51 protein-coding genes and 1 pseudogene (2 of these 52 running past the window's edge) are annotated in these 57,671 nt (G+C 56.4%); 27 read left to right on the forward strand and 25 right to left on the reverse strand.

The window, feature by feature from the left end; translation table 11 throughout:
• Both ACMYSK_RS03405 and pabB read right to left on the reverse strand, forming a co-directional pair.
• A protein-coding gene (locus ACMYSK_RS03405) for a CoA pyrophosphatase (protein ID WP_434640229.1) crosses the window boundary here: on the reverse strand, positions 1–363 show its 5' portion. 216 nt of this gene lie to the left of the window's left edge; 363 of the gene's 579 nt are visible here — the first part of the coding sequence; the start codon lies at positions 361–363; the stop codon falls past the left edge of the window.
• Between the two features lie 3 nt (positions 364–366).
• Positions 367–1,722 (reverse strand): aminodeoxychorismate synthase component 1, encoded by a 1,356-nt coding sequence (pabB, locus tag ACMYSK_RS03410; RefSeq protein ID WP_434640230.1) that lies wholly within the window; start codon positions 1,720–1,722, stop codon positions 367–369.
• Positions 1,723–1,810: 88 nt separating this feature from the next.
• Here pabB and ACMYSK_RS03415 point away from each other — a divergent pair, with 88 nt between their 5' ends.
• Positions 1,811–1,996, forward strand: a complete 186-nt coding sequence (locus ACMYSK_RS03415; protein ID WP_004863886.1) for a YoaH family protein — start codon at positions 1,811–1,813, stop codon at positions 1,994–1,996.
• 1 nt (position 1,997) lies between these two features.
• Here ACMYSK_RS03415 and ACMYSK_RS03420 read toward each other — a convergent pair whose 3' ends face one another.
• The gene (locus ACMYSK_RS03420) at positions 1,998–4,028 is read right to left on the reverse strand and encodes a heparinase II/III domain-containing protein (RefSeq protein WP_434640232.1); all 2,031 of its coding nucleotides are present in this window, start codon (positions 4,026–4,028) and stop codon (positions 1,998–2,000) included.
• Positions 4,028–5,266: an alginate lyase family protein gene (locus tag ACMYSK_RS03425; protein ID WP_434640233.1), complete on the reverse strand. Its 1,239-nt coding sequence runs from the start codon at positions 5,264–5,266 to the stop codon at positions 4,028–4,030. Before ACMYSK_RS03425 ends, ACMYSK_RS03420 begins: the two co-directional genes overlap by 1 nt.
• 523 nt (positions 5,267–5,789) lie before the next feature.
• On the opposite strand from ACMYSK_RS03425, the gene ACMYSK_RS03430 reads away from it, so the two are divergent.
• From ACMYSK_RS03430 to ACMYSK_RS03450, 5 genes are read left to right on the forward strand one after another with little or no spacing between them, the layout of a single operon-like run.
• Positions 5,790–7,079: an ABC transporter substrate-binding protein gene (locus ACMYSK_RS03430; RefSeq protein WP_434640234.1), complete on the forward strand. Its 1,290-nt coding sequence runs from the start codon at positions 5,790–5,792 to the stop codon at positions 7,077–7,079.
• Positions 7,080–7,090: 11 nt separating this feature from the next.
• On the forward strand, positions 7,091–8,032 hold the full coding sequence (locus ACMYSK_RS03435; protein ID WP_434640235.1) for a carbohydrate ABC transporter permease: 942 nt from the start codon (positions 7,091–7,093) through the stop codon (positions 8,030–8,032).
• A gap of 9 nt (positions 8,033–8,041) precedes the next feature.
• Positions 8,042–8,881 carry a carbohydrate ABC transporter permease gene (locus tag ACMYSK_RS03440; protein ID WP_434640237.1) on the forward strand — a complete coding sequence of 280 codons (840 nt, stop codon included), beginning with the start codon at positions 8,042–8,044 and terminating at the stop codon, positions 8,879–8,881.
• Between the two features lie 10 nt (positions 8,882–8,891).
• Positions 8,892–9,986 carry an ABC transporter ATP-binding protein gene (locus ACMYSK_RS03445; RefSeq protein WP_434640238.1) on the forward strand — a complete coding sequence of 365 codons (1,095 nt, stop codon included), beginning with the start codon at positions 8,892–8,894 and terminating at the stop codon, positions 9,984–9,986.
• A gap of 7 nt (positions 9,987–9,993) precedes the next feature.
• Complete coding sequence (locus ACMYSK_RS03450) at positions 9,994–11,133, forward strand: alginate lyase family protein (RefSeq protein WP_434643814.1); 1,140 nt, start codon at positions 9,994–9,996, stop codon at positions 11,131–11,133.
• Between the two features lie 57 nt (positions 11,134–11,190).
• Here ACMYSK_RS03450 and ACMYSK_RS03455 read toward each other — a convergent pair whose 3' ends face one another.
• On the reverse strand, positions 11,191–11,535 hold the full coding sequence (locus ACMYSK_RS03455; RefSeq protein WP_434640239.1) for a RidA family protein: 345 nt from the start codon (positions 11,533–11,535) through the stop codon (positions 11,191–11,193).
• 131 nt (positions 11,536–11,666) lie between these two features.
• Here ACMYSK_RS03455 and ACMYSK_RS03460 point away from each other — a divergent pair, with 131 nt between their 5' ends.
• The 5 genes from ACMYSK_RS03460 to rnd all read left to right on the forward strand — a co-directional run bounded on the left by ACMYSK_RS03460 (position 11,667) and on the right by rnd (position 18,077).
• On the forward strand, positions 11,667–13,577 hold the full coding sequence (locus tag ACMYSK_RS03460; protein ID WP_434640241.1) for an ATP-dependent DNA helicase: 1,911 nt from the start codon (positions 11,667–11,669) through the stop codon (positions 13,575–13,577).
• Between the two features lie 67 nt (positions 13,578–13,644).
• Positions 13,645–14,340, forward strand: a complete 696-nt coding sequence (gene tsaB / locus ACMYSK_RS03465) for a tRNA (adenosine(37)-N6)-threonylcarbamoyltransferase complex dimerization subunit type 1 TsaB (RefSeq protein WP_434640243.1) — start codon at positions 13,645–13,647, stop codon at positions 14,338–14,340.
• Positions 14,341–14,378: 38 nt separating this feature from the next.
• Positions 14,379–14,975, forward strand: coding sequence for a Slp family lipoprotein (locus ACMYSK_RS03470; RefSeq protein ID WP_434640245.1), 597 nt, complete (start codon positions 14,379–14,381; stop codon positions 14,973–14,975).
• 219 nt (positions 14,976–15,194) lie between these two features.
• Positions 15,195–16,880, forward strand: a complete 1,686-nt coding sequence (fadD, locus tag ACMYSK_RS03475; protein WP_434643816.1) for a long-chain-fatty-acid--CoA ligase FadD — start codon at positions 15,195–15,197, stop codon at positions 16,878–16,880.
• Between the two features lie 81 nt (positions 16,881–16,961).
• A complete protein-coding gene (gene rnd, locus ACMYSK_RS03480; RefSeq protein ID WP_434643818.1) occupies positions 16,962–18,077 on the forward strand; it encodes a ribonuclease D in 1,116 nt (371 codons plus the stop codon).
• Positions 18,078–18,159: 82 nt separating this feature from the next.
• Here rnd and minE read toward each other — a convergent pair whose 3' ends face one another.
• Genes minE through minC form a run of 3 tightly spaced genes read right to left on the reverse strand, consistent with a single transcriptional unit; the run spans position 18,160 to position 19,967 of the window.
• Positions 18,160–18,429, reverse strand: a complete 270-nt coding sequence (gene minE, locus ACMYSK_RS03485; protein WP_004103270.1) for a cell division topological specificity factor MinE — start codon at positions 18,427–18,429, stop codon at positions 18,160–18,162.
• Between the two features lie 3 nt (positions 18,430–18,432).
• Complete coding sequence (gene minD, locus ACMYSK_RS03490) at positions 18,433–19,245, reverse strand: septum site-determining protein MinD (RefSeq protein WP_434640247.1); 813 nt, start codon at positions 19,243–19,245, stop codon at positions 18,433–18,435.
• 23 nt (positions 19,246–19,268) lie between these two features.
• A complete protein-coding gene (minC, locus tag ACMYSK_RS03495; RefSeq protein ID WP_434643821.1) occupies positions 19,269–19,967 on the reverse strand; it encodes a septum site-determining protein MinC in 699 nt (232 codons plus the stop codon).
• Positions 19,968–20,093: 126 nt separating this feature from the next.
• Between minC and ACMYSK_RS03500 the strand changes: the two genes are divergently transcribed.
• The 3 genes from ACMYSK_RS03500 (at position 20,094) to ACMYSK_RS03510 (ending at position 21,593) form a co-directional block, all read left to right on the forward strand.
• Positions 20,094–20,375 carry a YcgL domain-containing protein gene (locus ACMYSK_RS03500; RefSeq protein ID WP_434640249.1) on the forward strand — a complete coding sequence of 94 codons (282 nt, stop codon included), beginning with the start codon at positions 20,094–20,096 and terminating at the stop codon, positions 20,373–20,375.
• 17 nt (positions 20,376–20,392) lie between these two features.
• Positions 20,393–21,052, forward strand: coding sequence for a fumarylacetoacetate hydrolase family protein (locus ACMYSK_RS03505; RefSeq protein ID WP_434640251.1), 660 nt, complete (start codon positions 20,393–20,395; stop codon positions 21,050–21,052).
• A gap of 94 nt (positions 21,053–21,146) precedes the next feature.
• Complete coding sequence (locus ACMYSK_RS03510; protein WP_434640252.1) at positions 21,147–21,593, forward strand: YcgN family cysteine cluster protein; 447 nt, start codon at positions 21,147–21,149, stop codon at positions 21,591–21,593.
• Between the two features lie 76 nt (positions 21,594–21,669).
• Here ACMYSK_RS03510 and ACMYSK_RS03515 read toward each other — a convergent pair whose 3' ends face one another.
• The 3 genes from ACMYSK_RS03515 to nhaB all read right to left on the reverse strand — a co-directional run bounded on the left by ACMYSK_RS03515 (position 21,670) and on the right by nhaB (position 24,348).
• Positions 21,670–22,014, reverse strand: coding sequence for a DUF1971 domain-containing protein (locus ACMYSK_RS03515; protein ID WP_434640254.1), 345 nt, complete (start codon positions 22,012–22,014; stop codon positions 21,670–21,672).
• A gap of 117 nt (positions 22,015–22,131) precedes the next feature.
• The gene (gene dsbB / locus ACMYSK_RS03520; protein ID WP_434640255.1) at positions 22,132–22,662 is read right to left on the reverse strand and encodes a disulfide bond formation protein DsbB; all 531 of its coding nucleotides are present in this window, start codon (positions 22,660–22,662) and stop codon (positions 22,132–22,134) included.
• 135 nt (positions 22,663–22,797) lie between these two features.
• A complete protein-coding gene (gene nhaB / locus ACMYSK_RS03525) occupies positions 22,798–24,348 on the reverse strand; it encodes a sodium/proton antiporter NhaB (protein WP_434640257.1) in 1,551 nt (516 codons plus the stop codon).
• A 239-nt stretch (positions 24,349–24,587) separates the two neighbouring features.
• On the opposite strand from nhaB, the gene fadR reads away from it, so the two are divergent.
• Positions 24,588–25,307 carry a fatty acid metabolism transcriptional regulator FadR gene (gene fadR, locus ACMYSK_RS03530; protein WP_434640259.1) on the forward strand — a complete coding sequence of 240 codons (720 nt, stop codon included), beginning with the start codon at positions 24,588–24,590 and terminating at the stop codon, positions 25,305–25,307.
• 57 nt (positions 25,308–25,364) lie between these two features.
• Here the strand turns inward: fadR and ACMYSK_RS03535 are convergent, their stop codons facing one another.
• Positions 25,365–26,897 (reverse strand): SpoVR family protein, encoded by a 1,533-nt coding sequence (locus ACMYSK_RS03535; protein WP_434640261.1) that lies wholly within the window; start codon positions 26,895–26,897, stop codon positions 25,365–25,367.
• Between the two features lie 321 nt (positions 26,898–27,218).
• Here ACMYSK_RS03535 and ACMYSK_RS03540 point away from each other — a divergent pair, with 321 nt between their 5' ends.
• The 3 genes from ACMYSK_RS03540 to pagP all read left to right on the forward strand — a co-directional run bounded on the left by ACMYSK_RS03540 (position 27,219) and on the right by pagP (position 30,584).
• Positions 27,219–28,517 (forward strand): D-amino acid dehydrogenase, encoded by a 1,299-nt coding sequence (locus tag ACMYSK_RS03540; protein WP_434640263.1) that lies wholly within the window; start codon positions 27,219–27,221, stop codon positions 28,515–28,517.
• Positions 28,518–28,526: 9 nt separating this feature from the next.
• On the forward strand, positions 28,527–29,597 hold the full coding sequence (dadX, locus tag ACMYSK_RS03545) for a catabolic alanine racemase DadX (RefSeq protein WP_434640265.1): 1,071 nt from the start codon (positions 28,527–28,529) through the stop codon (positions 29,595–29,597).
• Positions 29,598–30,008: 411 nt separating this feature from the next.
• Complete coding sequence (gene pagP, locus ACMYSK_RS03550) at positions 30,009–30,584, forward strand: lipid IV(A) palmitoyltransferase PagP (protein WP_004863830.1); 576 nt, start codon at positions 30,009–30,011, stop codon at positions 30,582–30,584.
• Positions 30,585–30,612: 28 nt separating this feature from the next.
• Here pagP and ACMYSK_RS03555 read toward each other — a convergent pair whose 3' ends face one another.
• The 3 genes from ACMYSK_RS03555 to ACMYSK_RS03565 are packed head-to-tail and all read right to left on the reverse strand — an operon-like array spanning position 30,613 to position 35,722.
• On the reverse strand, positions 30,613–31,536 hold the full coding sequence (locus tag ACMYSK_RS03555) for an acyltransferase (protein ID WP_434643824.1): 924 nt from the start codon (positions 31,534–31,536) through the stop codon (positions 30,613–30,615).
• Positions 31,537–31,574: 38 nt separating this feature from the next.
• Positions 31,575–34,637: an efflux RND transporter permease subunit gene (locus ACMYSK_RS03560; protein ID WP_434640267.1), complete on the reverse strand. Its 3,063-nt coding sequence runs from the start codon at positions 34,635–34,637 to the stop codon at positions 31,575–31,577.
• Entirely contained in the window at positions 34,637–35,722 is a 1,086-nt protein-coding gene (locus ACMYSK_RS03565; protein WP_434640269.1) for an efflux RND transporter periplasmic adaptor subunit, read from the reverse strand. Before ACMYSK_RS03565 ends, ACMYSK_RS03560 begins: the two co-directional genes overlap by 1 nt.
• Positions 35,723–36,255: 533 nt before the next feature.
• Here ACMYSK_RS03565 and ACMYSK_RS03570 point away from each other — a divergent pair.
• Positions 36,256–36,687: a universal stress protein gene (locus ACMYSK_RS03570; RefSeq protein ID WP_434640270.1), complete on the forward strand. Its 432-nt coding sequence runs from the start codon at positions 36,256–36,258 to the stop codon at positions 36,685–36,687.
• A gap of 50 nt (positions 36,688–36,737) precedes the next feature.
• On the forward strand, positions 36,738–39,425 hold the full coding sequence (locus ACMYSK_RS03575) for a cation-transporting P-type ATPase (protein ID WP_434640272.1): 2,688 nt from the start codon (positions 36,738–36,740) through the stop codon (positions 39,423–39,425).
• Between the two features lie 201 nt (positions 39,426–39,626).
• Here the strand turns inward: ACMYSK_RS03575 and ACMYSK_RS03580 are convergent, their stop codons facing one another.
• Both ACMYSK_RS03580 and ldcA read right to left on the reverse strand, forming a co-directional pair.
• Positions 39,627–41,360: a potassium/proton antiporter gene (locus tag ACMYSK_RS03580; protein ID WP_434640274.1), complete on the reverse strand. Its 1,734-nt coding sequence runs from the start codon at positions 41,358–41,360 to the stop codon at positions 39,627–39,629.
• Positions 41,361–41,452: 92 nt separating this feature from the next.
• Positions 41,453–42,367 (reverse strand): muramoyltetrapeptide carboxypeptidase, encoded by a 915-nt coding sequence (gene ldcA / locus ACMYSK_RS03585; RefSeq protein ID WP_434640275.1) that lies wholly within the window; start codon positions 42,365–42,367, stop codon positions 41,453–41,455.
• Positions 42,368–42,462: 95 nt separating this feature from the next.
• On the opposite strand from ldcA, the gene emtA reads away from it, so the two are divergent.
• Positions 42,463–43,074, forward strand: a complete 612-nt coding sequence (gene emtA, locus ACMYSK_RS03590) for a membrane-bound lytic murein transglycosylase EmtA (protein ID WP_434640277.1) — start codon at positions 42,463–42,465, stop codon at positions 43,072–43,074.
• 65 nt (positions 43,075–43,139) lie between these two features.
• On the opposite strand, the gene ACMYSK_RS03595 is transcribed toward emtA, so the two are convergent.
• From ACMYSK_RS03595 to ACMYSK_RS03605, 3 genes and pseudogenes are all read right to left on the reverse strand, one after another.
• Positions 43,140–45,260, reverse strand: a complete 2,121-nt coding sequence (locus ACMYSK_RS03595) for a TonB-dependent siderophore receptor (RefSeq protein WP_434640279.1) — start codon at positions 45,258–45,260, stop codon at positions 43,140–43,142.
• 254 nt (positions 45,261–45,514) lie between these two features.
• Positions 45,515–46,305 (reverse strand): annotated as a pseudogene (locus tag ACMYSK_RS03600) (class I SAM-dependent methyltransferase).
• Positions 46,306–46,407: 102 nt separating this feature from the next.
• Positions 46,408–48,156, reverse strand: a complete 1,749-nt coding sequence (locus ACMYSK_RS03605; protein WP_434640281.1) for an alpha,alpha-trehalase — start codon at positions 48,154–48,156, stop codon at positions 46,408–46,410.
• A gap of 225 nt (positions 48,157–48,381) precedes the next feature.
• Here ACMYSK_RS03605 and ACMYSK_RS03610 point away from each other — a divergent pair, with 225 nt between their 5' ends.
• From ACMYSK_RS03610 to ACMYSK_RS03635, 6 genes are read left to right on the forward strand one after another with little or no spacing between them, the layout of a single operon-like run.
• On the forward strand, positions 48,382–49,275 hold the full coding sequence (locus ACMYSK_RS03610; RefSeq protein ID WP_434640283.1) for an alpha/beta hydrolase: 894 nt from the start codon (positions 48,382–48,384) through the stop codon (positions 49,273–49,275).
• Positions 49,236–49,421: a hypothetical protein gene (locus ACMYSK_RS03615; RefSeq protein WP_434640285.1), complete on the forward strand. Its 186-nt coding sequence runs from the start codon at positions 49,236–49,238 to the stop codon at positions 49,419–49,421. Before ACMYSK_RS03610 ends, ACMYSK_RS03615 begins: the two co-directional genes overlap by 40 nt.
• Before the next feature lie 58 nt (positions 49,422–49,479).
• Entirely contained in the window at positions 49,480–50,919 is a 1,440-nt protein-coding gene (locus tag ACMYSK_RS03620; RefSeq protein ID WP_434640287.1) for a circularly permuted type 2 ATP-grasp protein, read from the forward strand.
• On the forward strand, positions 50,913–51,842 hold the full coding sequence (locus ACMYSK_RS03625) for an alpha-E domain-containing protein (RefSeq protein WP_434640289.1): 930 nt from the start codon (positions 50,913–50,915) through the stop codon (positions 51,840–51,842). The genes ACMYSK_RS03620 and ACMYSK_RS03625 overlap by 7 nt, the downstream gene beginning before the upstream one ends.
• Entirely contained in the window at positions 51,839–52,654 is an 816-nt protein-coding gene (locus ACMYSK_RS03630) for a transglutaminase family protein (protein WP_434640291.1), read from the forward strand. The genes ACMYSK_RS03625 and ACMYSK_RS03630 overlap by 4 nt, the downstream gene beginning before the upstream one ends.
• An 18-nt stretch (positions 52,655–52,672) precedes the next feature.
• Positions 52,673–53,413 carry a peptidase gene (locus tag ACMYSK_RS03635; protein WP_434640293.1) on the forward strand — a complete coding sequence of 247 codons (741 nt, stop codon included), beginning with the start codon at positions 52,673–52,675 and terminating at the stop codon, positions 53,411–53,413.
• 14 nt (positions 53,414–53,427) lie between these two features.
• Here ACMYSK_RS03635 and ACMYSK_RS03640 read toward each other — a convergent pair whose 3' ends face one another.
• The 5 genes in view from ACMYSK_RS03640 to ACMYSK_RS03660 are tightly spaced (at most 9 nt apart) and all read right to left on the reverse strand, a layout consistent with a single transcriptional unit that may run on beyond the window.
• Positions 53,428–54,513 (reverse strand): ABC transporter ATP-binding protein, encoded by a 1,086-nt coding sequence (locus tag ACMYSK_RS03640; RefSeq protein WP_434640294.1) that lies wholly within the window; start codon positions 54,511–54,513, stop codon positions 53,428–53,430.
• A complete protein-coding gene (locus ACMYSK_RS03645; protein WP_434640296.1) occupies positions 54,500–55,462 on the reverse strand; it encodes a carbohydrate kinase family protein in 963 nt (320 codons plus the stop codon). Before ACMYSK_RS03645 ends, ACMYSK_RS03640 begins: the two co-directional genes overlap by 14 nt.
• 2 nt (positions 55,463–55,464) lie before the next feature.
• The gene (locus tag ACMYSK_RS03650) at positions 55,465–56,304 is read right to left on the reverse strand and encodes a carbohydrate ABC transporter permease (protein WP_434640299.1); all 840 of its coding nucleotides are present in this window, start codon (positions 56,302–56,304) and stop codon (positions 55,465–55,467) included.
• Positions 56,294–57,202, reverse strand: coding sequence for a carbohydrate ABC transporter permease (locus tag ACMYSK_RS03655; RefSeq protein WP_434640301.1), 909 nt, complete (start codon positions 57,200–57,202; stop codon positions 56,294–56,296). Before ACMYSK_RS03655 ends, ACMYSK_RS03650 begins: the two co-directional genes overlap by 11 nt.
• 9 nt (positions 57,203–57,211) lie before the next feature.
• Positions 57,212–57,671, reverse strand: partial view of an extracellular solute-binding protein gene (locus tag ACMYSK_RS03660; protein ID WP_434640303.1) — the 3' portion only. The gene runs 788 nt beyond the window's last position; only the last 460 of its 1,248 coding nucleotides appear in the window; its start codon lies beyond the right edge, outside the window; it ends in the stop codon at positions 57,212–57,214.

Below are 57,671 nucleotides of genomic sequence, written 5' to 3' on the forward strand. Positions count from 1 at the left end.
TGGCGGAATAATGCCGACTACCGGGGTTACCTGAAAGCCGGTGACGCTATCCACCGGCGGCAGTACACCGATTATCTCAACCGACTCGGGCGGAATCGCGACCTCTTCCTGCGCTTCGCGCAGCGCGGCGGCAATCAGCGTCGCATCGGTCGCATCCACTGCTCCCCCGGGGAAGGCAACCTGACCGGCGTGCTTACGCAATCGCGGCGAGCGTTGGGTCAGCAGCAATCCGGGCTGCGGGCGACGAACGATGGGTACCAGTACCGCCGCCTGACGCTGATTCAGCGCGCTGTACGAGGGCTGCGGGCGCAGTAATTGAAAACGCGAAAGAAAGTCGTCCAGCTCAAGGGCGCCATCCGCCATGTTCTAGCTCTCCAGTTGTTGCAAAATACGATTAACTTTATCAAACGTTTCCTGGTATTCGGCGGCTTCTTCACTGTCCGCCACAATGCCGCCGCCGGCTGAACAGTATAGCTGCCCCTGGTACGCCGTCAGCGTGCGTATAGTAATACTGGTATCCATATTGCCACACAGGCTCAGATAGCCGATACTGCCGCACCACGCGTTGCGCCGCTGCGGTTCGAGCTCATCGATGATTTGCATCGCCCGCACTTTGGGGGCGCCGGTTATCGAGCCGCCGGGAAAGGCCGCGCGCAGCAGGTCGCTGGCGTGCAGATGGCCCGGCAGCCTGGCGGTAATGGTACTCACCAGATGATGCACCGCCGGGAAGGGCTCAACGACAAACAGCTCCGGAACCCGCACGCTACCGGCTTCGGCAACCCGACCGATATCATTACGCATCAGGTCGACAATCATCAAATTCTCTGCCCGGTCTTTTGGCGAGCTGGCCAGCTTCTCCGCCTGACGGGCATCCTGTTGCGGATCGGCCAGACGCGGCAGCGTGCCCTTAATCGGGCGGGTCTGAATCTCGCCCTGGTGAAGCTGAATAAAACGTTCCGGCGACAGGCTGAGTACGGCGCCTTCCTGCAGACGAATAAAGGCGCTAAACGGCGCGCGATTGACGCGGTTCAGCTGGCAAAATGCCTGCCATTCATCGCCGCGGTAGCTGGCCTGAAAGCGCTGTGCAAGGTTGACCTGGTAGCAGTCACCGCTGTGCAGCCAGGCCTGGACCTGACGGAATTTTTCGCCGTACTGCTCGCGGCTCATATTCGAGCGCCAGGCCGAAGTCAGTGCAAAGGGCGCCGTGGCGGCAGCGGACTGTGCTTCCAGCCACCGCAGGCGGGCGTGCGGATCGTCATAGCTGAGCAGCGACACTTCACGGCGTTGATGGTCAACAATGAGCGCCCAGTCATAAATACCGACGGCCATATCCGGCAGCGCAATGTCCGCTGCGGCGTGAGAAGGCAGGGTTTCAAAACGCCGCCCAAGATCGTAGCCAAACAGCCCCAGCGCACCGCCGAGGAACGGCAGATGGGGATGCGCCTGCGGTGTGAATCCACGCCGTTCCAGCTGCGCCTGCAACAGCGTCAGCGGGTCAGCCGTGGAGCGAGTCTGCCTCTGGCCGTCATCAACGACGGTTTCCTCACCGCGAGTGAGCAGCGTTGCGTACGGATCGGCGACAATAATGTCAAAACGGTTATGTGAATGCTCGGCAAAACCGGAGTGCAGCAGCATAGCCCACGGGGCGGTACTTAAAGGAGTAAAGTAGCGCTCGGCAGCATCCGGGTGCCATGGCAGGGTAATAATAGCGGGGGACAACATCTTCCTCGATCCTAATCGTCACCGTCCGCTGGAAAATCAGGCGGCCGGCATGAAATAATTACGCCACACAATGTAGCAGGAGTGAGTTATGTTTGCAGGTTTACCTTCGCTGAGCCACGAGCAACAGCAAAAAGCGGTAGAACGTATCCAGGAGCTGATGGCTAACGGGATGAGCAGCGGCGAGGCCATTGCGCTGGTAGCAAGTGAACTGCGCGCCACCCATACCGGTGACCGGATCGTAGCGCGCTTTGAAGATGAAGATGAAGATGAGTAAATTACTCTGTGTACTGCGGTGAGATGCCGCTTTCCGCCAGCGGAAGGATGGCATCAGGTCGTTTCCCTGGCTCGTCGTACAGCGTCACGTGCGTCACGCGATCGCCGCGCCAGAAGGTAATTTGCGTACCGACTGGCGTATGATGTACGTTCACTTCCGTCAGCGGCGCGCTGTTTGCCAGATCCCACAGACACACAAAACGCGCCTGCGGCAGGTGATTGCGTATCACCAGATAGCTGAGATTGCGAATCGCCGGGTTATCAGGTGCCAGCCCTTGCCAGAGTTCACCATCACCGGACAGCCAGAGTGCAACGGTATCGCCACCGCGCGCAAAGTGGCGCGGTTGACAGCCGTTCAGCGGCGTCATGGTTGCTTCGGTCATTCGCCGCAGCGGTCCGCTGAGCGAAAAGGGCTGGGCCGTACCGCTCTGATCCAGCGCCTGTGCCGCCAGATGCAGCGTCCAGTCGAGCTGCTGGCGATGCGGGTTCTCCACGGTGGACAGATCGATCAGCACATCTTCAAGCCACAGCAGGCGACGGCGGAAGCGCACGTCTCGCCAGGCCGTAGCGTCCCACTCGACGCGGCTATGACTGTTGAGCTTCGGCGGTGGTTTGCCCCAATCAACCTCGCAATCCAGCCACAAAGAGTCGTCATCCATATGCCAGCCTGATACCTGCGGATTGGCCGGAGGCTGGTTGCTCTGATTTACGCAAAGCGTATTGTGCGTGGCGCTGTTTTTATAATAGTCGTAGTGCATTTTCGCGCCGTAGCCGGTGGTGCCCATATCCGTAAGTAGCCAGCCGTTACGATGCCAGAGCATCAGCCCCAGCCGGTCGTAATGGTCGTGTTCGCCTCCCCAGGGGCTGTGTTTGATCAATAGCGCCTGCTGCGGCCGCCGCCATAACGTCAGACCCGCGCCCGGCGCATACAGCGACTGCTGCGGGATGAGCGCCAGGGGCGATTCCGGCAGAGACTGTTCGCGCCATAGCAGGGTTTCACGCTCATCGGGCGCCGTTTCGGTAAACTGCAAGACTGCGGCGTACTGCGGGTCACGCCAGATAAACCAGGCGAACTCGTACAGATCCCGGTGATGGAGCTTCTCCTGCCCGGCGAGGCAGTCATTAAGCCGAGGGAAGGTGCCGTCTGGCAGCAGCAGCGACAGCGGGAACTTCAGCATCGCCTGATACCAGGGGCCTTCCAGCAGGCTCCAGCGGGTGCCGCGTGCCAGCTTCTCGAAGGCGAAAAAGCCCTGCAGCGCGTAATAGTGATAGTGAACGGAGCCTTCAAACCAAAGCCCTTCCGCCAGCAGGCCGTTTTCCAACTGCCAGCGCAGACCGTACGGCTGGTTAACGGCAAACTCCAGCAGCGTTTCATCTTCGAGGACGAAACCCAGTATGCCAAGCGCCGCGCTGATTTTGACTTCATGGTTGTGAATCTGTGGACTACGGTGGTCGCGCAAAAACGTTGCCGCACAGCGCAGCAGGTTTTCACTGATGTGTCGCTGTTCGCCGGGCGTCAGGCTGTCGCGAATAAAGTCATAACCTAGCGCCATCTCCAGAATGCAGTTGGCTTCGCACAGCGTCTGGGCGTTCATCTTTCCCGGTCCGTTGTTGGGAATATCGCCGTGAATTTCATAGCCGGGATAGACATCGGCATAACCCATAAGCAGCGTGCGAACTCTATCGCGATACGCCGTTTCGCCGGTCAACTGCCATATCAGCCCAAGCTGCTGGCATGTGCTGGCGTTACGGCCGTTCATCTCGCGCCACCAGGCGCCGTCCCACGGTTCGCCACGAAATAATTCACCATCAACCGGGCAGGCATGCTGGTGGGGGGTATCCGCCTGCCACGTCAGGCGTACGCCGTGGTGTGGACAAAAGTAGTAGAGGTTCCAGCTGGCGATCCCTGACTGCGGAATGAGAACCTCTGTCTGAAGTACCGACTGCGCATCCTTCACGAGCCGTTCAAGCAGCCCGTTATTAGCGGCTGCACGTCCGACAATATTGGGCCAGATCCCAGAAAATTGTTTCATTAGCGGTTATCCCTGACCTCTGACGATGCGGAAAGCGGGGCGATGAGCGTAGTGATATCGTCGGGATATTTCGCCCGCAGCCACTGCGCTTTGTCACGGAACAGCGGATCTTCCGGCCAGGCGTGCGCGGCGGTGGCGATATTGCGCAGCGCTTTCTTGTCGTCCATTTTATCGATGTCTTTCCAGGGCCATGGGGTATCGCTGTCAATAAAGCTGGCGATGTACTGATAACCTTTGCGCAGGCTATGGTCATCAAGAGTGAAATTCCAGATGTCGACGCCCGCTTTCTCGCCCAGTCGGCCGAGGCGGTTGTAGGCTTCGAGGTTGAAATTGCTGTAGTGCCACGGACGCGTGCGCTCCAGTTCGGCCATCTGGCGGCCTTCGATATCAAACTGACCCGCAATACGCCGCAGCTGGGTGATATACAGGCGCTTTTTCGCCTCGTCGATTTTACCGCTGAACAGGGCGAAGGCGGCGGCTTGCATATCGAAATAACTGCCGTGATTGTTATGCCAGTTCTCTTCTTCAAAGCCGTTCTGGCTGGTGGTCATCCAGTGATAATAATCACCAAACCACTGCTTTAATGCGCTAACGTCGTTTTCGCTCAACGCAACTGAGGATTGCAGCAGGGCGATGGCGTCAATGACGTCAACCAGCGCGCGGCTATCAATAATGCCGATACCGCGTCCGGTATTAATACCAGGAATGGCCTGAGCATGCTGCAGGTTGGGAGCCATACGCGTCTTTGGATCGAGGAACCAGGTCTTCAACTGGGTCGCCGCCTTTTGCGCGTAGCGATCGTCGTGGGAGAAGTACCACGCCAGCGCCAGCGTTGACACGTCATTACTCATCTTCACCAGCCGGTTTTTATCGGTGGCGTCACTATTGGCGTCAGGGTTGGTTTGCCCATCTTTGCGAATATAAGGAAGCCCGTCTTGGGTATCAGGGTTTGGCCACCAGTATGGTGGAAAACTGTAGTAGTCGTGCTTGTTGCCGCTGGCGGCGACCAGCGTTTTATCCATCACCGAGAACAGCGGATGCTTGAGCGCCAGATCGGCTTTTTTTAGCAGAGCCGCTTGTGCCTGAACAAATAGCGGGTCTTTCGCGGCAATCTGCTGGCGGCTGAAGGCTAAATCCTTTCCGTCTAGCGTGTACGGCTCATCGGCATACGAGGGGGCGCTAAGGCCGGAACAAAACAGCGCAATGCATAACAAACCTCGGCGAGGTATTGAGTTCATCGTGATAACCCTTCTACAAATATGAGAAAAGATAACAACAGAATTATACCTGACGCGTATTTAAATGACGCGTGAGACAGGCGGTGTAATTAAAAACAATATATTTGAATATTCGATGACGAGCAGTGTAAAAGACAAAGTGATTTTTTTTGTGATACTCATCAAGTTTATCGTTATGGAGAGATAATGACGTTTTTAATGCCAGGTACATCACGGAATTCGGCTTTTTTCTATATTTTTTGAATGTTTTAACAAAACAAGTAAATTTTTAAGATGTTGATTTTAGTTGTTATTATTTTTTGTCACTTTTTTTGTCACTTCCACATGTGATCTACCTCAATTTTCTGGTTTTTGAAACGCAATTTCTTTTTTGTGCTGTTGTATTGGGAAATACATTTCTATCTAATGAATGGAAATATTTGTTGCGTCAGCTGTATTAATGCCTGAACGATATTCAAATTCCCTTTCATGTATTAATTGAGAATTTAATGACCTTTGTGCCTACAATAAAGGATATGCCATCATGTCTGCGAATAAATTACGTTCATTGTTACTTCTCACCGCACTCGGGCTTGGCGTTAGCCAAAGCTACGCCGCTACAACCCTCAATGTCTGGATCCGCGCCAGCAATGACTCGAAGAATATCTACAAACAAGAGGCGGAAAAGTTTGAACAAAAAACCGGTATCAAAATTGAGTATTTCAACGCCACCACCGACTTTGAACAGCGGCTGGCTCGCGCCACTGCGGGCAACGCCTTACCCGATCTGATTTTTAACGATGCGGCGTCGCTGGGGCAGTTTATCCAGTTAGGTATTGCCGAAGAAATTGACCCGCAGGCGATCGCGGGCGGCGATCAGCTATTCCAGACGGCGTGGAAGAGTACCCGCTATATCGACGGTAAATACTATGGCGTGCCGACCTCCGCGCAAACTTTCGCCCTGTTTGTGCGCAAAGACTGGCGGGAAAAACTGGGGCTGCCGCAGCCTAAGAGTTGGGATGATATTCAGGCCCTGGCAAAAGCTTTCACCACCCAGGATCCCGATGGCAACGGCAAAAATGATACCTACGGGTTTATCGTTCCCGCCTCCACGACGCGCGGCTACGCCAGCTGGTTTATGAGCAGCTTTATCTGGCAGGCAGGCGGTGATTTCGTGACGGAACGCAGCGGAAAATTCAGCGCTTCGCTCAATACGCCGGAAGTGGCTCAGGCGATGACTTTTATGCGCACCATGATGTGCGACAAAGTCACGCAGCCGGGCGCAATTAACGCCACTACCGCCGACGTTATTCCCTCCTTCCGCGCCGGGCAAAGCGGCATGTTCTTCAGCGGCCCGTACCATATCGCGCTGTTCGATAAAGACCCAGGTAAAGACAACTTTGAAGTGATTCCGGTGGTGGGGCCTAAAGGTGAAGCCACCCTCGCCGAGGGCACCACGGTCTTTATGATGAAGAGCAGTACACAGAAAGAGGCGGCGCGTCAATTTATCGAATTTATGATCTCCCCGGAGGGGCAGGAAATAGGCATGGGTAAAGGGAGCCAGCATATACCGGTGGTGCGTCTGCCGGTGAATAAGAACGTCGACGTCAAAGCCGTTTACCAGGACGCGCGCTGGGAGACTTTCGCCAGACTTTACAATGAACAGGGACGCTATGTGCCGCAAATTCCCAACTGGACGCCAGTGCGTCAGGTGGCAGCCGATGGCTTTAACCGCATTTTTGCCGACTGCAACAGCGATATCACTGCCGAGCTGAAGACTATCGACGGCAAGGTTAACGCTGAGCTGAAAAAACAAAATGTGCTGGCTAACTGAGGACCGACGTTATGACCCTGCATGAGACGAAATCCTCGCCGATAAAGCAGGCCGATTCGCCTGACGCGATCGGGTGGCTGAGTGCGAAGCGTAAGCGGGCGCTGATCCCGTGGCTGTTTTTAGCGCCTGCGCTCATTATTTTCAGCTGGTTTAAGTTTATCCCGATGATTCAGGGTCTGGTGATGAGCTTTTACAAGGTTAACTTTAATCAGCCGAACGAGTGGGTCGGGCTCGATAACTTCACCCGTGCTTTTTCCGACGTAGAGCTGCACGCGGCGGTAGTTAACACACTGCTGTACGTCGTTGTAACGATGTTCGCCGCGGCTATCCTGGCCTTCTTTCTCGCCATGCTGCTGGAAGGCCCGGCGCGCCATCTGCGTTTTATTCGCACCGCCATCTTTTTACCCGCAGTCACTAGCGCGGCAATCGTCGCCGAAATGTGGCGTATTTTATTCAACCCAACGCCCAACGGCGTGGTTAACCACATCCTGAGCTGGTTTGGCGTCGCCGACCAGGGTTTTCTTGCCAGTTCCGACCAGGCGCTGGGGGTCATCATGCTGCTGCACATCTGGAAGGCGGTGCCTTACAACATGGTGATTTTTATTGCCGGTCTGGCGGGGATCAGCCGCGATTTATACGATGCGGCGAACGTCGACGGCGCCAGCTGGTGGAACCGTCTGCGCTACGTCACGCTGCCCGGTATGATCCCGGCGTTCTCGGTGGTGCTGATGCTCTCCTTTATTCGTGGTTTCCGCGTGTTTGCCGAGGTGTATGCCACCACCGGCGGTGGGCCCTCTAACGCCACGGAAATGGTCATGACCCACATCTATAAATTGGGTTTTGAACAGTTTGACTATGGCTACGCTTCGGCGGTGTCGTTCCTGCTGTTTACCTTCACGGTTTTCTTAACCATTTGTCATCTGACGCTGAAAAAACGTATCGCCCGTTACTAAGGAGCCGCGATGTTAAGTAAACGCTGGGATACTGCAGGACGTTGGTGCATCTACGCGCTGCTGCTGATTGTCTTTGTCGGTCCGTTCTGGGGCATCGTCGCCACAGCATTCAGCGGTGCGCCGGTGAAACCGGGCGAGCTGCTGGCCTGGCCGAATCAGTTCTCGTTTGAAAACTTCATCTTTGCGTGGATGGATATTGGCGTCTGGCAGTATTTGCTGAACTCCATTCTGGTGGTGTTCTTTGGCACTGTTCTGCAGGTGTCGGTCAGCGCGCTGGCGGCGTATGCGCTGGCTCGTAAGAAGTTTCGCGGTGTGGCGCTGGTGAGTCTGGTTATTTTGTCCACCATGATGCTGCCGGAAGAGGTCATCGCGATTCCGCTGTACATGATTATTAACTGGCGGCTGCCGTATATCGATGCCTCGCTCTACAACAGCTACCTCGGGATGATTTTGCCGGTCGTCGGCTGGGCGTTCTCCATCTTTGTCCTGACCGAATTTATGTCAGCGATTCCTAAAGAGCTGGAGGAGGCGGCGCGCATCGATGGTGCGAACGAGTGGCAGATTTTCTTCCACGTCATTCTGCCGCTGGTGAAACCGGCGCTCGGCACGGTGGTGACCTTCGGATTTATTATGATTTGGGACCAGTACCTGCTGCCGCTGATTGTGGTTAACCAGGACAGCCTGAATACCATTCCGGTGATCCTCGGCACGCTGCGTACCGATGAGAGCATCACGCCGAACATCTTTATCGCCATAACGCTGCTGGCGATGCTGCCCAGCATCATCGTCTACCTGGGTCTGCAAAAACATTTCAATCGCGGGATTATGTCCGGCGCGGTCAAAGGATAAGGAGTTACCGATGGGATCTGTTGTACTGAATAGCGTACGTAAATCGTATGGTGATGCGCACGTCATTAAAGACGTGTCGTTGACTATCCCGGACGGCGAGTTCTGCGTCCTTGTGGGGCCCAGCGGCTGCGGCAAGTCTACGCTATTGCGCATGATCGCAGGCCTGGAGGAGATCTCCGGTGGGGAAGTGCACATCAACGAGCGTAACGTCACGGAAGTGGAGCCGAAGCTGCGCGACATTGCAATGGTGTTTCAGAGCTATGCGCTCTACCCGCAGATGACGGTGCGCGAAAATATGGGCTTTGCCCTGAAGATGGCTAAACTGCCGAAAGCGGATATCAATCAGAAGGTCAATGAAGCCGCGGCGCTACTGGGGCTGGAACCGTTGCTGGAGCGCCTGCCAAAAGATCTCTCCGGCGGCCAGCGCCAGCGTGTGGCGATGGGGCGGGCGATCGTGCGTAAGCCGCAGGTATTCTTATTCGATGAACCGCTATCCAACCTGGACGCCAAGCTGCGTACCCAGGTGCGCGGCGAGATCCGCGAATTGCATCGTCGACTGAAAACGACCTCGGTATACGTCACCCACGATCAGATTGAAGCTATGACCATGGGACAGATGATCGTCGTCCTGCGCGATGGGCGAATTGAACAGGCGGGCACCCCGCTGGAGCTGTACGACCAGCCGGCGAATCTGTTCGTCGCCGGATTTATCGGTTCGCCGGAGATTAACCAGCTTCCTGGCGCGGTTGTGCTGAGCGGCAACGTGACCAGCCTGCGTCTTAAAGATGGCTCACTGCTGGCTTTACCCGCGGGGTTACGAGTGACCGACGGTCAGCAGGTGGTGTATACCATTCGCCCTGAGCAGGTCAACGTGGTCCATGAAGCGCGCGACGATGCGCTGGCGGCGAAGGTCACGGCGGTGGAGAACACCGGTTCGGATATGCAGCTCTTCTGCGATACCGGCGGCGGGGCGTTTACATCGGTGTTCAAACAGCGTCTGGCAGTAAAAGAGGGGGATAAAATCTGGCTACAGCCGAAGCTCTCGGGCGTGCACCTGTTCGATGCGCAAAGCGGTCAACGCATAGCGTGCCGGGAGGGAGTTTAAGGTGGCGATGAAGCTGTACACCCTTGATGAAACCTGTCTGGAAAACGCCCGCGCGGGCTTAAAACAGCCGTTCTCGCCATTGCAGTTGGCGCTGAGCAAGCTGGTGTCGGAGGCCGACATTCTGCGCCGCGAAGCGCCGGAAAGCGTGGTGCACAAAAAACTGCGCCCGGCGAGCGGCGACGCGCACGATTACTACAGTCTGGGAACCTACTGGTGGCCAAACCCACGGCGTCCCAACGGGCTACCCTACATTCGCCGCGACGGACATATCAACCCGCAGTGTGAAAATAACGATACCGACACTTCGCGCATTATCCGGATGTGCGAACGGTGTCTGACCCTGGGGCTGGCGTGGTACTTCACCGGTCAGCGCCAGTACGCACAGGGGGCGGCCGCGCAGATCCGCTGCTGGTTCCTTGATGCCGACACGCGAATGAATCCACATCTGAACTATGGCCAGGCGATCCCGGGGATTGTTTCCGGCCGCGGTACCGGGTTAATTGACACCCGCTTAATGTGGATGGTGGTTGATACCATCGGCTTGATTTGTTCAGCGAACGTGCTTGATACCGACGATATTATTGGCCTGCACCAGTGGTTCCGCGATTTTAACCACTGGATGTACTACAGCGAAATCGGCCACTCAGAGTACGTCTGGCACAATAACCACGGCACCTGGTACGACGCCCAGCGGACGGTTAATGCGCTTTTCTATGGCGATAAAGGGCTGGCGGCGCGGATCATCGAACAGGGGATCACCCAGCGGATGGCGGCGCAGATTGACCAGGATGGCAAACAGACCATGGAGCTCGAACGTACCATCCCTTTCCACTACTCGCTGTTTAACCTGGAAGCACATCTGCTGCTGAACCGCTATGCCGAGCACGTCGAGTTCGACCGCTGGAACGCCATCCGTGATGGGCGAGGAGTGAAGCAGGGGATTGATTACCTGGTGCCGTTTATCCGGGAGCCGGATCTGTGGCCCTACAGCGACCTGCAAGGGATCGTGTGGGATAGCGCGCTGCGGGTGCTGCTGCAGTCTGTGCGGGGGTATGCAAAACAAGCTGCCAGCTATCGTGATGCGCTGAAATGCGTGCCGCAGGAGACGCAGCAGCTGAGGGAACAGTTAATGTGGTGCGCGGGTTGAGAGAAACGAAATGCCAGGCCGGATGGCGAGTCGCTATCCGGCTTGCTGAGTTACCGCTTACACTGCGGCGATAATTTTAATCTCAACTTTGTATTCAGGCTTCATTAACGCAGCCTGGACGGTGCAGCGTACCGGTGCATGACCGGCAACTACCCAGGCGTCCCAGGCTTTGTTCATGGCGGCAAAATCACTTTTGTCCGCGAGGAAAATGGTGGCATCAAGGATACGCGACTTGTTGCTGCCCTGTTTTTCCAGCACGGCGTCAATCTGAGCCAGGGTGTTTGCAGTTTGCTCAAAGGCGTCCGCATCAAGGTTTGCCGGTACGCCGGTGTAGTAAATGGTCTGGTTGTGGATGACCACATCAGACCAGCGGGCTTCAGCATCGATACGCGTAATTGTCATTTTAGTTTCCTTAGGTTTCATTCCATCAGACAGCGGCAAGACTGCCATAATGTTCCGTCCACGTCACTACCCGGGCTGGTGAAACGACGCCCTCCCTGACATAATCACTGTCCAAATAACCAGGGGGCATTGTGATCGACGATTTTGCAGCAGACGGACAGTTGGCCAACGCGATTCCGGGATTTAAACCACGTGAACCGCAGCGCCAGATGGCGGTGGCGGTGGCCCACGCCATCAAAGAGGCTCGGCCGCTGGTGGTTGAAGCGGGGACCGGTACCGGGAAGACTTACGCCTACCTGGCGCCTGCGCTGCGGGCCAATAAAAAGGTGATAATCTCTACCGGTTCGAAAGCGTTGCAGGATCAGCTGTACAGCCGCGACCTGCCTACGGTGGCAAAAGCGCTGAACTTTACCGGTCGGCTGGCGCTGCTGAAAGGGCGTTCGAATTACCTGTGCCTTGAGCGTCTGGAACAACAGACCCTGGCCGGCGGCGACCTGCCGGTGCAAACCCTGAGCGATGTTATCCTGCTGCGCTCCTGGTCTAATCAAACCATTGATGGCGATATCAGCACCTGCGTCAGCGTGGCCGAAGACTCTCAGGCCTGGCCGCTGGTGACCAGCACCAATGATAACTGCCTGGGCAGCGACTGCCCGCTGTACAAAGATTGCTTCGTCGTCAAAGCGCGTAAAAAAGCGATGGATGCCGATGTGGTTGTCGTGAACCATCACCTTTTCCTTGCCGATATGGTGGTGAAAGAGAGCGGCTTCGCCGAGCTCATCCCCGAGGCGGAGGTGATAATTTTCGATGAAGCGCATCAGCTTCCGGACATTGCCAGCCAGTATTTTGGCCAGTCGCTTTCCAGCCGTCAGTTACAGGATCTGGCAAAAGACATCACCATCGCTTACCGCACCGAGCTAAAAGATACTCAGCAACTGCAAAAGTGCGCCGACCGTCTGGCCCAGAGCGCGCAGGATTTCCGCCTGCAGCTGGGTGAGCCTGGCTATCGCGGCAACCTGCGCGACCTGCTGGCGGACAGCAACATCCAGCGGGCGCTGCTGCTGCTCGATGATGCGCTGGAGCTGTGTTATGACGTAGCGAAACTGTCCCTTGGGCGTTCAGCGCTGCTGGATGCCGCCTTTGAACGCGCCACGGTTTATCGCGCCCGGCTTAAGCGGCTGAAAGAAATTAACCAGCCGGGCTTTAGCTACTGGTACGAATGCACTTCCCGCCACTTTACGCTGGCGCTGACGCCGCTGACCGTGGCCGACAAATTTAAAGAGGTGATGGCGCAAAAACCGGGTAGCTGGATTTTTACCTCCGCGACGCTGTCGGTTAATGACGATCTTCACCACTTTACCGCACGGCTTGGCATTGACGAGGCGGAATCGCTGCTCCTGCCCAGCCCGTTTGATTACGCGCATCAGACGCTGCTTTGCGTGCCGCGCAACCTTCCGCTGCCGAACCAGCCCGGCGCCGCGCGCCATCTGGCCGCGATGCTTAAACCGCTGATTGAGGCTAACGACGGGCGCTGCTTTATGCTGTGTACATCGCACGCAATGATGCGCGATCTGGCGGAGCAGTTCCGCGCCACCATGACGCTTCCGGTCCTGCTGCAGGGAGAAACCAGTAAGGGGCAGCTGTTGCAGCAGTTTGTCAGCGCGGGCAACGCCCTGCTGGTCGCGACCAGTAGCTTCTGGGAAGGGGTAGATGTGCGCGGCGATGCGCTATCGCTGGTCATTATCGATAAACTGCCGTTTACCTCACCGGACGACCCGCTGCTGAAAGCTCGGATGGAGGATTGTCGCCTGCGCGGCGGCGATCCGTTTGACGAAGTCCAGCTGCCGGATGCGGTCATTACGCTGAAACAGGGGGTCGGGCGCCTGATCCGCGACATCGACGATCGCGGGGTGCTGGTTATCTGCGACAACCGGCTGGTGATGCGCCCCTATGGTGCCGTGTTCCTGGCCAGCCTGCCGCCCGCGCCGCGAACCCGCGATATCCGCCGGGCGGTGCGTTTCCTTGCCGTACCGCCGGCGAGGTAATCTGGCGCAAAATGTGGTAAGCTGCGCGCCATTTTGTCAATCTGCTATAGCGAGAGCGCGACAACTTATGCGAATTTTGGCTATCGATACCGCCACGGAGGCCTGCTCCGCGGCGCTGTGGAATGATGGCACCCTCTGTGCTCATTTCGAAATCTGTCCCCGTGAACATACCCAACGTATTCTGCCGCTGGTGCAGGATGTCCTGAACGAAAGCCATGTGTCGCTGACCGATCTGGACGCGCTGGCGTTTGGCCGCGGGCCAGGCAGCTTTACCGGCGTGCGCATCGGCATCGGCATCGCTCAGGGGCTGGCGCTGGGGGCTGAACTGCCGATGATTGGCGTTTCGACGCTGGCCACCATGGCGCAGGGAGCATGGCGCAAAACCGGGGCGACCCGCGTACTGGCGGCCATCGATGCCCGAATGGGCGAAGTTTACTGGGCGGAATATCAGCGTGATGAGCAGGGTGTCTGGCATGGTGAAGAGAGTGAAGCCGTGCTGAAGCCCGAAGCCGTCCGCGAACGGCTACAGCAGCTGGACGGCGCCTGGGCAACGGTGGGGACCGGCTGGCAAGCCTGGCCCGATCTGGCCGTGGACGCCACGCTGGTATTAACCGACGGCGACACTGCGCTGCCGGAAGCGGAAGACATGCTGCCACTGGCGTGTTACCTGCTTGCTGCCGGGAAAGCCGTTGCCGTCGACAAAGCCGAACCGGTTTATTTGCGTAACAACGTGGCGTGGAAGAAACTTCCTGGCCGAGGATGAATCTCAGTAAGCATAAGACTGAGATAAGGAGTCTCATCATGGCGGGTCAAAACAAAGCAGTACGTTGGTTTTTAGCGGGCGCCGTTGCCGTCGCGTTAAGTGGATGCGTGTCGGTGCCGGACGTGATTAAAGGCTCCAGCCCGACGCCACAGCAAGATTTAGTCCGGGTTATGGCTGCGCCACAGCTGTACGTTGGTCAGGAAGCTCGCTTCGGCGGTAAGGTCGTCAACATCCAGAATCAGCAGGGCAAAACCCGCCTGGAGATCGCGACGGTTCCGCTAGACAGCGGCGCCCGTCCTGAGCTGGATGAGCCGTCGCGCGGGCGCATCTTCGCTGATGTGAACGGTTTCCTCGATCCGGTTGATTTCCGCGGCCAGCTGGTGACCGTTGTGGGGCCGATTACCGGTGTTGTCGATGGTAAAGTCGGCGACACGCCGTATAAATTTATGCTGATGAATGCGACCGGCTATAAACGCTGGAACGTTGTGCAGCAGGTTATGATGCCGCCGCAGCCTATGGACCCGTGGATGGTCGGCCCGCGCCCGTGGCGTTACGGGTATGGTGGCTGGGGTTACGGTGGAATGGGTTGGTACAATCCCGGGCCTGCTGAAGTCAGAAATGTCGTAACTGAATGATTTTGCGGTTTTTGTAAGCTATTTTTAAGCTAAAAGAAACAGCGGCTTGTCCGCTGTTTCTTCATTTTTAGTCTGATAAGAAAAATAAATAGTGACGCGCTTCGCAACCTGTAAAACGCCTAATTAATAAACTGGTACGCTGAGTTAATATAATGTTAACAGAATGTTTGTTAATCAGGGGCTGTGATGACGACGAATAACTATTTCAGAGGTGATGCAGTGAAAAAGGTTTGGCTAAACCGTTATCCCGCCGATGTTCCGGCGGAGATAAATCCTGACCGCTACCAATCCCTGGTTGAATTGTTTGAACATGCCACCACGCGTTACGCCGACCAACCGGCGTTTATCAACATGGGCGAGGTGATGACCTACCGTAAGCTGGAAGAGCGCAGTCGGGCGTTCGCCGCTTATCTTCAGCAGGGGCTGGGGCTGAAAAAGGGCGACCGCGTCGCGCTGATGATGCCTAACCTGTTGCAATACCCCATTGCGCTGTTTGGCATTCTGCGTGCGGGGATGATCGTGGTGAACGTCAATCCGCTGTATACGCCGCGTGAACTTGAGCATCAGCTGAATGACAGCGGGGCGGCGGCGATTGTTATCGTTTCCAACTTTGCTCATACCCTGGAGAAAGTGGTCGAAAAAACCCAGGTCAAGCATGTGATTTTGACCCGCATGGGCGATCAGCTCTCGACGGCGAAAGGCACCCTGGTGAATTTTGTGGTGAAGTACATCAAGCGCCTGGTGCCGAAATATCACCTGCCAGATGCTATCTCTTTTCGCAGCGCGCTGCATAACGGCTACCGTTTGCAGTATGTTAAACCTGAAATCGTCAGCGAAGATCTGGCTTTCCTGCAATACACCGGCGGAACCACCGGCGTAGCGAAAGGGGCCATGCTCACCCACCGCAATATGCTGGCCAACCTCGAACAGGTGAATGCGACCTACGGGCCGCTGTTGCATCGCGGGAAAGAGTTTGTTGTGACGGCGCTGCCGCTGTACCACATCTTTGCGCTGACCATGAACTGCCTGCTGTTTATCGAACTTGGCGGCCAGAACCTGCTGATAACCAACCCGCGTGACATTCCCGGGCTGGTCAAAGAGCTGGCAAAATACCGGTTTACCGCGATGACCGGGGTCAATACGCTGTTCAATGCCTTGCTCAATAACAAAGAGTTTCAGCAACTCGACTTCTCTTCTCTGCATCTCTCTGCCGGCGGCGGAATGCCGGTGCAGCAGGTGGTTGCCGAGCGGTGGGTTAAGCTCACCGGCCAGTATCTGCTGGAAGGTTATGGTCTGACGGAGTGCGCTCCTCTGGTGAGCGTTAACCCGCATGACATTGACTACCACAGCGGCAGCATCGGGTTGCCTGTTCCGTCGACCGAAGCGAAGCTGGTGGATGATGATGATAACGAAGTGCCGCTGGGGATGCCTGGTGAGCTGTGCGTGAAAGGGCCGCAGGTGATGCTGGGCTACTGGCAGCACCCGGATGCGACTGACGACATCATCAAAAACGGCTGGCTGCATACCGGCGATATTGCGGTAATGGACGATGAAGGTTTTATGCGCATTGTCGATCGCAAAAAAGATATGATTCTGGTTTCGGGGTTCAACGTCTATCCGAATGAAATTGAAGATGTCGTGATGCAGCATTCTGGCGTTCAGGAGGTGGCAGCCGTCGGTGTGCCGTCTGGCAGCAGCGGCGAATCGGTGAAGATTTTCGTCGTGAAGAAGGATGCGGCGTTGACGGAAGAGGCGCTGATCACCTTTTGCCGTCGCCATCTGACCGGATATAAAGTGCCGAAACTGGTTGAATTTCGTGATGAGCTGCCGAAATCCAATGTTGGAAAAATTTTACGGCGAGAACTGCGTGACGAAGCCCGCGCTAAAGTAGACAATAAAGCCTAAGGTATACGAGAGTCGCCAGACGCCGGCTAAGCCGGCGTTTTTTATGGGCGCAAGTTAAGAGAGCATGATTTGAACTATCAGATGATCACCACCGACGATGGTCTTCGCACCATCTGTGAAGCAGCAGGCGCGGCGCCCGCGGTTGCGCTGGATACCGAATTTGTCCGCACCCGAACCTACTACCCGCAGCTGGGGCTACTCCAGCTGTTTGACGGTGAACGGGTTTCGCTGATTGACCCGCTGGAAATCACCGACTGGGCGCCCATGCGCGAGCTGTTGCTGAACCAGGACGTCACCAAATACCTCCACGCTGGCAGTGAAGATCTGGAAGTGTTCCTCAACACCTTTAACCTGATGCCGCAGCCGTTGATTGATACCCAGATTCTGGCCGCTTTCTGTGGCCGCCCGATGTCCTGGGGATTTGCCTCGATGGTGGAAGAGTATTCCGGTATTGCGCTGGATAAGAGCGAATCGCGTACCGACTGGCTGGCGCGCCCGCTGACCCAGCGTCAGTGTGATTATGCTGCCGCGGATGTCTGGTATTTGCTGCCTATCGCCAGCAAGCTGATGGCGGAAACCGAAGCTGCCGGCTGGCTGGATGCCGCGCTGGACGAATGCCGTCTGATGCAGCAACGTCGCCAGGAAGTGCAGGACCCGGCGCAAGCGTGGCGTGATATTGGCAACGCCTGGCAGCTGCGGACCCGCCAGCTGGGCTGTCTGCAGCTGCTGGCTGAGTGGCGTTTACGCAAAGCGCGGGATCGCGATATGGCGGTCAATTTTGTCGTTCGCGAGGAGCACCTGTGGAATGTCGCCCGCTATATGCCGGGGAGCCTTGGCGAACTCGATAGCCTGGGGCTATCCGGTAGCGAAATTCGTTTCCACGGTAAAACGCTGATAAGTCTGGTGGCGAAAGCGCAGGAGCTGCCGGAAGAGGCGCTGCCGGAACCGCTGCAAAACCTGATTGATATGCCGGGCTATCGCAAAGTCTTTAAAGAGATCAAAGCGCTGGTGCAGGAAGTGAGTACTGAGAAAGGGCTAAGCGCAGAGCTGCTGGCATCAAGACGGCAGATTAACCAGCTGCTGAACTGGCACTGGCAGTTGAAAAGCGGAAATACGCTACCTGAGCTGATTTCCGGCTGGCGCCGCGATCTGATGGCCGATCGTCTGAAGGCGTTGCTCAGCGACTATCCGCGCTAAGGCGCAGCAAAAAGCCCGGGTAGATTATCCGGGCCAGAGTGCCAACGGGCCCGATAGCGCAAGGCTGCCGGGCACTATCGGGTCAGGGTTTCGACTCTTCCGTTTCTGGCAAAGTCACGTTCAACTCCAGAATCGAAATATCGCCATCCCGTTGTTCCAGCTGAACGCTGACCATTTCCGGGTCAATCTGCACATACTTGCAAATCACTTCCAGAATATCTTTGCGTAACTGCGGCAGATAATGCGGTTCAGCGTCGCCGCGACGACGCTCCGCGACGATGATTTGCAGGCGCTCTTTCGCAATGTTGGCCGTGTTCTTTTTCCGCGAGAGAAAAAAGTCGAGTAATGCCATAATTTATCCTCCGAACAGGCGTTTGAGGAAACCTTTCTTCTCTTCTTCAATGAAGCGGAAAGGACGTTCTTCTCCGAGCAGACGTTCAACCGTATCGGCATAGGCCTTACCCGCGTCTGACGCATCATCCAGAATAACCGGCTCACCCTGGTTTGACGCCCGCAGTACGGACTGGTCTTCCGGGATTACGCCAACCAGATTGATGCGCAGAATTTCCAGAACGTCTTCCATGCTCAGCATGTCGCCTTTGTTTACGCGCCCTGGGTTGTAGCGCGTCAGCAGCAGGTGTTCTTTAATCGGCTCATCGCCATTTTCCGCACGGCGGGATTTGGAAGCGAGGATACCGAGGATACGGTCGGAGTCGCGAACGGAGGAGACTTCCGGGTTAGTGGTGATGATAGCTTCGTCGGCAAAATAGAGCGCCATCAGCGCACCGGTTTCGATGCCTGCTGGAGAATCGCAGACTACAAAATCAAAGTTCATCTTTTTCAGTTCTTCGAGAACTTTATCTACGCCTTCGCGGGTCAACGCATCTTTATCACGCGTCTGAGAAGCAGGAAGGATGAAGAGGTTATCGGTGCGTTTATCTTTGATTAACGCCTGATTCAGCGTGGCATCGCCCTGAATCACGTTGACGAAGTCATACACTACCCGACGCTCGCAGCCCATAATCAGGTCGAGGTTACGCAGACCGATATCGAAGTCTATAACGACCGTTTTCTTTCCCTTCTGGGCCAAACCGGTAGCGATGGCCGCGCTGGAGGTGGTCTTGCCAACGCCCCCTTTACCCGAAGTCACAACAATAATGCGTGCCATAGAAATTCCTTGTTAAAAAGGGACTAACTCAACGGTTGAATAGTCAAAGCGGTATCACCCAGACGCAGGCGGGCCGCTTTGCCATAAAATTCGGCCGGGATATTATCACTCAGCCAGTATTCTCCGGCGATGGAAACCAGTTCCGCCGTGAGGTGTGAACAAAATATTTGCGCTTCTCTGTCGCCACCTGCGCCCGCGAGCGCGCGTCCTCGCATCATGCCATAAACATGGATATTACCGTCGGCAATAAGTTCCGCACCGGCACTCACATGGTTTGTAACAACAAGATCACAGTTTGGTGCATAAATGCGCTGACCGGAACGTACCGGCAGATCAATTAAACGCGTTTTTGTGATCTGATTAACAACTGGCGGCGGTGCAACCGGCTCTGGTGGCGCCTGACGGGGTATTTTTTCTTTCCCTTCCGTCAGTAAGGGAATGCCGGTGCGGTCGATTTCCGTTTTGAGCCGCGGGATTTTGCAACCACTCACGCCCATAATCCGTAAACCGGTGCTCGCAATGGCTTCATGCATAGGGCGCCAGTCAACGTCGTTTTCGACATTGCTGATATTCACAACGACCGGAGCGTGACGTAAAAAAGCGGGAGCCTGGGCGATCTTGTCTTCTAACGCCTGACGAATAACCTCGGGATTTGCATCGTGCAAATGAACGACAGATAAGGTGAAGCTACTACCCTTAAGTTCGATTGGCGTATTTGACATCCTGGCCTTACTCAATTTGCTGTTTATCACGCGCCGAAGTGCGGTGATATTCCGAAGACTAAAAGGCATGTTATAGTCACTCATATATTGAGGCAAGTGACCACGGGTCTAATTCCGAGTAAAACTATGTTTTGTGTGATCTATCGAAGTACTAAACGTGAGCAAACCTATTTATATGTCGAAAAAAAAGACGATTTCTCTCGCGTTCCCGCCGAATTGATGCAGAGCTTCGGCACGCCGCAAATGACCCTGCTTTTACCGCTCGACGGACGTAAAAAGCTGGTCGGTGCCGATCTGGAAAAAGTCAAACAGTCACTGAAAGATCAGGGCTATTATCTGCAACTTCCCCCTCCGACTGAGAATCTACTTAAGAAACACCTGGCGGAACAGGGGAATAAATCCGATTAACCCACCGAGGGGAAATAATGTACCAACATCATAACTGGCAGGGAGCATTACTGGATTACCCGGTAAGCAAAGTCGTTTGCGTGGGCAGCAATTATGCAAACCACATTAAGGAAATGGGCAGTGCAATGCCGGAAGAGCCGGTGCTGTTTATTAAACCTGAGACGGCGCTATGCGATATCCGCCAGCCGTTGGTGCTCCCCGAAGGATTGGGTTCGGTGCACCATGAGGTCGAACTGGCGGTGCTGATTGGCAGCACGCTGCGTCAGGCGACGGAAGAACACGTGCTGAAGGCGATAGCGGGCTACGGCGTGGCGCTGGATCTGACTCTGCGCGATCTGCAGGGCAAAATGAAAAAGGCCGGCCAGCCGTGGGAAAAAGCGAAGGGCTTTGATAATTCCTGTCCGGTCTCCGGTTTTATTCCGGCGGCGGAATTTCACGGCGACCCGCAAAATACCCCGCTGAGCCTGAAAGTAAACGGCAGCGTTCGCCAGCAGGGAACGACGGCCGATATGATCCATAAAATCGTGCCGCTGATCGCTTATATGTCACGTTTCTTTACGCTCAAAGCCGGCGATATCATCCTGACCGGAACGCCAGAAGGCGTCGGCCCGCTGAGCAGCGGCGACGAACTGGAAGTGGGTTTAAACGGTTTAACGTTGTCCACCCGCGTACTGTAACGTCCTCTTGCCGCCTTTGCGGGCGGCAAAACTTGCATCAGCGTGCCAGACTGGTTATAAGGTGCACCCTGAATGGCAATGACGGACATCCCCTATGAGCGAACAACTTTTCTGGCAGCAAAAAACACTTGATGAAATGACCGACGCGGAGTGGGAATCGCTGTGCGACGGCTGTGGACAGTGCTGCCTGCATAAGCTGATGGATGAGGATACGGATGAGATTTATTTCACCAACGTCGCCTGTCGTCAGCTCAATATCAAAACCTGCCAGTGCCGTAACTATGAACGCCGCTTCGAGTACGAGCCGGACTGCATTAAGCTCACGCGAGACAATCTGCCGACGTTTGAATGGCTGCCGCCGACCTGCGCCTATCGCCTGCTTGCTGAAGGTCAGCCTCTCCCGCACTGGCACCCGCTGCTCAGCGGTTCAAAAGCGGCGATGCACGGTGAACGTATCTCCGTACGTCATATTGCGGTAAAAGAAGAGACCGTGCGCGACTGGCAGGATCATATTCTGAATAAGCCTGACTGGGCGCAGTGAGGCGTTAGCGCCTGCTGCTGTTTGCTAAAACCCGCCGCCAGGCGGGTTTTGTGTTTTAAGGTATCTGAGGCCTGGATCAGCCTTTCTTCGCGTGAAACAGCCCGTCTTCGCCGTGCGCGTCCTCTTCAACCCAGAAGTTGATATTGAACTGCGCATCGTCGCTCATCTCAATGCGATGCCAGTACTGTGGTGGGCTGGTGGCGAACTGACCGGCGTTAATCACCACTTTTACTTCCGGTTCGCTAGCCTGCTCATCGGCAAAGCCATAATAAGTGACGGTTCCTTCCATCACGCACAGCTGGCCAAAAACGCCGGCGGCGGTATTGTGGTGGCTGAGCAGGGCGGCAGGAACGTTCTCCCTGGTGAAGAACGGAGTGGAGCGTTTAACTTTCCAGTGAGCAGGAATACGCAAGTGAGACATCGTCAGCTCCTTAGTCGACATTTATAAGATGCATTTAATATGCATCTTTGTGGGCGGCATCGTCAATGGACAGGTAAAAAAAAACGCCCCTGAAGGAGCGTTTTCGTTGTCGTTGGCTTAGCGCCCGAAGAGATCGCGTTTTTTCGGTTTGAACGGCTGAGCAATCAGCACCAGCACACCCACGATCAGATAGGCGGCGAAGATCCCCACCAGCCACTGCGGCATCTCCAGCGTCAGAAACTCCCACTGGCGTACGGAACAGTCACCGCTGGCCACGAACATCTGCGGGATCCATTTATCCAGCGGCAGCCATGTTGGAAAGCGGGCGGCGAAATCACAGGTCTGGAACGGGGAAGGGTGCAGCTGAATCATGGTGTGCTCCCATGCCAGTTGCAGGCCTCGCAGCGCGCTGTACAGCCAGATAACCAACGCCACATAACGCAGCGGTGTTTTCGGCGCAATGGCTCCGACAATACCGGCGCCCATAATGCCTAATAGCGCACAACGTTCATAAATACACATCACACACGGTTGCAGCAACATCACGTGCTGGAACCAGAGCGCGACTAATTCAAGAATAAAAGCGGTTAACGCCATCAGGAGCCAGGCTCCGCGTCCCCTTGAGCACTGGTTTAAATATCGCAACATAGTCATTTCCCTGGAACTTGCTAAATCATGGCAGTGTAAACGAAAACCGAACCGACGCCAGCAGCAAGCCCGAAAATATTACGTAAAAGAATTTTGACCATCCGCCGGTGTGCGGCGGACGATCGCTCTGTTTTTTTAAGGAAGCAGCGGCGTGACGATCCACTGGTGATCAAGCATCCACTGAGTGGCGGGCATCAGCGTGAATTCCACGCACAGCAGCCCCACCAGCGTCATCACAATGGTGTAAGGCAGCGCCATCCACACCATGCGACCGTAGGAGAGGCGAATCAGCGGCGCCAGCGCAGAGGTCAGCAGGAAAAGAAATGCCGCCTGGCCATTAGGGGTTGCGACGGAAGGCAGGTTGGTGCCGGTATTGATAGCCACCGCCAGCAGCTCAAACTGAGGCAGGCTGATAACACCGTGCTGCAACGCCGTTTTGGCTTCGTTAATATACACCGTGCCGACGAAGACGTTATCTGAAATGGACGACAGTAATCCATTGAACAGATAGAACAACGACAGCTGGGCGTGGGGTGAGGCCTGGAGGACAAACTGAATCACCGGCGTAAACAGATGCTGGTCGATGATCACCGCCACCACGGCGAAAAAGACGGTCAGCAGGGCGGTGAACGGCAGCGCCTCGGTAAACGCTTTACCAATCGCATGCTCGTCGGTCACGCCGGAGAAGGTCGTCGCCAGAATAATCACCGACAGGCCAATCAGCCCCACTTCTGCGAGGTGCATCGCCAGCGCGGTGACCAGCCAGATGCCGATAATCCCCTGAGCAATCAGCCGCAGGCGATCCTGACGGCTACGCTGCTGGCGGCTGCGATCGTCGAATTCCTGTAGTACCTTACGTACGGCAGGCGGCAGCGGCTCGCCGTAGCCGAACCGTTTGCTTTTCTCCAGCAGCAGGCAGGTCAGCAGACCACAAAGCATCACCGGTAGCGTGACCGGTGCCATACGTAAAAAGAACTCACCGAAGTGCCAGCCAGCCGCTTTAGCAATAATCAGGTTTTGCGGCTCGCCCACCATGGTCATCACCCCGCCGAGTGCTGTCCCGACGCCTGCATGCATCATCAGGCTGCGCAGAAAACCGCGGAACTGTTCCAGAACGTCGCGATAATGCTGATCGATATGGCTGTCATCGAGGATATCGTTATCATCCGGGCGCGCGGAGGCGACGCGGTGATAGATACCGTAAAAGCCAACCGCGACGCTTATCACCACGGCCACAACGGTCAACGCGTCAAGGAACGCGGAGAGGAAGGCCGCAGCCAGGCAAAAAGAGAGCGACAGCAGCATCTTGCTGCGAATGCCCAGCAGCAGGCGGGTAAAGATAAACAGCAGCAGCTGCTTCATGAAGTAGATCCCCGCCACCATAAACATCAGCAGCAGGAGCACCTCCAGATTACTGGCAATTTCTTCGCGCACGTGTTCCGCACTGGTCATGCCGATCATCACGGCTTCAATCGCCAGCAGGCCCCCCGGCAGCAGCGGATAACATTTAAGCGCCATGGCGAGGGTGAAGATAAACTCCACCACCAGCATCCAGCCGGCAATAAACGGATTGAGATAAAAAACCAGCGGGTTAATCAGCAGAACGATGATAAGAGTGAGTTTATACCAGTCAGGGGACTGGCCAAGAAAATTGCGCCACAGGGCGCGGCCATAAGACATTTCCACGACAGACTTCCTTCCCGTCAAATTAATGACATAATTTTACGCGTAACTATTCACAAGATTACCAGTTGAGCAAAATGGGAAGCAACTTACTTCGCCTCACGTTCCGGGGATGGCGGGAGGAACGAAAAGCTGAAAATGAAACGGCGATCCCCTTTTAATTACTTTCTGGCGCTATCTGCTCTATAGCGGCTCTGGTATGATGAGTGGAATTTGCAACGCTGTGTAATGGAAATCTAATTATGGTCATTAAGGCGCAAAGCCCTGCGGGTTTCGCGGAAGAGTACATCATTGAAAGCATCTGGAATAATCGCTTCCCCCCTGGAACCATCCTCCCAGCTGAACGTGAACTTTCTGAACTCATTGGCGTGACCCGCACCACCTTACGCGAAGTGTTGCAACGTCTGGCCCGTGACGGTTGGTTGACTATCCAGCACGGTAAGCCGACAAAGGTGAATAACTTCTGGGAAACGTCCGGGCTGAATATTCTCGAAACTCTGGCGCGTCTTGATCATGACAGCGTTCCACAGCTGATTGATAACCTGCTGTCGGTGCGTACCAATATCTCTACGATCTTCATCCGTACCGCTTTCCGCCAGCACCCTGAAAATGCGCTGGAAGTGCTTGCCAGCGCGCGTGAAGTTGAAGATCACGCCGACGCGTTTGCCGATCTGGATTACAACATTTTCCGCGGCCTGGCGTTTGCCTCCGGTAACCCGATTTACGGCCTGATCCTCAACGGGATGAAAGGGCTGTACACCCGCATCGGTCGTCACTATTTTGCCAACCCGGAAGCGCGCAGCCTGGCGCTGGGCTTCTACCACCAGCTGGCGAAAGTGTGTGAAGAAGGGCTGCACGAGAAGGTTTACGAGATAGTGCGTCGCTATGGCCACGACAGCGGCGAGATCTGGCACCGGATGCAGAAAACGATGTCCGGCGATTTAGTTATCGGCATGCGTTAAGCACACCGACCGTAAAAAAATGCCCGGCACTATGCCGGGCATTTTGTTTTCACCGTTTTACAGCGTGTTCTGGCGCGGTGGGCTACGCTCCAGCAGTTCGATACTGCCATCGGCATTTTGCTGCTCCAGCAGGATATCAAATCCCCACAGGCGATGGACGTGCTTGAGCACTTCCCGCCGTCCTTTATCCAACGGAACGCGGTTATGGGGCACGTAACGCAGCGTCAGTGAACGGTCGCCGCGCAGATCGACGCTCCACACCTGAATATTCGGCTCCAGGTTGCTGAGGTTGTACTGGGCAGACAGCTTCGCGCGGATTTCCCGATATCCCTCTTCGTTATGAATAGCGGAGATCTCCAGATAGTTATTGTGGTCGTCATCCAGCACCGTAAAGAAACGGAAATCACGCATGATTTTCGGTGACAGGAACTGGCTGATAAAACTCTCATCTTTAAAATCACGCATCGCGAAATGGAGCGTTTCCAGCCAGTCGGAACCGGCGATGTCCGGGAACCAGTATCTGTCCTCTTCGGTCGGAGACTGGCAAATTCGCTTAATGTCCTGGAACATGGCAAAGCCCAGCGCGTACGGGTTGATCCCGTTATACCACTGGCTGTTATAGGGCGGCTGGAACACCACGTTGGTGTGGCTGTGCAGAAACTCCAGCATAAAACGTTCCGTCACTTTCCCTTCGTCGTAAAGGTGATTGAGGATCGTGTAGTGCCAGAAGGTGGCCCAGCCTTCGTTCATTACCTGCGTCTGCTTCTGCGGATAAAAATACTGGCTGACCTTGCGCACAATGCGCAGGATTTCACGCTGCCACGGCTCCAGCAGCGGCGCATTCTTCTCCATAAAGTACAGCAGGTTCTCCTGCGGCTCTGAAGGGTAGCGGCGCGCGGACTCAATGGTTTTCTCTTCTTCCCGCTTTGGCAGGGTACGCCACAGCATATTCACCTGACTTTGCAGATACTCTTCCCGGCTTTTCTGCCGCGCTTTTTCCTCCTGCAAAGAGATTTTCTGCGGGCGTTTATAGCGATCGACGCCGTAGTTCATCAGGGCATGACAGGAGTCGAGGAGCTTCTCAACCTCATCAACGCCGTAGCGCTCTTCACAATCGGTAATGTATTTCCGGGCAAAAATCAGATAATCGATGATTGAGCTGGCGTCGGTCCAGCTGCGAAACAGATAGTTGTTTTTGAAAAAAGAGTTGTGCCCGTAGCAGGCATGGGCCATAACCAGCGCCTGCATGGTGATGGTGTTCTCCTCCATCAGATAAGCGATACAGGGATTGGAGTTAATCACGATCTCATAGGCCAGCCCCTGCTGCCCGTGCTTATACGCTTGCTCGGTTTCGATAAATTTCTTACCGAACGACCAGTGCGGGTAGTTGATGGGCATCCCGACGCTGGAATAGGCGTCCATCATCTGCTCGGACGTAATGACTTCGATTTGGTGTGGATAGGTGTCGAGACGATACAGCTTCGCTACCCGGTCAACCTCGGTAAGGTAGGTTTCCAGCAGTTCAAAAGTCCAGTCGGGTCCATCGCTTAAACGAGTGGTGTCCCTGTTCATGGAATCAATCGTAGCCATTAGCGCGCCCTCGTTGTAGGTGGCCCTCTCTGTACGGAGAGCCTCACATCAAGCATAGAACAGGGCATGACAAACTGCGCCTCCCGACAATTTCTTTTCTTCGCGATTTAGCAATCTTAAAGGCCTTTTCTGCATCATCTTGCAGAATATTATTCTGGGTAAAAATGAAGCGCAGCAGGAGATAGTAAATCTATAGGGTCAATGCTGGTGCGGTTTGCTGTGAGTTAAGTCACCATAAATAAAGCGTATGTTGAATAATATTTTCAACTGAGTTATCAATTTGTAATCAGATGATTGTTCTTTAACTATTACGGAGTCGCTATGCGAGTCGTCATACTGGGAAGTGGGGTGGTTGGGGTTGCGAGTGCATGGTATTTAAGCCAGGCGGGTCACGATGTGACGGTTATCGATCGTCAGCCCGGTGCGGCAGAAGAGACCAGCGCTGCTAACGCCGGACAAATTTCCCCGGGCTATGCTGCGCCGTGGGCGGCGCCGGGCGTGCCGCTGAAGGCCATCAAATGGATGTTCCAGCGCCATGCGCCGCTGGCTATCGGTCTTGACGGAACTCAGTTCCAGCTGAAGTGGATGTGGCAAATGCTGCGCAACTGCGATACCCGCCATTACATGGAAAACAAAGGGCGGATGGTGCGTCTGGCGGAATACAGCCGCGACTGCCTGAAAGCGCTGCGTGAAACCACCGGGATCCAGTATGAGGGCCGTCAGGGCGGCACGTTACAGCTGTTCCGTACCGAAAAACAGTATGAAAACGCCACCCGCGATATCGCTGTGCTGGAAGATGCCGGCGTACCGTACCAGTTGCTGGAGGCGAAGCGCCTGCTGGAAGTGGAGCCTGCGCTGGCCGAGGTCAGCCACAAGCTGACCGGTGGTCTGCGTCTGCCTAATGATGAAACCGGCGATTGCCAGCTGTTTACTACGCGCCTGGCGGCCATGGCGGAGCAGGCCGGGGTCACCTTCCGGTTTAATACGCCGGTAGATGCGCTGCTGTATGAAGGAGAGCAGATTGCCGGGGTGAAATGCGGCGCGGAAATTATCAAAGGCGATGCCTACGTGATGGCCTTTGGTTCTTACTCTACCGCAATGCTGAAGGGGCTGGTGGATATTCCGGTCTATCCGCTGAAGGGCTATTCACTGACCATTCCGATTGCACAAGAAGACGGTGCGCCGGTATCGACTATCCTTGATGAAACCTACAAAATCGCCATTACTCGCTTTGACCAGCGCATTCGCGTGGGCGGCATGGCTGAGATCGTCGGCTTTAATAAAGAGCTGCTGCAGCCGCGCCGGGAGACGCTGGAGATGGTGGTGCGCGATCTGTTCCCGCGCGGTGGCCACGTTGAGCAGGCAACCTTCTGGACCGGGCTGCGTCCGATGACCCCTGACGGTACGCCGGTGGTGGGGCGGACCCCGTATAAGAATTTGTGGCTGAATACCGGGCATGGCACGCTGGGCTGGACGATGGCCTGTGGTTCCGGGCAACTGCTTAGTGATTTGATCTCGGGCCGTACACCGGCCATTCCGTACGATGACCTGGCCGTCGCGCGCTATAGCCCCGGCTTTACCCCGTCGCGCGCTCAGCACCTGCACGGCGTCCATAACTAAGGAGTCTTCATGTCCCGTCCTGTATTGGCCAGCCTTGATTTGCCGGCCTTGCGGCAGAATTTGCAGATTGTCCGGCGTGCGGCTCCCGGCTCCCGTCTGTGGGCGGTGGTGAAAGCCAACGCCTATGGTCATGGTTTGTCGCGCGTCTGGAGCGCGTTGAGCGGAGCAGATGGTTTTGCGATGCTCAATCTTGAAGAGGCGATCCTGCTGCGCGAGCATGGCTGGAAAGGGCCGATTCTGATGCTGGAAGGTTTCTTCCACGCCGATGAGCTGGCGCTGTTTGATAAATACCGTCTGACGATCAGCGTCCACAGCAACTGGCAAATTAAAGCGCTCCAGCAGGCGAAGCTGCACGCGCCGTTGGATATCTACGTCAAGGTCAACAGCGGGATGAACCGGCTGGGCTTTATGCCGGATCGTCTTCATACCGTCTGGTCGCAGCTGCGGGCGCTGAGTAACGTCAGTGAAATGACGCTGATGTCGCATTTTGCCGATGCGGAGAATCCGCAGGGCATCATTGAGCCGATGCGCCGCATCGAGCAGGCGGCGGAAGGGCTGGACTGCCCGCGCTCGCTGTCAAACTCGGCGGCTACGCTATGGCATCCGGAAGCCCATTTCGACTGGGTGAGACCGGGGATTGTGCTGTATGGCGCATCGCCTTCCGGCCAATGGCAGGATGTCGCTAATAGCGGCCTGAAGCCGGTGATGACGCTCAGTAGCGAAATCATCGCCGTACAAAACCTGAAAGCGGGAGAGGCGGTTGGCTACGGCGGCCTGTACCGGGCATCAGGCGAGCAGCGTATTGGGATTGTGGCCTGCGGCTATGCGGACGGCTACCCGCGCGTGGCACCGGACTGTACGCCGGTGCTGGTTGACGGCGTGCGTACGACCACGGTTGGTCGGGTCTCAATGGATATGCTGGCGGTGGATTTAACACCTTGCCCGCAGGCCGGGATCGGCGCGCCGGTCGAGCTGTGGGGCAAGGAGATTAAAATTGACGATGTCGCCAGCGCCTGCGGCACCGTCGGCTATGAGTTAATGTGCGCGCTGGCACCTCGCGTTCCAGTAGTGACAGGGTAACTTACCTGAACGGCGCCATTCGCCGGTCTTATGAGCCAGAATTTCAGTAAGTTACTGGAGTTCTGGTTTTCCGCTTACGGTGGTCAGGAAAACCGATGCCGTTGTATGCCAGGGAAATACCCGTGTCAGCAGTACGTTGGCGGCGTTTTCCCGCCTCCCCTGAATCGGGATTATACTGCAGAGAACATCCTGTTATTTCCCGGTCAGCGTATACGCCTTATTCAATGAGCGTCGTGAGAATGTCCTGATTCAGACATGGTAGGCTTTATCGTGCTGGAGATCGCCTGGCCAGCGACTATATACCTGTCATAAGGGACGTCAGTTAGCAGCAAAATGGCGGCGGTGATATTTGCGAAGGGTGTTTATTATTCCAGACGGAATAGTTACCGGTGATTTTTTAAGGAAAAATCTATGCAACATTGTCGGCTGATAGTGTGGGCAACCCTGGTTATTTTCGCCACTGCGGTACAGGCTGAAGACCATGTTTACGGCGAACAGCGCATCAGCGGCTGGTGGAACTGGCTCAAAAACGATGTTTCGCAAACCTGGAATCAGCCGCAAAACTATGACCTGTATCTGCCGTTTCTTAGCTGGCACAACCGTTTAACCTACGATAAAGAGAAAACGGATAACTACAACGAGATGCCCTGGGGCGGCGGCTTCGGCCTCTCTCGTTATCACGATGACGGCGACTGGAGCTCGCTATACGCCATGATGTTTAAGGATTCACATAACAAGTGGCAGCCGATCGTTGGCTACGGCTGGGAGAAGGGCTGGTATCTGGATAGCCGCCAGGATTTCCGGCTTGGTCTTGGCGTGACCGCCGGGATCACCGCCCGCGATGATTTCGCTAATTACGTGCCCTTACCGATTATTCTTCCCTTGTTTTCCGCGAGCTATCGGCGACTTAGCGTACAGTTCACCTATATTCCAGGCACCTACAATAACGGTAACGTTCTGTTTGCCTGGCTGCGCTATGGTTTTTAAACCCGGCGCCAGGCAGAGCGCTGGTGATTTAAAGGGTGATCACTTTTTTAGCGATGGAGTTGGATAACGCCAGCATTGAAATCAATACCGAGACGATAAACGTGAGGGCAATCAGCATTAATTTTGTGGTTAGCGAACTGATTGGGATAAGGGTGCTCAGGAGATGAAAAATTGAGTAATGGAGGATATAAACCCCGGTCATCGTTTTGCTGATTGCCGCCAGAATACTCTCTTTAAACTCGCTGTTTTTCCGGAAACGGACGCCGTTGGCCGCAATAACCAGCGCGACCACCAGAATATAAATTTGCGAACCGGTGAGAATGAACGCATTTCTGTCGGCCTTGAACAGGGCGAAAAAGAAATGGCGCTCGTAAAACCAGGTGAAAAGATAAATAAAGGGTATCGCAAACATCGTGGCTTTGACCACGTTATCGCGATTAAGCCAGCGCACCACCAGCGGGTCGCTAAACAGCTGACCGGTTAAATAGAACAACAGCCAGGTCCACAGGCGGTACTGCGGCGCCAGCGTCAGCGTATGCACGTTGGGATAGAGGGCCGCCAGCAGGTCGTAACCATAGGAGAAAAGCAGCAATACAAACACCACGCCAAAGAAGAGCCTTCTGCGCTGGCTTAGCCACTCGATCAGCGGGTGGAAGGTATAAATCACAATAAAGGCGAAGACAAACCACGGCTGGATAAGATAGCCGCGCTGGTAAGGCTCCCAGAGGTAGTAAATCGTCATCCAGAAAAGAAAGACGATCACCACGCTTTTAATTTTTCCCATCTGCCAGCTCGTACTATGCCGGGACTGGGCATCGAGATAGCCGGCCACCACAAAAAACAGCGGTGTGGTGATGGTCGAGATAAACGTCAGAAAGCCGAGGATCCAGTGGTAATCGTAATCATACCGATCCCAAGTGTTATAGATGGTAAAGAACGTTACCGCCGTCATGCATCCCAGCGTTTTAATAATATTTAACCCGGTGGTGTTCATTGTGGTTGCTGCATATCCTTAGGGTGGAAACAGGCGTAAATAACCGGAAGAACCAGTAGCGTCAGAATGGTCGCAAAACCCAGCCCGAACATAATAACGACCGCCATACTCTGGAAGAAGACGTCCAGCAGCAGCGGCGCCAGGCCGAGCACGGTGGTGAAGGCCGTGAGCAGTATCGGGCGTAAGCGCGAGGTGGCCGCATAGATAATCGCCTCGTGCTGCGGTTTTTCCTGTTTTTGTTGTTCAATCTCTTCGACCAGCACGATGCCGTTACGGATAAGCATTCCGCTCAGGCTGAGTAAGCCGATAAGCGCCATAAAACCAAAAGGGATGCCGGTAATTAAAAATCCTGGCGTCACGCCGATCAGCGCCAGCGGCACGGTCAGCCAGATGGCAACGGCATTTTTCAGCGAGCTGAACATCAGGACGGTGATGACGAACATCACCAGATAACCTAATGGCAGGGTGGTGAACAGCCCCTGCTGCGCTTCGCTGGAGTTCTCCGCGTCGCCTCCCCACTCAATGCTGTAGCCGTGCGGCAGGCTGAGTGCGTTAATCTGCGGCTGGACCCGCGCCAGAATATCGCCCGGGGTTTGATTGCTCAGCGGGTCGGGGCCGGTCATCACCGTGAGCACGCGGCTGCGGTCGCGGCGCAGAATTAACGGGTCTTCCCATTCGAGGTTAAAGCCGCTGACCACGTTGCTCAGGGGAATGTACTGCTGACGGCTTTGGCTCCACACCAGCACGTTTTTCAGATGGTTAGCATCCTGACGTTCGGCGGCCGGCGGGCGCACCACCACCGGCAGCAGATCGGCGCCTTCGCGGTACAACCCGGCGCGGCTACCGCTGAAATTTATCTGCAGCGCACTGTCGATATCTTGCTTATCCACCCCCAGCTCGCGCCCCAGGGTCGGGGAATACTGCGGGCGGATCGTTTTACTGCGGTTTTGCCAGTCGTTACGCACGCTGCCGACGGCCGGATCTGCCGTTAGGATAGTGCTTACCTGGCTGGCTATCAGCCGCAATCTGTCGGGATCGGGGCCTTTAATTCGCACCTCGATGGCGCTGTCGCCGGATGGCCCAAACATCACCCGCTTGCTGCTGGCATTCACCTGCGGATAGTTGCGCGCAATATAGGCATCCATGTGGCGAGTGAGGGCGTCAATACTACGCTGGTCGTCCATGCGCACCATGATCTGCGCATAGTTGCTGTACTGGCGCTGGCCGCTATAGGTGAGGATAAAGCGCATGCTGCCCTGACCGACGGTCGCCACGGTGGTGATGACGCCGGGCTGGCCGTTAATCGCGGTTTCGATATCGCTGGCCATTTTTTCCGTGGAGGCAATGTCGGTGCCGTAGGGCAGCCACAGATCAACAAAGAAGATCGGCGTATTGGATGACGGGAAAAAGTTCTGCCGCACCGAGCCAAATCCCCAGACTGCACCGGCCAGTAGCGCGGCCATCACCACGAGGGTGACGGTTTTTTGCCGCAACAGAACATTGAGGATCCGCTGATAGCTGCGGTAAAAGCGTCCGCGGTAAGGATCGGCCTCAGCGGCCGGCGGCGGGGAGGCAGCGCCTTTAAACAGCCACCATTTGATCAGCACGGGGGTAATGGTGAGCGCCGAGAACCAGCTGAGCATCAGGGAGATTAACAGCACCTGGAACAGCGATTTACAATACTCCCCCGTCGAGTCCTGCGACAGGCCGATGGGCGCGAAGGCGAGGATCGCAATCACCGTTGCCCCTAGCAGGGGCAGGGCGGAACGGCGGATAACGTAGTTGATGGCGGTCAGTAACGTTGACCCCTGCTGGCGGGCAATCAGCACCCCTTCGACAATCACGATGGCATTATCGACCAGCATGCTAAGGGCGATAATGAGCGCCCCCAGCGAGATCCGCTGTAGCTCAATACCCCATAGATACATAATCAGCAGCGTGCCCAGCACGTTGAGCGCCAGCGAGAACGCGATAATAATGCCGCTGCGCACGCCCATAAAGATCAGCAGCACGCCGACAACAATGGCCAGCGCCATTAAAAAATTAGTGATAAAGCCGTTAACCGAGTGGCCAACTTCAGCCGCCTGATCGTAGAACAGATCGAGGTGAATCCCGGCGGGTTTTTCCGCCGACATTTGTTCCAGCTTTGCCTCCAGCGCATGGCCAACATCGATGACGTTGACGCCGGGAATGAACGAGACGCCCATCGTCACCGCCTGGCGGCCGTTGGCGTGGTAGATGCTGGATGGGGATTCGCTCAGTCCGCGCGAGATCGTCGCAATATCCCGCAGCCGGGTCGCCGCTCCTGTACCGTGCGGGTTGATCGGCAGGTCGCCCAGCTCGTCGATATTTTCAAATTCTCCGGTCGGATGCAGGCGAATGGACTCGCTGCCGGATGTTATCTCCCCGGCGCTGGAAACGACGTTCAGACGGCTGAGAATGGCGGAAAGCTGGTTAAGCGTGATACCGAGTGCCGCCATTTTAGGCAGCGAGATATCAATGTTAATTTGCTGGGGGATCGCCCCGCCGATGGCAACCTTGCCGACGCCGGGCACCAGCACCAGCTCCCGGCGCAGCTGCTCGGCATAGCGGACCAGCTCCGGATTGGTAAAACTGTCGCCGGAAATGGCAAAGAAGAAGCCAAATACGTCGCCAAAATCATCGTTCACGAAGGGGGAAACTACGCCCGGCGGGAAGAGGCGGGCCGCATCGCCCACCCGGCGCCGCAGCTCGTCCCAGATTTGCGGCAGCTCGTTGGAGTGGTAATTCGAGGCGATATTCACCGTAATCTGCGACAGCCCGTTGGACGAAATAGAGCTGACGTTATCCAGGTAGGGCAACTGTTGCAGGGCGTTTTCCAGCGGCAGGGTGACCTCTTCCTCGACCTGTTGCGCCGATGCGCCAGGATAGTGGGTAATGACTACCGCCGTTTTAATGGTAAAGGCCGGATCTTCCAGACGGCCGATATTGAGCAGGGCGAAAATACCGCCAATGCCCAGCAGCAGAATAGTGAGCCAGACGCGAACGGGATTATTAATAAACTGGCGAGAGATATCCATTACAGGCCTCGTTCACGCGTCCAGATTCTAACCGGCTGTTGGGCATGCAGTTCGCTTACTCCAGCCGCCACAACGCGCTCGCCGGCGCTGAGCCCGTCGGTAATAACCACCCCCTGGGTTGTCACCTGCCCGACGCTCACTTTGCGATCCTCAAGATGCAGTTGCTCGCCATCGCCTTTAATCACCCACACGTGCGGCTCGTTGCGTGGATGATTATCGGGATTGAATACCGCCTCAACCGGCACCACCAGCGCTTCACGACCCGCGTTGGCGGGCAGATTTGCCAGATTCACCGTCACGGTGCCGCTGACGCCGCCCACCGCAGGGAAATCAGCCGGGCGCGGCATGGTCAAAATCACCTGCCAGGTGAGAGTGCTATTGTCGCTGCTACCGGAATGTTCTTTGTACTGGGCGGTGAACTGGCGGTCCGGCAGGGCGTTGATTTTCACTATCGGGCGGTACTGCGCGTTGCGAATATCAAAGGTGCTAAACAGGTTTTCCGGAATACTGAAGACCACATCGAGGAGATCGGTACGCGTTAGGGTCACAATGGTCTGGCCGGCGGCGACCACCTGGTGATTGCGAACCGGCACGCTGGCCGCTACCCCGCTGAATGGCGCGTTTAGCGTCATCTGGTCGAGTTCTTCGCGGGCAATTTTCAGCGCGGCATTTGCCGAGTCGCGGCTGGCGCGCTGGATGTCCATTTCGGCTTTCGAAATAGCCTGGCGGCCGGCCAGGGTCTGGAAACGATCGAACTGCCGCTGTGCGAGCGTGGCGGCTGTTTGTCGTTCATTGACGCGCTGTTGGACTTCCCGGGCATTAAGGCGGGCGAGGACCTGTCCTTGCGTAATGTTTGCACCCTGACGAACGTCGAGCGATTCAACCTGGCCACCGCGTTTAAAAGACAGATCCGTCGAATCCCCGGATTCGATGCGTGCAGGAAAAACACGTTGCTGTAAATCACCGACGGCGGTCACCTCCACCGCTTTAACCATCCGCGGTAGTGGCGTGACCTGAGGTGCTTTCTGATCGCAAGCTGTTGTTATTAAAATAACAACAGGAATGAGAGAAAAATAACGCTTCACTGTATTCCCCTCAGAGTGAATAGATTTATTTTACATGTTTGTTACAAGCGCCATGATTATTCAGCCAACGCGGAGACAACGACATAAGTGAATAAACCTGTCGCCGTACAGGCAATGATTGCCAGGGCGATAAACAGGCTCAGACGGACCAGACTATAGCCAAACATCGCGTCTCCTTTAGTACTGGATATATAGTAAGTAAATTCTCATATACCTAATTATGGAGTGGTTTTTGGAAGTGCTATAGCTCCTGATTATGAGCATAGTCGTAGAAAAGCGGAAATGTTAAAAAGAGTAAAAATTGTCCTTATGTCGGCATTTTAGCGGTGTTTTCAGCCGATTTGTCTGAGGGTGGGCGGGCTCTGTGATATTTTTCAATATAATAATTGGTGGTTGAATAATGTTAACCGTCCTGTGCTACGTTTAATTATACCGACTTCTGTACCAGCTTTTGTTTCTGAGATTCTTTCCTCAATACGACACGTCAGGCGTTAATCGCCAACTATTCTATTGGTAATAAAAGGATTGTCTGTATGTATAAAAATATCCTGGTCCCGGTTGATGTCTTTGAAATCGGCCTCGCCGACAAAGCGTTATCCCATGCTCAGTTTCTCGCGCAAAGCGCTTTTGGGCAAATTCATTTAGTGCATGTAAACCCGCTGTTTTCCCCGCAGCTGACGCGCGGATTTATTTCTGATGCGCGAAAAATGGAAGACTATCTGATTAAAAACTCAGAGGAAAAACTTGCTGAACTGGCCAAAAAGTCCAGCCTGCCGGAAAGTGACATCCATATTCATGTCCGCAGCGGCAATATTCGTGATGAAGTGATCAAACTGGCCGATGAGCTGCAGGCGGATGTAGTGATTATTGGCTCGCGTAACCCCAATATTCAGACCCATTTGCTGGGTTCCGAGGCGGCAAGCATCGTGCGTTATGCCCACGTTCCGGTTTTCGTTGTGCGTTAGGGGCGGCCTGATGCTGTTCTGATTTCCGTTACAGGAGTGAGGAGATAACTATGAGTACAGACAAACCGGCTGGCCCGTTCTACAAGCTCTCCGTGGATGAAACCCTGACCAGCATCAACAGTTCCTCCGAAGGTATTAGCAGTGCAGAAGCCGCCTCGCGACTCCAGCAGTACGGTGAGAATGCGCTACCACAAAAGCCGGGCAAGCCCGCGTGGCTCCGTTTCCTGGCCCATTTCAACGATGTTCTGATTTACGTCCTGCTGGCGGCCGCGCTGCTGACTGCGGTCATGGGGCACTGGGTCGATACCCTGGTAATTCTGGGCGTCGCAGTGATTAATGCCCTGATTGGCCATATTCAGGAAAGTAATGCGGAAAAATCGCTGCAGAGCATTCGCAATATGCTTTCCAGCGAAGCGGTGGTGATTCGCCAGGGGAACCATGAAACGGTGGCAACCACCGCGCTGGTGCCGGGTGACATTGTGGTGATCCGTGCGGGCGACCGAATCCCTGCCGACCTGCGGGTTATTGAAGCCCACAATCTGCGCGTGGAAGAGGCGATTCTTACCGGCGAGTCGACGGTCGTGGAAAAAAACACCGAGGCGCTGAGCGGCGATCTTCCTCTCGGCGATCGCACGAACCTGCTGTTTTCGGGGACCACGATCAGTTCTGGCGGCGGTAAAGGCCTGGTGGTAGCGACTGGCGGGGATACTGAACTGGGCCATATCAACCAGATGATGGCGGATATTGAAAAGCACCGTACGCCGCTGCTGGTACAGATGGATAAGCTCGGCAAAGCCATCTTTATTATCATTCTGGTGATGATGGCCGCGCTGTTCGTCTTCAGCCTGCTGTTTCGCGATATGCCGGTTTCAGAGCTGATGCTCTCGCTGATAAGTCTTGCGGTGGCCTCGGTGCCGGAAGGTTTACCGGCGATAATCTCGATCATACTCTCTTTGGGCGTGCAGACCATGGCGCGGCAGAAGGCGATTATCCGCAAGCTGCCGACCGTTGAGACTCTCGGGGCGATGACGGTGATCTGCTCGGATAAAACCGGGACGCTGACCATGAACGAGATGACGGTAAAAGCCGTCATTACGGCGGATACCGTCTATCGGGTAGAAGGTGATAGCTATGAACCGATCGGGAATATTCACCCGGTAGATGGGGCCGGGCCGGTTGTGGTGGCGCCCGGTACGCTGCTTGAGCGCTATTTGAGGACCATTGATTTATGTAATGACAGCCAGCTTATCAAGGATGAAAGCGGGTTATGGAAAATTACCGGCGGTCCAACGGAAGGGGCGCTGAAAGTGCTGGCGGCGAAAGTCGCGCTGCCGGTGGTGGCAACCGAATTGCGCAGCAAGATCCCTTTTGATTCGCAATATAAATATATGTCGACGCTCTATCGGATCGGTAATGAAGAGATGATCTTAATCACCGGTGCCCCGGATGTACTGTTCCGGCTTTGTCAGCAGCAGCAGACCGAGGACGGCCTGCAGCCGCTGAATCAGCCTTACTGGGAAGCAAAAATTGAAGAGTATGCGCGGGAAGGGTTACGAATGGTCGCGGCGGCGTGGAAACCGGCGGCCAGCGGGCAAAGCGAGCTGACCCATCAGGATCTGCAGCAGGGGGTTATCCTCCTCGGTATTGCCGGAATGATGGACCCGCCGCGTCCGGAAGCGATTACGGCGATTGGCGACTGCCTGCAGGCGGGCATTCGCGTGAAAATGATCACCGGCGATCACCCGCAAACCGCGATGAGCATCGGCAAAATGCTTGGCATTGGCAATGCCGGCAATGCCATCACCGGGCGTGAACTGGAGGTGATGGACGACCTGCAGCTCAGCGAAGCCGCGCAGAAATTTGATATTTTCGCCCGTACCAGCCCGGAAGATAAATTCCGTCTGGTGCAGGCGCTGCAGAGTAAAAAAGAGGTGGTGGGGATGACCGGCGACGGGGTGAACGATGCCCCGGCGCTGAAACAGGCCGATGTTGGCATCGCCATGGGCATTAAGGGAACCGAGGTGACCAAAGAGGCGGCCGATATGGTGCTGACCGATGACAACTTCGCCACCATCGCCAGCGCGGTCAGGGAAGGGCGGCGGGTGTACGATAATCTGAAGAAAACCATCCTTTTTATTATGCCAACCAACCTGGCGCAGGGGCTGCTCATTATTATTGCCCTGCTGGCAGGGAATTTAATTCCGCTGACCCCGGTGCTGATCCTGTGGATGAACATGGCGACCTCCGCCACGCTGTCGTTTGGCCTGGCGTTTGAGGCCGGCGAGAAGAACATTATGAAGCGCCCACCGCGCGATCCTAAGCTGCATGTTATGGATGGTTTCGCTATCTGGCGGGTGATTTTTGTTGGTTCGATGATAGCCGTGAGCGCCTTCGTTCTGGAAGCCTGGCTCCAGCCACGCGGTTATTCGCCAGAGTTTATTCGTACCGTCCTGCTGCAAACGCTGGTGACCGCTCAGTGGTTTTATATGCTCAATTGCCGCGTCGCCGACGGTTTTTCTCTGAGTAAAGGGCTACTGGCAAACAGAGGCATCTGGATCGTCAGCGCCGTCCTGCTGGTGCTGCAACTGCTGATCATCTACGTGCCGTTTATGCAAATGCTGTTTGGTACCACCGCGCTGCCGTTCCGCTATTGGGTGATCACGTTTGTCATCGGATTTGTGATGTTCCTGATTGTGGAAATCGAAAAACCGTTAACCCGGAAATGGCGTACTGCCTGATGTACATCGACATGAGGATGCCTACTGTGAAAACGTTCAGGTAAAAGATAGGCGGGCATCGGGGATTGGTCTTTCCCACGGCTAGCGTGGCCCTGAAGGCCACGCTAGCGGGTTTGCGGAGGTAATGTCGGGGGTTTTATGCGGCTCTGCAATGAGCAAAAGTATGCAATATTAATATCTTAACCAGGATGATGAGGCGGATCACTCCGCCTCATCATCCGCCACGCGAACCCCGACCTTCAACACGTGGTCTTCTTCTTTCTCCGCGACCGTCCATAGCATTCCGGCGAACTCCACCTGATCCCCGACGACCGGCGCAGCACCGAGCAGATGCTGAATCACATCGCCCAGCGACTGCTGGTGATCGCGAAACTCTTCCCCGCCGTCCAGGCCATAAATTTGTGCCACATCGGCGAATTTTGCGCTGGCATCCAGAATAAAGTCGCCGAAGAAGCGCTGATCGAGCGCCACCGGAGGCGACTGGCTGAACATTTTGCCCAGCGCAGGCAGGTCGTGCTCGCGGCCAATGACGCAGAGAATATCGCCTTCAAGCAGACGGGTACTGCCGGTCGGATGCAGCAGCACATTGTCGCGGAACAGCGCGGCAATGCGCGTTTCCGGCGGCATATGCAAATCGCGCAGCGCCGCGCCGACGCACCATTTATCGGCGCTCAGCTGATAAACAAACTGCTCCCAGGGGTTTTCCGGGTGAATATCCAGCCCGACACGGGAAATGGGCCAGCCGACCGGCGGGACCACCACTTTGGCTTTTTTGGCCGCCCAGGAGAGCGATGTTCCCTGCAACAGTAGCGAAACCAGCACCACGAAGAAGGCGACATTAAAGAATAAGCGGGCATTTTCAAGGCCGGCCATCATCGGGAAGACGGCGAGAATAATCGGCACCGCACCGCGCAGGCCAACCCAGCTAATAAACACCCGCTCGCGCAGGTTAAAGCCGCGAAACGGCAGCAGGCCGGCAAACACCGACAGCGGACGGGCGATAAAAATCATCCACATCGACAGCAGCAGCGCCGGAATCGCGATAGGCCACAGATCCGACGGCGTGAGCAGCAGACCGAGCACCAGGAACATAGCGATTTGCGCCAGCCACGCCAGTCCGTCAAAGTTTTGCAGGATCCCGTGACGGTTGCGAATAGGTCGGTTGCCCAGCAGGAAGCCGCACAGATACACCGCCAGAATGCCGCTACCGTCCAGCGATGTGGTCACGGCAAAAATCATAATCCCGCCGCTCAGCGCCAGCAGCGGATACAGACCGGTAGGCAGAACGATACGGTTAATCATCTGCAACAGCAGATAGCCGCCGCCGAGACCGATAGCAATACCCAGGCCGAACTGCTGCACGATATGTACGGCAAACATCCAGCTCAGGCCGCTTTCATGCTGCTGAATCATCTCGATAAGCGTGATGGTCAGGAACACCGCCATCGGATCGTTGCTGCCGGATTCAATCTCCAGCGTCGAGCCCACGCGTTCGTTCAGCCCTTTGCCGCCGAGCAGCGAGAAGACCGCCGCGGCATCGGTTGAGCCGACAATCGCGCCGATCAGCATCCCTTCGATAAGATCGAGATGGAACAGCCACGCGGCCATCATTCCGGTCAAGCAGGAGGTAATCAGTACGCCGACGGTAGCCAGGGAGAGGGCCGGCCAGAGCGCAACGCGGAACGAGCTCGCCTGAGTGCGCATCCCGCCATCCAGCAGGATAACCGCCAGCGCCAGGTTACTCACCATATAGGCGAAAGGGTAGTTGTCAAAAGGGATGCCGCCAATACCGTCGACGCCCGCCAGCATACCGATGGCGAGGAAGATAACCAGAATCGGGATGCCAAGGCGTGAGGAAAAGGAACTCAATAAAATGCTACAGGTTACTAATACAGAACCCAGAATAAACAGACTAATGACCGCACCGGCGTCCAAAGTTGACGTACTCCTTACTGGCGTGAAGTTTTTATGAAAGTGACATCATTTTAACAACCTGTAGCGTATCCGAAAATGTGTAACAGAAGTTTTTATTCTGTCAGTACCGGATGTCCGCTGAGGGTTAAGGTGGTGGTGGCCGCATTGTTCACCAACAGCGCATTTGCGCCGAGGGGCAGGGTCACGGTTCGCTGTTCGTGGCCGAAGTCTAACCCGCTGATAAGCGGAACATCGAGCTGCGCGCGGAGATAGTCGTAAACCATGGGTAAATCATACCCGGCATCGTAGTCGTTAGGGTTAGCGCCGGTAAAGCTGCCGAGAACAATGGCCCGCTGCTGCGCGAGGATACCACTATTCAGCAGCTGTAACAGCATCCGTTCCACGCGGAACGGATGTTCGTTAATATCTTCCAGCACCAGAATGCCGTTGGCTATCTGCGGCATCCAGGGCGTCCCGAGAAGCGAGGTTAACATGGCCAGATTTCCGCCCCATAAGGTGCCCTGGGCCCGACAGTCCGGGCCTTCTCCCGGCCACTCAAGGGTAAATTCCGGGCTACGCAGGGCCTGCCAGAAGTGGTGTTCGGTAAATGCATCCAGCGTTTCGGCTCCGAAGTTACCTGCCAGCATCGGACCGCTGAAGGTGATTATGCTACCCTTTGCCAGCAGTCCCATTTGAATCGCTGTAAAATCGCTGTGTCCGCAAATGAATAGCGGGTTTTGCCGCTGGCGCGCAATGAGGGCCTGCCAGTCGATGTGAGGGAGCAGGCGGCTGGCGCCGTAGCCGCCGCGTACCGGCATCACGATACGGTTAGCACCTTCAAGGGTGGCCAGGTGGTTAATGTCGCTCAGGCGTTCATGCTCAGTTCCGGCAAACCGCTGCTGGCGGCGGGGAATGACCTCCTGGTGCATGACCTGATGCCCGGCTTCCTGCAGGCGCTGAACGCCGCGGTTCGCCGCCTCCTGGTTGAGGCAGTACCCTGAGGGGGCGACCAGATAAAACTGAGACATGACAATTCCTTGCTAAGAATGAAAGGGTTATCATGCCGCCTGGAGCGATTATTGTCATCTCCACGCGGCAAACTTCAGCCAATAAGGATAGATGTGTGAAATTGAGATGGTGTGTTTTTATCGTTGTATTGTTGGCCGGCTGTAGCTCGAAACAGGATTACCGTAACCCGCCGTGGAACGCTGAAGTTCCGGTTAAGCGCGCGATGCAGTGGATGCCAATCAGTGAAAAAGCCGGTGCGGCGTGGGGCGTTGACCCGCAGCTGGTGACGGCGATTATCGCCATTGAATCCGGCGGCAATCCGACGGTTATCAGCAAATCAGGCGCGGTTGGCCTGATGCAGTTGAAGCCCTCAACATCCGGTCGCGATGTCTACCGGCGTATGGGCTGGCGCGGCGAGCCGTCGGTCAGCGAGCTAAAAAATCCTGAACGTAATATTTCAATGGGGGCGGCTTACCTGAGCATCCTCGAGAATGGTCCGCTTGCCGGGATTAAAGATCCGCAGGTGATGCGCTATGCGGTGGTGGTTTCCTACGCCAACGGCGCCGGGGCGCTGCTGCGCACGTTCTCCTCGAATCGCCAGGATGCCATTGATGAGATCAATGATATGGACGCCGATGAGTTCTTTGAGCACGTGGTGAAAAAACATCCGGCTCCGCAGGCTCCGCGCTATATCTGGAAGCTGCAGCAGGCGCTGGACGCCATGTAGTGATGTCGTTTTTTCCGCTCGCGCTGTGTTCGACCAGCGCGAGCGGAACGCTTTTCAGACAATCCCTAGAAGTCGTAGCCGACGGTGGCCGTCACGGTGCGCTCGGCTCCCCAGTAACAGTTGCCGGTACCGTAGCAGCCGGAGATATACTCCCGGTCGCTCAGGTTGTTGGCATTGACCTGCACAAAAGCCCCTTTCAACGACGGTGACCAGACGCCAAGATCGGCGCGCACCATGGCATCGAGCAAGGTGACCGACGGCAGACGTTCGGTGTTGGCATCATCCGCCCACTGCTTGCCGATATAGCGTACGCCAGCCCCTGCGCTAATGCCTGCCGGGAACTGATAGCGCGCCCAGAAAGAGGCCATCTGATCCGGCGTCAGCTGCGGCGTATTATCGTTGGTACCATCCTTGGTGTCCTGGAAGCGCAGGCGGTTCCAGGTGTAGGAGGCGAGGGTGCTCAGCTCCGGTGTAATCTGGTTGTGCATCTCCAGTTCAACGCCCTGAGAGTGGACCTTACCCGCCGGAATAAAGGTCGCGGTGGCGATATTCGGGTCGCGCGTTGCCACATCTTTTTGCGTCAAATCGTAGATGGCAATGCTGTACATATCGGCGGTACCCGGCGGCTGGAATTTCAGCCCCGCTTCCACCTGCTCAGCGGTCGTGGGCTTGAGCAGCGTTCCGTTGGCTCCCGGCAACATGGCTGGCGTAATCGCCTGGCTATAGCTCAGATACGGCGAGAGGCCGTTTTCCAGGGCGTACAGCAGCGATGCCCGGCCGCTGATATGGTCATCGGAGCGGCGGCTGGCGGTGCCGAAGGTATCGCTGACCTGCTGAGAAACAATGCGATCGTACCGACCGGAAACATCCAGATGCCAGCGTTCCCAGACCATTTCATCCTGAAGGTAGATCCCCGTCTGGTAATAGCGACGGTTATTGTTATCGCTGTAGGTCACGGTATGCCCGGTTTGCGCAGTGTAGCCGCTAAACGGGTCGAGCGGCGATGCGCTCCCGGCTCCGGTCCACAGATCGTTGCGGAAACGGTGATATTCCGCACCGAGGATCAGCGTATGTGCCAGATCGCCGGTGGTGAAATCGGCACGCAGACGGTTATCGGTGGACCAGGCGTCCAGAGAGCCGCGAGAGCCGCTGTAGCCGCGCGCCAGCATATCGCTGTCATCAATCCAGCCGACCTGATACACCTGATCCAGCGACACGTTGGTGTGGGTGTAGCTTCCGGCGGAATAGGCCGACCAGACGTCGTTGAACTGATGATTAAACTCGTAGCTGTAGATTTGCTCGCGGCGTTGATATCCGTCTGATGGGTCGCCTTCGTTGGTGCTGGTGGACAGCTTACGTCCGTTGTGTGCGTAGCGGGTGCCCTCCAGCGGCAGCGAACCGTGATAGCCGCCTGATGGATCTTTTTGCAGGTAGGCGCGCAGCAGCATTGAGGTGTCGGAATCCGGCTGCCAGAGCAGGGAAGGCGAAATAGCGTAGCGCTCTTCGCGGGTATTATCGTACTGGGTATCGCTGGTCCGCGTCATGCCGATAATCCGGTAAGCCCACTGATCGTTGATGGCATCGGTATAATCGAAGGCGGCCCCTTTCGTATTTTGCGTTCCGCCGCTGAGGCGGAAATGGCCTTCTGAGGTAAACTGCGGACGTTTAGAAGTCAGGTTCACCACGCCACCCGGCACGCTCTGGCCGTACAGGGCCGAAGACGGGCCTCTGATGACATCTACCCGCTCAATAAACCACGGATCGATTTGCAGCACGTTGTGGCTGCCGCCGTCGCTCATCAGGCGCATGCCGTCCAGGAACAGGTTATCAACGTCGCCGCCGTGGTAGCCGCGTAACGACACCGTATCAAAGCGGGTTGCTCCGCCGCCGAAGCTAGAGTAAACCCCCGGAGTATAGGTCAGCGCCTGGCTGATGGTATTAGCCCCCTGGTCATCCATCTGCTGGCGGGTGATAACGGAGACCGACTGCGCGGTGGTAATCAACGGCTGATCGGTTTTTGTCGCACCGGCTGAGGTTTTTGCGCTATAGCCTTGCGTCGGCGAGGTGGCGGAATCGATGGGCTGAGCGGTGACAACAACCGTCTCTTCCGCCAGGCTGGCGAGAGGGAAGGCGGCGGCCAGCGCGCATAGCAAGGCGGAGCGTTTGAAGGTGACGCGAGCGGTCATGACATAATCCTGAGTTGACGTAGCCTGGTACTCCTGTACGCCGCCACGAATAAAAAACGAAAGTGTCATCTTTCGTAAAAAAGTAATGCGAATTATTATTGTTTGCCTTCTCATGATCAAGTGGGATTTTGCCGCGACGTCCGGCAAAGACCGTGAGAAATATCAGGATGTTGCCGCTTAAGAGGCGCGTGATGCGCCCGGAGGAAGTGAGAGAGAAATCAGAGGGCTACTATATCAGGTAGGTTTTGGTCGGGTCAGCGGCGGCAATTCCAGCTAATGAGCGCCCAGTCCCGGGCGTCAACCTGGATCGTCTCCGGGTTTTGCTGCGCATACCAACGCGAGAGTCGCTCCCGCTCGGGCGGGCTGAGTGTGCCAAATGCTGCCACCACGTTGCGTTCAAAGCGCGGATAGCTGCTGTTATCCTGAGGATCGCCATAAATAAAGTCGACGCTGGCATGAATCCCCATTTGATACAGCACGTTAATAGCATAGAGATAGTTAGGGAGCGCGACGCTCTCTCGTCCCAGGGCGCGGAGGATCGTCGGCGAGGCAAAACCCGGGTTCACCAGATGGGTGGTGTAGACTCGTAACCGCGCCTGGTCATTGAGCTTCGCCATGGCGTCGCCCAGATCGGCCACCAGGGTGGAACGTGAAGCAACGGCGATATCGCAGCGTGGAAGTCCGGCCCAGCTCTCCTCCCACGCCCGCTGGTGCCAGACCGCGTGATGAACGCCCTGCGCCTGTGCCCGACGAGCGGCAACATCAAGCATCCCCTGACTATAATCGACGCCACATACCAGCATGAGCTGGTCGGCCAATGCCAGGGCGACGGTGCCCGGACCACAGCCCATATCAAACAGGCTGCTGGCGCCGCACAGATCAATTTTGGCCAGCAGCTGCTGGAGGTAACTGTCGATGACCGGTGTATTGACGACGGCAATGTTCTCCGCCCGGGCATCCCAGTGGGCGGGCGGTTTTTCTCTACGCCCTGCCAGAGCGAGCTGCTGTTGGTAGAGGCTGGCGAATCGATGTCGTCAATCAGCATGAAGTTTTCCATTACGGCGAGTGGTCTGAAAACAGCAGACTAACGCGATTATCGTCAAGGGGGGAGAAAAAAACGCGGCGGTGAACCCGCCGCGTCAAGGGATCACGGTGCTGCTTTTTTGTCCGGAGCGGCAACGCTATCGTTGGCAGCCGGAGGCGTACTGGTAGTAGCGGCTGCGGGTTGTGCTGTTTTCTCGACCGGGCGTGAGGCCGGAAGTGAATCGCACGGCTGCTCTTTCGGACAGATTAAATCCAGCATTTTCAGCGTCACGCCGTTGGTCCAGCCGAAGCCGTCCTGCAGCGGATACTCCCCGCCACCACCGCCGGTGCCCGTTGAGCTGACGTCATATTTTTCGACCAGCTTCTGTTGACTGTCGTAGGTATGCTGGACGTTGCTGAGGAAGCGCCAGCTCACCTCCATGGCGATTTTTTGCTGGCCGTAGTTTTGCAGCCCCTGGGCGGCAACCCACTGCAGCGGTGCCCAGCCGTTAGGCGCATCCCACTGCTGCCCGCTGTTCACGGTCGTGGTGGTTAATCCGCCAGGTTTCAGTAACTGCGCTTCTGCCGCCGCCGCAACTTTCGCCGCCCGCTCGCGGGAGGCGGCGTTCACGTACAGCGGGAACAGCGCCGCGGCGGTGAGCTGATTACGTACCTTATGGGTCTTGAGGTCGTAATCGGCATACCAGCCCTCTTTATCATTCCACAGATATTTCTCAAGCGCCTTCTGCCGGTCATTTGCCAGCCCATCGTACTGCGCCGCTTTTGCATTGTCGCCAGCGGCTTTGCTGGCGCGGGAGAGGGTTTTTTCCATATGGAACATCAGGGCGTTGAGGTCGACCGGGACGATGCTGGTGGTGCGGATGGTCCCCAGCTGTTTCGGGTTATCCATCCAGCGCGAGCTGAAATCCCAGCCCGAGGCCGCGGCAGAACGCAGGTCGCGATAGATCTCCGTCGCCGGACGATTCGGGTTGTTCTTTGCGGTGGTGACATCATCGAGCCAGGATTCCGGACGCGGCGTATCGTTATCATCCCAGTAGCGGTTCAGCAGCGCACCATCTTCCATACGCACCACCCGCTGGTTGGCTTTTCCCGGCTCCAGCGATTCGGCGCCCTTCATCCAGTACTGGTACTCTTTTTCCATCTGCGGCAGCCAGGTTTTTAGCGCCTGGTCGCCATCGTGGGTGGCAAGAAGTTCGACCATAAATGAGAAAAACGGGGGCTGTGAGCGGCTCAAATAATAGCTGCGGTTACCATTGGGGATATGGCCCCAGGTGTCTATCTCCGACGCGAAGTTAGCCACCATATCTTCAATTTTATCCCAGTGTCCGCTCTCAGCCAGGCCCAGCATCGTGAAGTAGCTATCCCAGTAATAAACTTCGCGAAAGCGGCCGCCGGGAACCACGTAAGGTTTGGGCAGCGGCAGCAGCGAATCCCACTTCTCAACCTCGACGGTACTGCGGGTTAACACCGGCCACAGGCCGTTGATATGCTGACGCAGCGTCTGACCCTTTGGTGGAATGTACTGGTCATTATCCTTTGGCAGGGTGAAATTCAGCTCGACGAAATGGCGGAGATCGAAACTGGTCTGGTTTTTTTGCATGCGGTAATCGGCGAGGATCATCAGCGGATCGCTGTTGGGAATCGCATCGGCGAAGGTTTTCTGGTCGGGGAAGAGTCTGGCACTTTGCACATCATTGAAGAGCGGGCCGAGCATCACATCCGGGGATTGCGGCGTGGGTTTGGTTTCCACAGCCTGGACGGCCAGCGTCGACAAAGCGAAGATCGCGCCTCCCAGCGCCAGATGTAAAGCGTAAGGCAACGTTGCGGGACGACGTGAAACCGTTCTCGTCATGGGTAGTTCTCCTTATCATTTCAGACGGTCTTGCCACTGCATTTGACCATCAGAAAACCTTAGACGAATATCCGTCATCCGGCTTGTTGCAGATAACATTTTGCGTCAAAACAGACAATTTACCTGCCCGAGCGGGCAGACGAACGATAATAAAAGACCCGGAGACATCTGCCGGTAAAAACGGTGTGTTGTTATCGGCTTATTGAAGACTGACGGGAGCTGCGGGTGAACCGACGCCATTTTCTGCTGTTAAGTGCCGCCTCGCTGTTCATGGCGGCTCGCGCCGGGGCCGGTCGCCATCGGGAAGAGGCGCTCTGCTTATGGCCGGGCGAACCGCCGGGCGGAGGCGGGCCATCGGGGGAGGCGATACTCTCTTCCCACGGCGCGCTAAGCCATATTGTCCAGCCGCAGCTGTCGGTCTGGCGGCCAGCGGTTCCCCGCGGTCATGGCGTGCTGATTGCCGCCGGGGGGGGCTATCGGCGCATTGAAATGGCGAAAGAGGCCTGGCCTGCCGCACGTTGGCTGACGGTGCGAGGCTATACAGCCTATGTTCTGAGCTACCGGCTTCCCGGCGAAGGGTGGGGCGCCGGGGCGCTGGCGCCGTTACAGGATGCTCAGCGGGCGCTGCGGCTGATTCGCGCGCGGGAGAAGCAAGTCAGCCTGCTGGGGTTTTCTGCCGGGGGGCATCTGCTGGGAATGGCGGCCTGCCGGGCTGATTTTGCCTCTTACGCTCCACAGGATGCCCTCGATGGCTACCCCGCGCGTGCTGACAAAGCCGCGCTGATTTATCCGATTATTTCGCTAATGCCACCCTACAGCCACACCTCCACGCACCGTATCCTGGCGGGATCGCACGCCTCGGATGCGGTTGACCGCGCCTGGTCGGTACAGACCTACGTGAACGCACAGACACCGCCTTGTTTCCTGACCCAGGCGGAGGATGATTCGGTGTCCGATCCGCATAACACGCTGATTATGGCTGCTGCCTGTCGACAGCATCAGATTCCGGTCAGTCTGTATCGTTACGCCCGCGGTGGTCACGGTTTTGCAATGGGGCGCCCAGGTACGCCAACCGTTCAATGGCCGGAGCATTATGCCCGCTGGCTGAACGCGGAATAGCCGCGATGGCGCAGGCGCGCAGCGTTTGCTTCATCGTGGTGCATAGCGGGCGCGGTATCGGCTATCGGGCGGGTTATTTTTTGCACAATGAAGCGGCGCGCCGAGGGAAATTGCACTCGTATCTCGCCATCAGCTACCTGGCATAATAAATGCTTATCTCTTTGTGGGGTTACCCCAAAGTGAGTATAACCGGAGGAGACGGCCATGATAAAAATAACGCTTCCTGACGGGCATTATTATGATGAGATGCTTACCGCGCAGGGACAGCAGCGTCACCACTATAACGCCTGGTGGCAATGGTTTCACAACACCGATCAATTCTCTATCCGGCAAAAGAAAGAGCAGGCGGAGCTGCTTTTTCATCGCATCGGCATCACTTTTAACGTGTATGGGGAAGATGAAGGTACCGAACGTCTTATCCCCTTTGATAGCGTACCGCGCATTATTCCCGGCGGAGAGTGGAAAAAGATCGACCGCGGTATTCGCCAGCGGGTTAAAGCGCTGAATGCTTTTTTGTACGATATCTACCACGAGCAAAATATTCTGCGGGCGGGGCTTATTCCGGCTGAGCAGGTACTGGCCAATGAACAGTATCAGCCCTGCATGCAGGGAATAAACCTGCCCAATAATACCTATGCCCACATTACCGGCGTCGATATGGTGCGCAACAGCGATGGCCAGTATTACGTGCTGGAGGATAACCTGCGTACCCCGTCAGGGGTCTCCTATATGCTGGAAAACCGCAAAATGATGATGCGTCTCTACCCGGAAATGTTCGAAAATCACCATATTGCGCCGGTTGAGCGTTATCCGGGCTATCTGCTGCAAACCCTGCGTGAAAGCTCCCCCGTAGACGATCCCTGCGTGGTGGTTATGACGCCGGGCCGGTTTAACAGTGCCTATTTTGAACACAGTTTTCTTGCCCAGCAGATGGGCGTTGAGCTGGTGGAAAGCGCCGACTTGTTTATCAAATCAGGGGCGGTCTACATGCGCACCACCGAAGGGCCGCGGCGGGTGGATGTGATTTACCGGCGTATTGATGACGCCTATCTTGACCCGCTGGCTTTTCGCGCTGACTCGATGCTCGGTGTCCCGGGACTGCTGTCGGTATACCGTAGCGGAGGGGTCGTGCTGGCCAACGCAATTGGTACTGGCGTGGCGGACGATAAATCCATCTATCCCTTCGTGCCGGAGATGATCCGCTTCTATCTTGGCGAGCAGCCGATACTGAACAACATTCCAACCTGGCAGTGTCGTAAGCCGGAGGATTTGCAGTACGTGCTGGGGAATCTGGAAAGAATGGTGGTTAAGGAAGTTCACGGCGCAGGAGGCTACGGCATGCTGGTGGGGCCACGCTCAACCAAAGACGAGCGCGAAGCGTTCCGCCAGCGTCTGCTGGCCAATCCGGCCAACTATATCGGTCAGGATACCCTGGCCCTGTCAACCTGCCCGACCTTCGTGGAAGGAGGGCTCTCGCCGAGGCATATCGATTTACGTCCCTTTGTACTTTCTGGCCAGGAGATCCGTCTGGTGCCCGGTGGCCTGACGCGAGTTGCGCTCACGGAAGGCTCGCTGGTGGTGAACTCATCGCAGGGCGGTGGCACCAAAGATACCTGGGTGATGGAGGATGGTGAATCATGCTGAGCCGGACTGCGAGTGAACTTTTCTGGATGGCGCGCTATCTGGAGCGCGCGGAAAGCTATGCCCGGGTGCTTGATGTGACCTGGAAACTGTCGATGATCCCGCGTCACAGCCAGCAGTCGCGGGACCTGGCCCTGCCGCTGAATTTATCGCTAACCCATGAGCTGTTTCAGGCGCGACATGCGCGCTTTACCATGAGCAATTTGCTCAATTTCTTTGCGCTCGACGGCAACAATCCTTGCAGCATATATAGCTGTGTGGAGATGGCCTGGAACAATGCCCACGCGGTTCGCGGTAGCCTGTCCTCCGAGGTCTGGGAATGTATCAATGCCACACGCATTGAACTACGCCAGCTCCGCCAGCGGGGAATTAGCGAACTGGGTACCGACGGTTTTTTCGACTGGGTAAAGGAGCGGGTACACCTGTTTCGCGGCGCGGTACTGGGTACGCTACTGCGTAATGACGCCCTGAGCTTTATCGGTATCGGCACCTTGATTGAGCGGGCCTACGCCACCACGCAGCTGTTGCTTATCAAAGATCAGCAACTGAGCAGTGATCCGGATCCGGTACGCGAATATTACCGGCTGGATACCCTGCTTAGTGCGGTCAGCGCCCGCGAAGCCTACAACAGTATTTTTCGCCAGCCGGTCAGCCGGGAAACGGTGATGGAACTGCTGATTCTGCGCAATGACGTGCCGCGCTCCCTGCGGGCCTGCATTTCCGATCTTATCGGCCAGCTGGAGCACATTGCCAACGATCGATCACACCTGCCGCTGCGCCTCGCGCACCAGCTGAATGTCGATCTGCGTTTCAGTACCCGCGACGATCTGGCGGGCGCCGATTTACAAAGTTACCTCAACGGACTGCTGGCGCGTATTAACGCGCTGTCCGACAGCATCAGACAAACCTATCTGGAGGCGCTATGAAACTGGTCATCGATCACCTGACCCGCTACGGCTACGATGAAGAAGTGAAGTTTTCGACCCAGTACCTGCGCCTGACCCCGCGCAGCACCGGGCGGCAAACTATCACGTCATGGACGCTGACCCTGCCGGAGGGGGCGGCGGTGACTACCACCGACGCGTGGGGAAATGTCCTGCATGTGTTAACTCTCGATAATCCGCATAAAGAAATCGCCATCCGCGCCAGCGGGATCGTGGATATCGCTCAGAATAGCGAAGAGAGCGACGTGGCGGATGAGGAACTGCTCTCTCCACTGGTCTATTTACGCTGCACGCCGCTGACCCGCGCCGATGAGCGGATCCGCGAATTTGCCCAGCGCCTGTATCGCAGCGACCAGCCGGAGGAGAGCCTGAATCAACTGATGGCGGACCTGCTACTGAGAATGCCATACTCTCCGGGGGCGACCCAGGTGCAGGACTCCGCCGCCGATGCCTTTGCGCGGGAAAAAGGGGTCTGTCAGGATCATACCCACGTTTTCCTTGCCTGCTGTCGCGCGCTGGAAATCCCGGCGCGCTACGTCAGCGGCTACGTGTACAGCGATAATGCTCAGCATGTCGCGATGCACGCGTGGGCCGAGGTCTGGCTGAACGGGCGCTGGCAATCCTTCGATATCACCAACAATACCCGCTATCTGAATCAGCATTTGCGGCTGGCGACCGGGCTGGACTATCTTGATGCCTGCCCGGTGCGCGGGACCCGGCTGGGCGGCGGCGGGGAAATTATGCTAACCAACGCTGAAGTGCGCGAGCATTCGCAACAGGCGCAGCAGCAATAAGGGCAGGAACGATTAACGATGACCTACTGTGTGGCCATGTGTTTAGCGGATGGGCTGGTTTTTGCCTCAGATTCCCGTACCAACGCGGGAGTGGATCATATTGCGACTTTTAAAAAGCTCCATGTCTTCGCCGAGGACGGAGAACGAGTCATGGTGCTACAGTCCGCAGGAAATCTGGCTACCACCCAGAGCGTCATCAGCCTGCTGAGTACACGGATTGCGACTCAGCAGGAACCGCATCTGATGCAGGTGAACTCGCTGTACGATGCGGCGATGCTGATCGGTAAAACGCTGCAAGAGGTTATCCAGCGCGACAGCAGCAACCAACAGCACTGTGGCAACACCAATTTTAACTGCAACCTGCTGCTCGGTGGGCAGATTGCAGGGGAAACGCATCGGCTGTTTCATATTTACCCGGAAGGCAATTTTATTGAAGCGTCGTACGACACCCCGTATTTCCAGATTGGTGAGAGTAAATACGGCAAGCCGATTATCGACCGGGTACTGAGCCGGGAGACGCCGCTGGAGCAGGCGATGTGCTGCGCGCTGATCTCGATTGACTCCACGCTGCGCAGCAATCTTTCCGTGGGCCTGCCGCTGGATACGTTGCTGTACCGCAGCGGAAGTTTGAGCAGCGCCGGGCAGCACCGAATTACCGAAAGCGACCCGTACTTCAACACCATTCGCAAGGCGTGGTCGGAAGGACTGCAAAGCACGTTTCTGACTCTGCCGCCTTTTTCCCCGGGCCTCGATCGTTAATTCGCCCGCCTCGCTCAGGACGTTTGCGCCAGTCGTTCGCCGGTGGCGGCATCGAAGAGATGGATTTTCTCGCGCCGTGCCGCCAGCGCTAATGGCTGGTGAACCTGCGCGTCGAGACGCCCGGCGACCTGCACGTGGACAGGGAAACCCTGCCAGTCCAGGTGCAGCAGAGTGGACTCCCCGGTAACCTCCATAATATTCACGATCCCCGGCAGGCCTTCGGCTGCGGGCTGGATATCCTGCGGACGGAGCCCGACAATCACCGGCGCCTGACCTTGCTGCCCGGCGGCCGGATACCAGCGTTCAGGCAGAGCCAGCCACAGCTCTGCGCACAGCACACCGGGCTGACCATCGCGATAGTGAATCTTGCCTTCCAGCAGATTCATCGGCGGTGAGCCAATAAATCGCGCCACGAAGGTGTTACGCGGACGATCGTAGATAGCCAACGGCGCCCCTTGCTGCACGATAACGCCGTCGCGCATCACGACTATCTGGTCCGCGAGCGTCATCGCTTCAACCTGATCGTGGGTGACGTAAATCATGGTGGTTTTGAAGCGCTGATGGAGGGATTTGATCTCGGCCCGCAGCTCCATGCGCAGCTGCGCATCGAGGTTAGAGAGCGGCTCATCGAACAAAAACACCTGTGGGTTGCGCACCATCGCCCGGCCCATTGCCACGCGCTGACGCTGACCGCCGGAAAGGGCGCGGGGATAGCGAGCCAGCAGCTTGTCGATACCCAACATACTGGCGATATGCTGGACTTTGTTTTTCTGCGTCGCTTTGTCGACCTTTTTAACCTGCATATGGAAGGCGAGGTTTTCGGCTACCGTCAAATGCGGATAAAGCGCGTAGCTCTGAAAGACCATCGCGACGTCGCGGTCGGCGGGATCGAGATCGGTAATTGGCCGGTTGTTCATTAAAATTGCTCCGCCGGACAGGCTTTCCAGCCCCGCCAGCAGCCGCAGCAGCGTTGATTTCCCACAGCCGGATGGCCCCACCAGCACCGTGAAGCTGCCGTCCGGAATGGTCAGATCCAGCGGGTGCAGCACCGTCTGTTTACCGTACTGCTTGGCAACGTTTACCAGTTCAACGCTGGCCATAGTCGACCTCCTCGATAGAATGTTGCAGGGTTCGCCAGTCGGGATATCGACGAGGGGATGAACCGATCGCGTAGGAGGCAACGGCGTTGCCCCAACGTAACGCCTGTGAGGCCGGTTGGCCATTTAACAAACCGGCGAGAAACCCGGCATTAAAACTGTCCCCGGCGCCGATAGTGTCGATAACTTCGACCGGTTTCACCGGCGCGTGTTGACCCTGCTCTGGGGTCCACCACCAGGCGCCCTCGGCGCCGCATTTGACAATACAGCCGCCCCGGCCGCTGAGCCGACCCGCCAACGCCTGGGCCGCCGCCGGGAGTACGTCCCTATCTGCAAGGCCGAGCGTTTCAACTTCATTGAGCAGCAGCCAGTCGCAGTCGCCCAGCCAGCGGTGAGTCGCCTCGCGCAGCGCGCTGTCCCAGCTGTGCGGCGGCCAGCCGGTATCGACCGCCACCTGGAAACCGCGTTCGCGCAGCGTCGCCAGCAGGCGCGGATAGTCCGGCAGCAGCGCGGTACATAAGAAGGTGCCGCAGAGCAGCAGAATATCGCCGGGCGTCGCCTGCTCCGGGATTTGCGTCAGAATATCGTCGGCGGATAAGCGGGTGATATGCCCGTAGTTGCTGAGAAACGAGCGTTCTTTGTCGGGATGCGTCACCGCCACCGTTAGCGAGGTCTCGCAGGCGTACTGCGGCCAGCGCTCTGCGCTGCCGGGGAACTGTGCCGCCAGCCAGGCGGTAAAGGCGTCATCCCCCTGACAGCCGACGGTGCAGTGGGGGAGCTGCATCGCCGCGGCCGCCAGTGCGCAGTTGCCCGCCGAACCGCCGGGTCGCAGCGCGCTGTGTTCCAGCATCACCTCGGTGCCGGGAGGCGGCCAGTGCGCGAGGGTACCCATAATTAAGTCAATATTGTAATTACCTGCAATGTAGAGCACAGGCGCGGTGAGCGTTTGCATAGTTATCCTTTACTTCCACCGTTAGTGAGGCCGCTGACCAGCGTTTTTTGTAACCAGATGGCGATAAACAGCGGTGGGACCGAGGCGAGAATGCCGACGGTGGCAACCAGCCCGTCATCGGTGGCGCGTCCGGCGGTAAATCCGGCAATCGTGACCGGGAGCGTCTGGGCGGCGATGTTGCTGGTAAACAGCAGCGAATAGAAAAACTCGTCCCAGGCCAGCAGCCAACCGAATAGCGCCGACGCGCCAAGCATCGGTTTTGCCAATGGAATAGTGATGCGCAGCAGTACCTGCCAGACCCGCAGCCCGTCGAGCCGGGCGGCTTGCTCAATATCCTGCGGCAGGGCGTCAAACTGGTTTTTCACCATCCAGGTGAGAAACGGCATGATCAGCGAACAATAGACCAGTACCAGCCCGCTACGGGTATTCAGCAGCCCGAAATGTTCGAGAATAAAATAGAGCGGCAGCACGAAGGCCACCGGCGGCACCATATAGATCCCGAGCCCGGCGTACAGCCAGCCGTCGCGCCCCGGGTAGCGCGAAAAGCTGAAGGCGGCGGGCACCGCCAGGACGAGCGACACCAGCGTTGCCCCGACGGCAACCAGCAAACTGTTGCGCAGAGCGGGGAGAAACAGCGCCCCCGGCTCTCCGGGTTGCAATGACAGCAGGCGAGCGTAGCGGCTGAAGTCCCACTGGCGAGGCAGCCACTCCAGCGGCACTCGGGTCAGATCGGCGGTGGCACTGACGCTCATCAAAAAGAGCCACGCCATTGGGGCCAGAATCGACAGCGCAACCAGCAGGGCCGCCAGATAGCGCAGCAGGGTACGGAGTTTACGCTTCATAATCGATGCTCCGGCGACGCTGACGGAGCAGCATAAACAGATACAGGGCGATCAGCAGGGCGCACATCAGGGTCATCAGAATGGCGTACGCCGCGCCGCTGCCTGCCCGCAGATAGCTAAAGGACTCCTGGTAGACGAAGAAACTGAGCGTGCGGGTACTGTCCAGAGGCCCTCCGCGCGTCATCACATAGATGATATCGAATACCTTAAACGCATCGATGGTGCGCAGCACGAGGGCCACGCCGAGCGGGGCGGCGATTGCCGGGAAGGTAATGGCGCGAAAACGCCGCCACGACGAGGCGCCGTCAAGGCGCGCCGCTTCGTATAAGTCCTCCGGAATGGATTGCAGAGCGGCCAGCACCAGCAGCGTGACCAGCGGATAGTTCTTCCAGATATCCGCCAGCATCACCGCGTTCAGGGCCGAGTCCGGTGATCCCAGCCAGCTGCGATAGCCGTCAATAATGCCCAGTTGAGTGAGCAAGGCGTTGATGCTGCCGTAGTCCGGGTTGAAGTTGAGCCGCCACATCATCGCGTTAACGATAGTCGGCAGCGCCCAGGGCAAAATAACCCATACTCGCAGGATATTGCGCCCGTAAAATGGCTGATTGAGCAACAGCGCCACCAGTACACCGATAACACCTTCAATGGCGACGGAGACCACGGTGAAATAGAGCGTGCGGGCGAAGGCGGCGCGAAAATCCGGGTCGGTTAACGCATACAGATAGTTATCCAGCCAGACGTAATTTGTCACATCGCCATTACCCACCAGCGCGGTATCGGTAAAGCTTAGCCACAGGGTGCGTGCCAGTGGCCAGGCCGTCAGCAGAAACATCACGATCAGCATGGGTGCCAGAAGCACCCATGCCTGACGCTGCTCGCGTTGTTGCAAACTCAGCATCAAAAGTCCTTAACGCAGGCGCGCCGCGCTTTGATCAACGGCTTGCATGGCGGCATCCGGAGCGGCCTTACCCTGCAGGACAGCCTGGAGCTGCTGCTGCAACGCGTTGGACAGCCGCGAGTAGTCCGCGGTTTCCGGGCGCGAAAGCATCACGTTCAGCGACTTATCTGCTGCGGCGATCAGGCTCTCCTGGCCTTTTGCTACGGTCGGGTCCTGATAGGAGGATTTCCACACCGGCAGGCTCAGCTTCGCATATTTATCCTGCACCGGCTGAGAGGTCAGATAGTGAATATACTGCCACGCCTGCTCCGGATGCTGGCTGGCTTTGGCAATGCCTAACCCCATCGACCCATTCACCGCACCGGGTTTGTCCGGTGTATCGCCGGGGGCCGGAATAATGCCGACATCACCCGCCACCTTGCTCTGTTTCGGGTCGTTGGCCATGTTGTACATATAGGTCCAGTTCAGG

The sequence above is a fragment of the Klebsiella sp. I138 genome (assembly GCF_051131765.1).
Classification (GTDB): Bacteria; Pseudomonadota; Gammaproteobacteria; order Enterobacterales; family Enterobacteriaceae; genus Klebsiella.

Bases quoted from the DNA above. Each gene is read 5' to 3' on its own strand.
- pabB (WP_434640230.1), bottom strand. From the start codon at position 1,722: ATGTTGTCCCCCGCTATTATTACCCTGCCATGGCACCCGGATGCTGCC.
- ACMYSK_RS03415 (WP_004863886.1), top strand. From the start codon at position 1,811: ATGTTTGCAGGTTTACCTTCGCTGAGCCACGAGCAACAGCAAAAAGCG.
- ACMYSK_RS03420 (WP_434640232.1), bottom strand. From the start codon at position 4,028: ATGAAACAATTTTCTGGGATCTGGCCCAATATTGTCGGACGTGCAGCC.
- ACMYSK_RS03425 (WP_434640233.1), bottom strand. From the start codon at position 5,266: ATGAACTCAATACCTCGCCGAGGTTTGTTATGCATTGCGCTGTTTTGT.
- ACMYSK_RS03430 (WP_434640234.1), top strand. From the start codon at position 5,790: ATGTCTGCGAATAAATTACGTTCATTGTTACTTCTCACCGCACTCGGG.
- ACMYSK_RS03435 (WP_434640235.1), top strand. From the start codon at position 7,091: ATGACCCTGCATGAGACGAAATCCTCGCCGATAAAGCAGGCCGATTCG.
- ACMYSK_RS03440 (WP_434640237.1), top strand. From the start codon at position 8,042: ATGTTAAGTAAACGCTGGGATACTGCAGGACGTTGGTGCATCTACGCG.
- ACMYSK_RS03445 (WP_434640238.1), top strand. From the start codon at position 8,892: ATGGGATCTGTTGTACTGAATAGCGTACGTAAATCGTATGGTGATGCG.
- ACMYSK_RS03450 (WP_434643814.1), top strand. From the start codon at position 9,994: ATGAAGCTGTACACCCTTGATGAAACCTGTCTGGAAAACGCCCGCGCG.
- ACMYSK_RS03455 (WP_434640239.1), bottom strand. From the start codon at position 11,535: ATGACAATTACGCGTATCGATGCTGAAGCCCGCTGGTCTGATGTGGTC.
- tsaB (WP_434640243.1), top strand. From the start codon at position 13,645: ATGCGAATTTTGGCTATCGATACCGCCACGGAGGCCTGCTCCGCGGCG.
- ACMYSK_RS03470 (WP_434640245.1), top strand. From the start codon at position 14,379: ATGGCGGGTCAAAACAAAGCAGTACGTTGGTTTTTAGCGGGCGCCGTT.
- rnd (WP_434643818.1), top strand. From the start codon at position 16,962: ATGATCACCACCGACGATGGTCTTCGCACCATCTGTGAAGCAGCAGGC.
- minE (WP_004103270.1), bottom strand. From the start codon at position 18,429: ATGGCATTACTCGACTTTTTTCTCTCGCGGAAAAAGAACACGGCCAAC.
- minD (WP_434640247.1), bottom strand. From the start codon at position 19,245: ATGGCACGCATTATTGTTGTGACTTCGGGTAAAGGGGGCGTTGGCAAG.
- minC (WP_434643821.1), bottom strand. From the start codon at position 19,967: ATGTCAAATACGCCAATCGAACTTAAGGGTAGTAGCTTCACCTTATCT.
- ACMYSK_RS03500 (WP_434640249.1), top strand. From the start codon at position 20,094: ATGTTTTGTGTGATCTATCGAAGTACTAAACGTGAGCAAACCTATTTA.
- ACMYSK_RS03505 (WP_434640251.1), top strand. From the start codon at position 20,393: ATGTACCAACATCATAACTGGCAGGGAGCATTACTGGATTACCCGGTA.
- ACMYSK_RS03510 (WP_434640252.1), top strand. From the start codon at position 21,147: ATGAGCGAACAACTTTTCTGGCAGCAAAAAACACTTGATGAAATGACC.
- ACMYSK_RS03515 (WP_434640254.1), bottom strand. From the start codon at position 22,014: ATGTCTCACTTGCGTATTCCTGCTCACTGGAAAGTTAAACGCTCCACT.
- dsbB (WP_434640255.1), bottom strand. From the start codon at position 22,662: ATGTTGCGATATTTAAACCAGTGCTCAAGGGGACGCGGAGCCTGGCTC.
- fadR (WP_434640259.1), top strand. From the start codon at position 24,588: ATGGTCATTAAGGCGCAAAGCCCTGCGGGTTTCGCGGAAGAGTACATC.
- ACMYSK_RS03535 (WP_434640261.1), bottom strand. From the start codon at position 26,897: ATGGCTACGATTGATTCCATGAACAGGGACACCACTCGTTTAAGCGAT.
- ACMYSK_RS03540 (WP_434640263.1), top strand. From the start codon at position 27,219: ATGCGAGTCGTCATACTGGGAAGTGGGGTGGTTGGGGTTGCGAGTGCA.
- dadX (WP_434640265.1), top strand. From the start codon at position 28,527: ATGTCCCGTCCTGTATTGGCCAGCCTTGATTTGCCGGCCTTGCGGCAG.
- pagP (WP_004863830.1), top strand. From the start codon at position 30,009: ATGCAACATTGTCGGCTGATAGTGTGGGCAACCCTGGTTATTTTCGCC.
- ACMYSK_RS03555 (WP_434643824.1), bottom strand. From the start codon at position 31,536: ATGACGGCGGTAACGTTCTTTACCATCTATAACACTTGGGATCGGTAT.
- ACMYSK_RS03560 (WP_434640267.1), bottom strand. From the start codon at position 34,637: ATGGATATCTCTCGCCAGTTTATTAATAATCCCGTTCGCGTCTGGCTC.
- ACMYSK_RS03570 (WP_434640270.1), top strand. From the start codon at position 36,256: ATGTATAAAAATATCCTGGTCCCGGTTGATGTCTTTGAAATCGGCCTC.
- ACMYSK_RS03575 (WP_434640272.1), top strand. From the start codon at position 36,738: ATGAGTACAGACAAACCGGCTGGCCCGTTCTACAAGCTCTCCGTGGAT.
- ldcA (WP_434640275.1), bottom strand. From the start codon at position 42,367: ATGTCTCAGTTTTATCTGGTCGCCCCCTCAGGGTACTGCCTCAACCAG.
- ACMYSK_RS03595 (WP_434640279.1), bottom strand. From the start codon at position 45,260: ATGACCGCTCGCGTCACCTTCAAACGCTCCGCCTTGCTATGCGCGCTG.
- ACMYSK_RS03605 (WP_434640281.1), bottom strand. From the start codon at position 48,156: ATGACGAGAACGGTTTCACGTCGTCCCGCAACGTTGCCTTACGCTTTA.
- ACMYSK_RS03615 (WP_434640285.1), top strand. From the start codon at position 49,236: ATGGCCGGAGCATTATGCCCGCTGGCTGAACGCGGAATAGCCGCGATG.
- ACMYSK_RS03620 (WP_434640287.1), top strand. From the start codon at position 49,480: ATGATAAAAATAACGCTTCCTGACGGGCATTATTATGATGAGATGCTT.
- ACMYSK_RS03625 (WP_434640289.1), top strand. From the start codon at position 50,913: ATGCTGAGCCGGACTGCGAGTGAACTTTTCTGGATGGCGCGCTATCTG.
- ACMYSK_RS03630 (WP_434640291.1), top strand. From the start codon at position 51,839: ATGAAACTGGTCATCGATCACCTGACCCGCTACGGCTACGATGAAGAA.
- ACMYSK_RS03635 (WP_434640293.1), top strand. From the start codon at position 52,673: ATGACCTACTGTGTGGCCATGTGTTTAGCGGATGGGCTGGTTTTTGCC.
- ACMYSK_RS03640 (WP_434640294.1), bottom strand. From the start codon at position 54,513: ATGGCCAGCGTTGAACTGGTAAACGTTGCCAAGCAGTACGGTAAACAG.
- ACMYSK_RS03645 (WP_434640296.1), bottom strand. From the start codon at position 55,462: ATGCAAACGCTCACCGCGCCTGTGCTCTACATTGCAGGTAATTACAAT.
- ACMYSK_RS03650 (WP_434640299.1), bottom strand. From the start codon at position 56,304: ATGAAGCGTAAACTCCGTACCCTGCTGCGCTATCTGGCGGCCCTGCTG.
- ACMYSK_RS03655 (WP_434640301.1), bottom strand. From the start codon at position 57,202: ATGCTGAGTTTGCAACAACGCGAGCAGCGTCAGGCATGGGTGCTTCTG.